This is a genomic window from Vibrio profundi, assembly GCF_005281835.1.
Lineage (GTDB): Bacteria > Pseudomonadota > Gammaproteobacteria > Enterobacterales > Vibrionaceae > Vibrio > Vibrio profundi.
On record NZ_RZIS01000009.1, the window covers coordinates 57,672 to 115,342 of the forward strand.

Annotated in this window: 38 protein-coding genes (1 of these 38 only partly in view); 17 read left to right on the forward strand and 21 right to left on the reverse strand. The window is 43.4% G+C overall.

Annotated elements, in window-relative coordinates:
* From ELZ11_RS18980 to ELZ11_RS18995, 4 genes are all read left to right on the forward strand, one after another.
* Positions 1-4,173: the 3' portion of an ATP-binding protein gene (locus ELZ11_RS18980; RefSeq protein ID WP_137358950.1), read on the forward strand. 768 nt of this gene lie to the left of the window's left edge; the window shows 4,173 of its 4,941 coding nt (coding positions 769-4,941); its start codon lies off the left edge, out of view; it ends in the stop codon at positions 4,171-4,173.
* 330 nt (positions 4,174-4,503) lie between these two features.
* The gene (locus ELZ11_RS18985; protein WP_137358951.1) at positions 4,504-4,935 is read left to right on the forward strand and encodes a hypothetical protein; all 432 of its coding nucleotides are present in this window, start codon (positions 4,504-4,506) and stop codon (positions 4,933-4,935) included.
* On the forward strand, positions 4,935-5,921 hold the full coding sequence (locus ELZ11_RS18990) for an efflux RND transporter periplasmic adaptor subunit (RefSeq protein ID WP_137358952.1): 987 nt from the start codon (positions 4,935-4,937) through the stop codon (positions 5,919-5,921). The genes ELZ11_RS18985 and ELZ11_RS18990 overlap by 1 nt, the downstream gene beginning before the upstream one ends.
* A gap of 134 nt (positions 5,922-6,055) precedes the next feature.
* Complete coding sequence (locus ELZ11_RS18995; protein WP_137358953.1) at positions 6,056-7,669, forward strand: mechanosensitive ion channel family protein; 1,614 nt, start codon at positions 6,056-6,058, stop codon at positions 7,667-7,669.
* A gap of 168 nt (positions 7,670-7,837) precedes the next feature.
* Here the strand turns inward: ELZ11_RS18995 and ELZ11_RS19000 are convergent, their stop codons facing one another.
* Positions 7,838-9,391, reverse strand: coding sequence for a methyl-accepting chemotaxis protein (locus tag ELZ11_RS19000; RefSeq protein ID WP_137358954.1), 1,554 nt, complete (start codon positions 9,389-9,391; stop codon positions 7,838-7,840).
* A gap of 339 nt (positions 9,392-9,730) precedes the next feature.
* Here ELZ11_RS19000 and ELZ11_RS19005 point away from each other — a divergent pair, with 339 nt between their 5' ends.
* Positions 9,731-10,246, forward strand: a complete 516-nt coding sequence (locus ELZ11_RS19005) for a TetR/AcrR family transcriptional regulator (protein ID WP_137358955.1) — start codon at positions 9,731-9,733, stop codon at positions 10,244-10,246.
* A gap of 3 nt (positions 10,247-10,249) precedes the next feature.
* The gene (locus ELZ11_RS19010; RefSeq protein WP_137358956.1) at positions 10,250-11,305 is read left to right on the forward strand and encodes an alcohol dehydrogenase family protein; all 1,056 of its coding nucleotides are present in this window, start codon (positions 10,250-10,252) and stop codon (positions 11,303-11,305) included.
* A 524-nt stretch (positions 11,306-11,829) separates the two neighbouring features.
* On the opposite strand, the gene ELZ11_RS19015 is transcribed toward ELZ11_RS19010, so the two are convergent.
* A complete protein-coding gene (locus tag ELZ11_RS19015; protein ID WP_137358957.1) occupies positions 11,830-12,294 on the reverse strand; it encodes an Lrp/AsnC family transcriptional regulator in 465 nt (154 codons plus the stop codon).
* A gap of 147 nt (positions 12,295-12,441) precedes the next feature.
* On the opposite strand from ELZ11_RS19015, the gene rhtB reads away from it, so the two are divergent.
* On the forward strand, positions 12,442-13,059 hold the full coding sequence (rhtB, locus tag ELZ11_RS19020; RefSeq protein ID WP_137358958.1) for a homoserine/homoserine lactone efflux protein: 618 nt from the start codon (positions 12,442-12,444) through the stop codon (positions 13,057-13,059).
* 61 nt (positions 13,060-13,120) lie between these two features.
* Here rhtB and ELZ11_RS19025 read toward each other — a convergent pair whose 3' ends face one another.
* A complete protein-coding gene (locus ELZ11_RS19025; RefSeq protein WP_137358959.1) occupies positions 13,121-14,044 on the reverse strand; it encodes a LysR family transcriptional regulator in 924 nt (307 codons plus the stop codon).
* A 161-nt stretch (positions 14,045-14,205) separates the two neighbouring features.
* On the opposite strand from ELZ11_RS19025, the gene ELZ11_RS19030 reads away from it, so the two are divergent.
* A complete protein-coding gene (locus ELZ11_RS19030) occupies positions 14,206-14,862 on the forward strand; it encodes an NAD(P)H-dependent oxidoreductase (protein ID WP_137358960.1) in 657 nt (218 codons plus the stop codon).
* 80 nt (positions 14,863-14,942) lie between these two features.
* On the opposite strand, the gene ELZ11_RS19035 is transcribed toward ELZ11_RS19030, so the two are convergent.
* The 4 genes from ELZ11_RS19035 to ELZ11_RS19050 form a co-directional block, all read right to left on the reverse strand.
* Positions 14,943-15,884: a DMT family transporter gene (locus ELZ11_RS19035; protein WP_137358961.1), complete on the reverse strand. Its 942-nt coding sequence runs from the start codon at positions 15,882-15,884 to the stop codon at positions 14,943-14,945.
* A gap of 99 nt (positions 15,885-15,983) precedes the next feature.
* Positions 15,984-16,691: a helix-turn-helix domain-containing protein gene (locus tag ELZ11_RS19040; RefSeq protein ID WP_137358962.1), complete on the reverse strand. Its 708-nt coding sequence runs from the start codon at positions 16,689-16,691 to the stop codon at positions 15,984-15,986.
* Positions 16,692-16,698: 7 nt separating this feature from the next.
* A complete protein-coding gene (locus ELZ11_RS19045) occupies positions 16,699-17,607 on the reverse strand; it encodes a homocysteine S-methyltransferase family protein (RefSeq protein WP_137358963.1) in 909 nt (302 codons plus the stop codon).
* A 91-nt stretch (positions 17,608-17,698) separates the two neighbouring features.
* Positions 17,699-18,580, reverse strand: a complete 882-nt coding sequence (locus ELZ11_RS19050; protein ID WP_137358964.1) for a LysR substrate-binding domain-containing protein — start codon at positions 18,578-18,580, stop codon at positions 17,699-17,701.
* A 114-nt stretch (positions 18,581-18,694) separates the two neighbouring features.
* Here ELZ11_RS19050 and ELZ11_RS19055 point away from each other — a divergent pair, with 114 nt between their 5' ends.
* Complete coding sequence (locus ELZ11_RS19055; protein WP_137358965.1) at positions 18,695-20,026, forward strand: 6-phospho-beta-glucosidase; 1,332 nt, start codon at positions 18,695-18,697, stop codon at positions 20,024-20,026.
* 47 nt (positions 20,027-20,073) lie between these two features.
* Positions 20,074-20,856, forward strand: coding sequence for a carbohydrate deacetylase (locus ELZ11_RS19060; RefSeq protein ID WP_137358966.1), 783 nt, complete (start codon positions 20,074-20,076; stop codon positions 20,854-20,856).
* A 41-nt stretch (positions 20,857-20,897) separates the two neighbouring features.
* Here the strand turns inward: ELZ11_RS19060 and ELZ11_RS19065 are convergent, their stop codons facing one another.
* Entirely contained in the window at positions 20,898-21,833 is a 936-nt protein-coding gene (locus ELZ11_RS19065; RefSeq protein ID WP_137358967.1) for a DUF3187 family protein, read from the reverse strand.
* 154 nt (positions 21,834-21,987) lie between these two features.
* The gene (locus ELZ11_RS19070) at positions 21,988-22,770 is read right to left on the reverse strand and encodes a response regulator transcription factor (protein ID WP_137358968.1); all 783 of its coding nucleotides are present in this window, start codon (positions 22,768-22,770) and stop codon (positions 21,988-21,990) included.
* A gap of 326 nt (positions 22,771-23,096) precedes the next feature.
* Between ELZ11_RS19070 and ELZ11_RS19075 the strand changes: the two genes are divergently transcribed.
* Positions 23,097-24,101, forward strand: coding sequence for a porin family protein (locus tag ELZ11_RS19075; protein WP_137358969.1), 1,005 nt, complete (start codon positions 23,097-23,099; stop codon positions 24,099-24,101).
* Between the two features lie 141 nt (positions 24,102-24,242).
* Positions 24,243-24,524 carry a hypothetical protein gene (locus tag ELZ11_RS19080; protein WP_137358970.1) on the forward strand — a complete coding sequence of 94 codons (282 nt, stop codon included), beginning with the start codon at positions 24,243-24,245 and terminating at the stop codon, positions 24,522-24,524.
* Positions 24,525-24,644: 120 nt separating this feature from the next.
* Here ELZ11_RS19080 and ELZ11_RS19085 read toward each other — a convergent pair whose 3' ends face one another.
* Positions 24,645-25,538, reverse strand: a complete 894-nt coding sequence (locus ELZ11_RS19085; RefSeq protein ID WP_137358971.1) for an MBL fold metallo-hydrolase — start codon at positions 25,536-25,538, stop codon at positions 24,645-24,647.
* A gap of 138 nt (positions 25,539-25,676) precedes the next feature.
* On the opposite strand from ELZ11_RS19085, the gene ELZ11_RS19090 reads away from it, so the two are divergent.
* From ELZ11_RS19090 to ELZ11_RS19110, 5 genes are all read left to right on the forward strand, one after another.
* Complete coding sequence (locus ELZ11_RS19090; protein ID WP_167494721.1) at positions 25,677-26,588, forward strand: LysR family transcriptional regulator; 912 nt, start codon at positions 25,677-25,679, stop codon at positions 26,586-26,588.
* Positions 26,589-26,896: 308 nt separating this feature from the next.
* Positions 26,897-40,522, forward strand: a complete 13,626-nt coding sequence (locus ELZ11_RS19095; protein WP_137358973.1) for a VCBS domain-containing protein — start codon at positions 26,897-26,899, stop codon at positions 40,520-40,522.
* 448 nt (positions 40,523-40,970) lie between these two features.
* A complete protein-coding gene (locus ELZ11_RS19100) occupies positions 40,971-41,960 on the forward strand; it encodes an ABC transporter substrate-binding protein (protein WP_137358974.1) in 990 nt (329 codons plus the stop codon).
* 117 nt (positions 41,961-42,077) lie between these two features.
* Positions 42,078-42,977, forward strand: a complete 900-nt coding sequence (locus ELZ11_RS19105; RefSeq protein WP_137358975.1) for an ABC transporter permease — start codon at positions 42,078-42,080, stop codon at positions 42,975-42,977.
* Positions 42,970-44,199 carry a quaternary amine ABC transporter ATP-binding protein gene (locus ELZ11_RS19110; protein ID WP_137358976.1) on the forward strand — a complete coding sequence of 410 codons (1,230 nt, stop codon included), beginning with the start codon at positions 42,970-42,972 and terminating at the stop codon, positions 44,197-44,199. Before ELZ11_RS19105 ends, ELZ11_RS19110 begins: the two co-directional genes overlap by 8 nt.
* A gap of 92 nt (positions 44,200-44,291) precedes the next feature.
* Here the strand turns inward: ELZ11_RS19110 and ELZ11_RS19115 are convergent, their stop codons facing one another.
* The 11 genes from ELZ11_RS19115 to ELZ11_RS19165 form a co-directional block, all read right to left on the reverse strand.
* Positions 44,292-45,317 carry a FecCD family ABC transporter permease gene (locus tag ELZ11_RS19115; RefSeq protein WP_137358977.1) on the reverse strand — a complete coding sequence of 342 codons (1,026 nt, stop codon included), beginning with the start codon at positions 45,315-45,317 and terminating at the stop codon, positions 44,292-44,294.
* Between the two features lie 429 nt (positions 45,318-45,746).
* Positions 45,747-46,388 (reverse strand): sugar transferase, encoded by a 642-nt coding sequence (locus ELZ11_RS19120; RefSeq protein ID WP_167494722.1) that lies wholly within the window; start codon positions 46,386-46,388, stop codon positions 45,747-45,749.
* A gap of 9 nt (positions 46,389-46,397) precedes the next feature.
* Positions 46,398-47,585, reverse strand: a complete 1,188-nt coding sequence (locus tag ELZ11_RS19125; protein WP_137358978.1) for a glycosyltransferase family 2 protein — start codon at positions 47,583-47,585, stop codon at positions 46,398-46,400.
* A complete protein-coding gene (locus ELZ11_RS19130; RefSeq protein WP_137358979.1) occupies positions 47,582-48,706 on the reverse strand; it encodes a glycosyltransferase in 1,125 nt (374 codons plus the stop codon). The genes ELZ11_RS19125 and ELZ11_RS19130 overlap by 4 nt, the downstream gene beginning before the upstream one ends.
* Positions 48,707-48,959: 253 nt before the next feature.
* On the reverse strand, positions 48,960-50,384 hold the full coding sequence (locus ELZ11_RS19135; protein WP_137358980.1) for a GumC family protein: 1,425 nt from the start codon (positions 50,382-50,384) through the stop codon (positions 48,960-48,962).
* Positions 50,381-51,499 carry a glycosyltransferase gene (locus ELZ11_RS19140; RefSeq protein ID WP_137358981.1) on the reverse strand — a complete coding sequence of 373 codons (1,119 nt, stop codon included), beginning with the start codon at positions 51,497-51,499 and terminating at the stop codon, positions 50,381-50,383. Before ELZ11_RS19140 ends, ELZ11_RS19135 begins: the two co-directional genes overlap by 4 nt.
* The gene (locus ELZ11_RS19145; RefSeq protein WP_137358982.1) at positions 51,492-52,244 is read right to left on the reverse strand and encodes an acyltransferase; all 753 of its coding nucleotides are present in this window, start codon (positions 52,242-52,244) and stop codon (positions 51,492-51,494) included. Before ELZ11_RS19145 ends, ELZ11_RS19140 begins: the two co-directional genes overlap by 8 nt.
* Before the next feature lie 79 nt (positions 52,245-52,323).
* Positions 52,324-53,712 carry an O-antigen ligase family protein gene (locus ELZ11_RS19150; protein ID WP_137358983.1) on the reverse strand — a complete coding sequence of 463 codons (1,389 nt, stop codon included), beginning with the start codon at positions 53,710-53,712 and terminating at the stop codon, positions 52,324-52,326.
* Complete coding sequence (locus ELZ11_RS19155; protein ID WP_167494723.1) at positions 53,709-55,148, reverse strand: lipopolysaccharide biosynthesis protein; 1,440 nt, start codon at positions 55,146-55,148, stop codon at positions 53,709-53,711. The genes ELZ11_RS19150 and ELZ11_RS19155 overlap by 4 nt, the downstream gene beginning before the upstream one ends.
* Positions 55,148-56,353 carry a glycosyltransferase gene (locus ELZ11_RS19160; protein ID WP_137358985.1) on the reverse strand — a complete coding sequence of 402 codons (1,206 nt, stop codon included), beginning with the start codon at positions 56,351-56,353 and terminating at the stop codon, positions 55,148-55,150. Before ELZ11_RS19160 ends, ELZ11_RS19155 begins: the two co-directional genes overlap by 1 nt.
* A 21-nt stretch (positions 56,354-56,374) precedes the next feature.
* Positions 56,375-57,553, reverse strand: coding sequence for a glycosyltransferase (locus ELZ11_RS19165; RefSeq protein WP_137358986.1), 1,179 nt, complete (start codon positions 57,551-57,553; stop codon positions 56,375-56,377).
* Positions 57,554-57,671 lie beyond the last annotated feature (118 nt).

The window sequence follows — 57,671 nt, forward strand, 5'->3', positions numbered from 1 at the left end:
ATCTTGAGCTTCTGGCTCAAAGACAACCCATATCGAATGAAAGTAGATGGTGCTTTCGATTATGGTAATCCACCTTACATGTATGCAGACTCTCCAACACTAGGCCTTGAATATTCATTTCTTCAGAAAGTGTTTAACAACATGGGCTATCAGCTTGGTGAGATAAAGCGAGCACCGATTTCGACTAGAGAAAGTATTTTTAACAGTGATTCTAGCTTGGAGTTTAATTCTGGACTCACCACCTTAGTTCAGGATGATGGCAGGCTATATTCCGATCCGATTTTGGAAATCGAATATGTCGCGATAACACTGCAAGCAAGAGAGATTGATTTGTCCGCTATGGGTATTCAAGGCGAGTTAGCGGTAGGTTCTATATTGCAAGATGGCGCGTCACCGAGTCGCAAGGCGTTTGAAGCGTTTAGCGAAATGGTGACACCAAAAGTCAGTATGGATTTCTCTTCATTAAAAGACAGCTTTGAAGCTCTAGTTAACAATGGTGTTGATGTCGTTGTTGTTGAAAAGCGCGTTTTGGAATGGTTTCTAGAACACGAAAGTTCATTAGATCGAAGTGCGATTCACATCCATAGAGAATTCAGTCAAATGTTTCCTATCTATATGGAATTTAGGGATGAGATCTTAAGAGACAAATTCAATGCTTCGATTAAAGACATCAACGCCAATGGACAGAAGCTTAGAAAGTTTTTCGATGAGCATATTGAGTCTGATTACCGACCGCAGCTCAGGCGCACCGACATCCTAGCTCAGTTGGTCGCCTATTACCTCTATTCAAACAATATTGATGGGTTGGATAATCTGTTTCAGATATTCGATTTGTCTCAGGATATTGCTGCAATTGAAATTTACGATGAGAAGCAAGAACGTAAGCTCTATAGCGTTCTTTCGACCTCTCAAGGATTCGTGTCGGATGCGTATTTCGATACGTCTCAGTTTGTGAGCGTATTGAAGGACAGTGTTTACCTGACTGAAAGTGGGCCTCTGACCGTCGGTAAGGTGAAATTCTATTTTGATTCACACACTACAGATAATGGATACGCTTACTTGCCTTCTTTAAGTTTGTTCAGTGCGCTGAGTGACAATGAACTGAGCTATGTGACCAAAATTTATCAGGCGAATGACTTAACTGGACAGATACTTAACCTTACCCCAAGTGAGATCGAGTGGATCAAAGCCAACCCGATTCAAAAAGTTGGGGTAGACCCAAAAGCGTTACCTTATGAAGCGTTTAATGACAGTGGGAAATATGTCGGCGTGCTGGCTGATTTTCTTAAGCTGATCGAATCTAAAACTGGTTTGAAATTTGAACCTCAGTTAGTGAGTAACTGGGATGAAACGGTGGAATTAGGTGCACAACGTGAGGTTTCTATGATCTCTGCAGCGCTAGAAAATCAATCGTTCCTAATTGATTACGAGCCTAGCGTAGGGTTGGTTTCGAATTCTTTGGCGATAGGTTCAAAATCAGACATTAGTGGTCTAGTGATTGCCGACTTAGTTGACTGGAAAGTTGGTATTTTAAAGGGAGCATCAAATACTGAAGCCATCATGACGAGCTACCCCCAAGTGGATTGGGTGCTAGTAGACAACACCATGCAAGGGCTTGATTTGGTCGAAAATAACGATCTCGATGCCATGCTGGATACGATCCATGTTCTTAATTATCTGATTAATGTGAACAACCTACGGACAATGCGAGTGGTGGGTCGCTCAGACTATAAAGTGACGCCAACTTTTCATGTATTACGTACCGAACCAATACTCCACAACATTCTTGATAAGGCAATCGAATCGATTCCTCAGCAAGATAAAAACGATATCGTTAAGAAATGGACTGCACCGAAATACATCGATAAAACCAACTATCAACTGATCTACACTGTGATTGGCTTTTCAGTGTTGTTTATTTTGATCAGTGCTGTTTGGAATCGTCGACTGAAAGCGCAAGTGGAGCACACTAAGAAAGCCCGTGCTGAGGCCGAGCACCTACAAGAGCAAATGTTTGGTGTGCTGAAAGCTTCACCTATCGCTGCTGCAATTATCCAAGATGAGCGGGTGATATACACCAATGAACGTGCGCTAGAACTGTTCAAGCTGGATAAAGAGTATGTCGAAGATCTCAACGTGGAATCGATTTACCCAGATCCTGCGGTTCGCGAAGAGATCTATCAGGAAATGATTTCCAATGAAAGGGTGGTGAACAAAGAGCTAGAATTGAGAAAGTCAGATGGCAAAATTTTTACGGCCCTGACCAGTTACTACCGTATTGAGCATCAAGATCACTTTGCTACGTTGTTTTGGGCTTATGATATTTCAGAGCAAAAAGCGCTGAATATTCAGTTAGAGCAAGCCATGCTAGACGCCGATTCGGCAAACCAAGCCAAATCAGATTTCCTCGCAAATATGAGCCATGAAATTCGCACGCCAATGAATGCGATACTTGGTATGTCGTACCTCGCAATGCAAGAGCAACAAAGTCGTGAAGCCGCAAACTACGTTAAAAAAGTGCATCGGTCCGCTGAATCGCTATTAAGCATTATCAACGATATTTTGGACTTTTCTAAAATCGAAGCGGGTAAGTTGAACATAGAACATGTGCCGTTTTTGCTGACTCATGTCATTGAGGAGTTACAAGATGTTGTGGCAATCAAAGCCAATGAAAAGTCATTGGATCTTTCTCTGACCACTTCCAATGACGTTCCGACAGCGATTGTTGGGGATTCGGTACGTCTGTTCCAAATTTTACTTAATTTGTTGGGGAACGCGGTTAAATTTACCCAGCAAGGTTCAGTCAGCCTGCACGTTTCAGTCGTTAGCTTAAGTGATCAGCAAGCGCGATTAAGTTTCAATGTGTGTGATACCGGCATAGGGATTAGCGAAGAGCAATTACATCATTTGTTTGAAGCATTTTCTCAAGCCGACGCTTCTACGACTCGCAAGTATGGGGGGACAGGATTAGGGCTTAACATTAGTCAAAAGCTGGTTCATGCGATGGGAGGTGTGATTACCGTAACGAGCGAACTTGGACAAGGCAGTTGTTTTAATGTGGAGTTAGACTTCCCATTAAGTGACGAGCAGTTAGACACTAATCACAGTGGACTGCACCGGACGTTAGATGTTGATTTCCAACAAGCTGATATTTTGCTGGTGGAAGATAACGTGACCAACCAAGAATTGGCGATGGCTTTCTTAGATAAGTTTAATACCAAGGTAGAGATTGCGAATAACGGGTTAGAGGCGTTAGAAAAAGCGAAAGACAAAGCCTACGATGTCATTTTAATGGACTTACAAATGCCAGTGATGGACGGTTTTGAAGCGTCGCAAAGGCTACGCGAGTCGGGTAATGGTACTCCGATTATTGCGATGTCTGCCAATGTACTCGGAGACGTAAAAGAACGCGCCAGTGAGAGAGGTGTAGACGATTTTGTAGAAAAACCTGTGATTATTGAGAAGCTAGCAGGTGTGCTGGATAAATGGATAGCACGAACGGATAAGGTGGTAGATTTGGGTTCATCACGAACTCATGTTGACAGAAAGCTTAAGTCGGCTGTACTCGATGTTCAACTTGGCCTCACTTACTGTAATCAAGATGAAGCGTTACTCGACAAGTTGATACATAGATTTGATAAGCAGATTGATACGATAGCAAACGAATATCGTCGGTTGCTTCAAGAAGGCGATGCTTCAGAGTTGGTACGTTACTCTCATACTTTAAAAAGCACTTCCGCTGCTATTGGTGCCAGTAAAGTCAGTGAAGCCTTTGGTGATCTAGAGAACTATTTTGAGCAGGTGGGGCAGCAGTCTGATGTCGAGCAGCGCCTAACGGAATTAAGCAAAGCGTTAGAATTACTGCATGCACAGATAGAGCGCTATCGTAGTGAACATAAATTGGTTAGCTCTACTCAAAAAGGAATAAAAGACAGCGATCCGATTGAAGATAATGCACTAGCCAGCGAACCAATAGAACGGAAACAAGTCGAGCATCTGATTACTCTGATAGAAAGCTATGATGTGGATGCAAGAGCAGAAGTGATGCGTCTGATGGAACTATTCCCTGACTCGCAACACTCGCTTGAAAGCGTTATGTCCCAGCTTGAAGAATACGAATTCGATGCGGCGTTAGAAGCGTTAAATTCATGGTTGGGCGCAAACGACAGCTAATCAACCGATACTTTTAAAAGGAATTTCTTAAGCCCGCATTCAGTGGGCTTTTTTGTTTTAGGCCGACAGCATTTGCGCACAGCTAATAACTAACACGACTAGCAGGGCGACCTGAACTGGAGAAGGGGATAAACCTTAAGACTTGTTAATTAGGTGAGGGACTGCATTCGTATTTGGTATTACAAAGCTGGAAACGGTGAATCGTTCGAGTGCTAGCTACTCTATTCGAAAGTCATTTTCTATCGTGTTGGCGCAAAATGGCAAGTTCCTGAACACCACAAATAATAACATCGTCTCAGTTACTTAACGCATTGAAGAGGTCAACTGAAGGTGGAAACTCAACCGATAGAAAGCGTATCTTTCTTCACCAAGCACAAAGTCAAATTCATAGTGTTGTTCACACTCCTATTATTGGTCGCGGGCTCGTTTGCACTAAGCTCGGCTTTTGTCGTTCATCATACCGAACTTCCAGATTCTTACTGGACAACGACATCGGTACTCAAACCGAAATTGTTGGATACGCCTGTGTTTATCGGTGCTCTCACCATGATGACCGTTATTTCAATAGCGTTATTGATATGGGGATATTGGGTGCTTCACTCTCTGCCGAAAAAGCACTCTGCTCATACGGGTCAGCCTAAATTGGTGTTCTGGCTATGTATGCTTGGGTTTATGTATAGCTGGCTATGGATTGCAGCAATCATCATTGTAGTCATTGACTGGGACAAATTGTCACAAGCCATCAAGAGGTTAACTCGCTAATGAAAGAACTACTGTATCCATACTTATTTATTTGCTGGTTATTGCTAAAAACGGGCATTGTAAAGAAAACCGCGACAAGCTTAACCACGATGGCAGTAATTGGCATTGTCATGAATGTTGCGGTGTTTTTTGGCCATCGATTCTACTCGCCTGTCGACCTAACTGACTCGTCAGTAGTAAGAGCGCAGTCTGCAATATTGAGCCCAGTCACTGAGTCGATTGATAAATATTATGTAAGCCATAATGAAAGAGTAAAAGAAGGTCAGCTGCTTTATACCTTAGTGAGCGAAGAGCAAGAAAATACCGTTGACCAGTTAGAAGCTGAAATCGGCAGTAAAAGTGCCCAGTTGGCGCAAAGTGAGTCTGATCTGCTTCGTCTACAGCAGTTAAAAAAGTCGGTGGCTCAACGTGATATCGACAAACTAGAGAGTGATATCGCTGGTTTGAACTTTGATATCGAGTCTTTGCAAGCACAACTAAAACAAGCGCAATACGAGTTAAGCCTGTTAGAAATTAGGGCCCCATTTGATGGTGCGATTACACGCTTAGACACTGCGGAAGGTTCTCGCGTTGGTAACCTACAAATTTGGAATACCGAAAACAAAATTCTGGAGATGCGTATTCCTGATCAATTATGGAATCGGATCAAACCAGGTCAGTTTGCAGAGTTTTATGTAGATGCTTACCCAGGCCATATTTTCAGAGGGCGAGTTCACTCAACGGCACTCGCGACAGGGGAAGCAAGAGGCAGCCATTTAAGCCAAGAACCAGGTGTTGCACAGCAGTTGATGACCAACTCAAAGAATATTGGTCGTACAGTATTGATCGAGTTTACTGACCCCGAAGGTATTGAAATTCCTATTGGTGCGCGCGGCTCAGCGTGGATAGCCACTGAAAAGCCATTCTCGCTATTAGGGCCTATCGATATGTTAGGTGCGGCAACCTTAAGATTAAAAGCAATGAAGAGCTTTTTGGGCGCATTCTAAATCTAAATTGAAAGTGCTTAGCAGAGAGTTTGCGAGTCAATAAGTGATCTTAATAGCACTTATTAAAAGCATAGCAATGACTTGCTTATTCTCTGCTACTTTTTACTTAAATACTAATCACTTATGGGTTAACTATGCATTCTAAACTTAAGCTTTTTTTGAGCAGTCTACTGTTACTGTGTATCTCACTTAGTGCTCATGCTGGCATTGATAAATTGGTGTCAAATCAAGAGCGCCTGACTGAAGAGTTTGTGCAACTGTCCGTTGCTCATGATAGCGAACGCTCTTTTTTAGAGGATGTGCTACGAAGAAAAAACGAAGCGTTGAGAGAGCAGTTACAACTAGAAATGGCGGCTGCACCTGACGATAAACGCATTCAAAAAGTCGTTATGGATCAACTGACCTTAGTCGACTCACTCATTGATTTAAGCAATAGCAATATTAATGATGCAGCCAAACAGGCGAGGGACGCTAAGGGTGAAGATAAGATTCAGTTTGAACTCGCGGTTCAAAAACGTATCGGTATCATGGACACCTATTATGAGCAGTTGGTTGATACTATTGCTCTTGCTAAGCAGTTAGGGCTCGATGTTGCGAAAGTTGAAGCAAAGTTAAAAGTGGCGTTGGTGAAGCGTGCTGAATTTCTTTCTAATGCGATCTTATACGTTGATTCACAGAAAAAAGATGTTGAGCGACGCTTGGCTTATGTAAGTGAAACAGAGAAAGCGACACTGACTAACGACATCATTCGCTTCACTGAACGCATTGCAATGACAGTAATTAGCTTGCAATCGTCGGTGAGTTTAATGGAGAGCCTTGGAGTTGATGGTACTGACTACAAACAACTCCTATTAGCAACGACAGGAGACATCAATACCGATGTACTCGATGTTGATGTAGCGCTTGGTTTATTCGAAGAATGGTTGATGTCATTTAAAGCGTGGGCATTTGAAAACACGCCTTCAATGTTCCTAAAGTTATGTTTGTTCCTTGCGATTTTGTACGCAACGAAAGCTTTTTCTAAAGTAGTCAGCAAAGGGGTGAAACGCAGCGTTAAACACTCGAAGATGGATTTTAGTGTACTGATGCAGGACTTCTTTGTGTCTGTCGCTTCGAAAGCGGTTATTTTCATTGGCTTGTTGGTGGCGTTATCTCAAATTGGTATCGAATTGGCACCGCTGCTAACGGGTTTCGGTGTTGCCGGTGTGATCATTGGTTTTGCTTTGCAAGATACGTTATCTAATTTTGCATCGGGTTTGATGATTCTTATCTACCGTCCTTATGATGTAGGAGACATGGTAAAAGTTGCCGGAATTCAAGGTACAGTTAAGAACATGAGTTTGGTTTCCACAACTGTACAAACGATTGATAACCAGAGACTAGTTATCCCAAATAACAAAATCTGGGGTGATGTCATCAACAACATTACTGCTGAGCGTATTCGACGCGTAGATATGGTGTTTGGCATCGGTTATGCCGATGATATCGACAAAGCAAAAGGCATTTTTAATGACATTCTATTAAGTGATGAGCGTGTTCTAAAAGAGCCTGAAGCAATGGTGCGCTTGCATACTCTTAATGAATCGTCGGTTGATTTCATTGTTCGCCCATGGGTGAAGACTGATGATTATTGGGATGTGTATTGGGATGTAACTGAAAAAGTGAAGAAGCGTTTGGACGAAGAGGGCGTTTCTATTCCGTTCCCACAACGCGATGTTCATTTATATACTCACCAAGTGAAGGAATAATTAGTCTTCACAAGAGTAAAAAGCAGTGTTTAGGTGTTTGCCTAACACTGCTTTTTTATTGTTAGCAACGCAATATAACTCCGTTCACCAAGCGCTCTCGTCGCTTTTCACCTTAACTGCTTAGCCTTTGATAACTACAGTAAGTCACAGTGTCACTAAATGTAATTTTTATACCTTCAGGTCTAATACAGCGTTTTTCAGTACTTCACTTTGATCAACTACCGAAGCCGCTGAGTTTGCATTCTTCGAAGCGCCATCAACATTAGTCAGGGTTAAGTGCTTAATGTCGTCGACATTATTGGCGATCTCAGAAGACACTGAGCTTTGTTCTTCCATCGATGCGGTGACCTCTATGCTATTGTTAAGAATGGTTTCCATATCTTGAATAACGGAAGTGATTCGCGAATGCGCTTGCTTGCACGACTCCACACTTTCATCGCCTTTCTCACAACATTTTTGCATCGTATCGACTACTGTCTGAGTCTGATTCTGAACGCCTTGAATGATGTTTGAAATTTCTTCCGTCGAGATTTGAGTTCGACCTGCGAGAGTACGAACTTCATCAGCAACCACGGCAAAGCCGCGACCTTGTTCTCCAGCACGCGCAGCTTCAATCGCAGCATTTAATGCTAGTAGGTTAGTTTGCTCGGCTATCTCTCTAATCACTTCAAGAACCGTGGTGATTTTTTCAGATAAAACGGAAAGGTGATTTACTTCTTCACTCGCATTAATCAGATCTTTCGACAGAGTGTTGATGGTGTCGCGCGTAAATTCGACATCACTAAGCCCTTCATTAGCAGTATCAAAACTGGTTTTTGCGTTAGAAGAAGCTTTCTCACTGTTTAGCGCCACATTATGAATGCTTTCCCCCATTTGGTTGATTGCTGCGGCAATACTTTCCGTTTGTTGCTGCTGCTTATGTAACGCACTTTCAACTTGAATACCATCTTGCTGCAATTGCCCAGAAATGTTTCCGAGTTCATGAGCCGTACCTTGAACCTGTCCTACAAGTTTTCGTATGTCGCCTAACACGACATTGAACGCTTGAGCGATGTCGGCTATTTCGTCTTTTCCACTGCCGTTCGCTTCGATTGTGAAGTCACGATTTTCGGATACAGACAGCATCGAGCGATTTAGGCAAGCAATCTTATTGGAAATTCGCGATGAAACCTTATAAGAGAAAGCGAGTAGCATTGCCGTTACTACTAATACGGAAGTTATTATGAAAACCGTAATATCACTTTGTATACCCTCAATCTCATTATCCAACTGATGTTCTACCGAAACGAAAATGGAAATGATGTCCTTGAACAAGGTTTCCATTTCTTTCTTTAACGCTAAAACATGTTTCGGGTTACTTTCTACTTCAGCCAGCATCAGCTTAAAGTCAGCATTATATTGCTCGACTTCATGCGCTAACTTATTGAGTTCTGGTACTACAATTTCGGACTCGATGAGCTGAACTTTGAACGTTTCCATTAACGATTGAAAGTGAGCGAACTCCTTTGAAAATGTGGTTTTTGAAGATTGGTCGTGGCTATGTAAAAACTCTAACTCAATACGGTTGAGATCTAACATGGAGACTTCAAGAGACTTAACCTGGATAAGTGTTTTTTCCAGTTTAATTAATCGAAGATTAACGATTTCAGTCAGAGAAACAACGACTAGCAGTGAGATGATAGACAAGCAAGCAAGACTAATTAGGGATGTTTTTATTTTCATTTATGTATTCCAAAACTAATTCAATAAATCAACAGCACAACGTAATTGGAATGGCGTTTCTCTTATATTGGGGGAGGGCTCTTAATGGCTTTACCCATGATGGAAACGTTTGCTTACACTATTTTATCGATTGAAGTTCAACAAGAGAAAACTTGATTAAAATCAATGAATTTTGAGCTTTGTATTACTTTTGAGAATGTTTATATGTGATTTGACTCGTATGGATTTACATTTGTGGTAGCAATTTCAGTGTTACTTGTGATGTCGATTTTTATTGACACATGTAGAGCGTTCATTCTACCTTGTAGGTAGAGTGAACGTTCTACTTATGGTTTGTATATGTTGAAAGATCAAATAGCACAAAGTTTAGAAGTGGCTTTTAGCCGCTATGGATTTGCCGAGCCAAGTGTCGCGAAGTTAAAAACGGAATGTAATGTGAGCTTGCGTACTTTATATAAACATTACCCGTCCAAAGAAGCGATGATTGTGGGGGCGTTAGAGTTTCGTCACAGAAGGTATTTGACCTTTTTGGAATGTGAATCAGAAATGGAGGGGCTGAATGCTGCTGTTCATATATTTGAACGTCTTGAAAAATGGATGAAAGAATTCGCTCCATTTGGTTGTATGTCAATGAATGCGATTGCCGCCTTTCCAGACAACCCCTTAATTAATCAAGCCGTTAAGTTACATAAGGAAGAAGTGCGAAATTTCCTCGGTCGAATGTCTGGTAGGGAAGATTTAGCCAATGAATTGTTTTTGTTACATGAAGGTGCGTCAAGCGCATGGCTAGTATTTGGGGAGCAGGCGATTCACTCAGCGACGAATGCATTAACCCATTTACTGAAAGGAGATTAATCGATGGTAACACCACTAAAGATGAAAGGCGTTCAACTAATTGGCCACGGTGGATATGAACAACAAGTGTATAGCGAAGAGCTGGAAGTACCGAGTCCAGCAGCCAATGAAGTTGTTATTCGTGTTCATGCTGCTGGTGTGAACAATACTGACATTAATACACGAATAGGTTGGTATTCAAAAAACGATGGCTCAAGTGATGATGCAAGTTGGTCAGGTAATGCGCTATCACTTCCCTTAGTACAAGGTGCGGATGTATGTGGGTCTATTGTCGCCGTGGGTGACGGGGTAGCTGAGAATAGAATTGGTGAACGAGTGCTCATCGAACCATGTTTACATGAGGCCGGGGGCAAAATGTTGTCGAAACCTTGGTATTTCGGATCTGAATGTAACGGCGGTTTTGCTGAATTTACGGTTGTAGCAGCACGACACGCTTATTCTATTTCGAGTGGTTTATCCGATGTCGAACTCGCATCGTTTCCATGTTCATATTCTACGGCTGAAAATATGCTGACTAGAGGACAGGTCTCAAATAAAGATCGTGTTTTAATTTCAGGAGCATCAGGAGGCGTAGGCTCAGCCGCGATTCAACTAGCGAAAGTAAGAGGCGCTAATGTCATTGCAATAACTAGCCCGAGCAAAGCCCAGCAATTATTGGAAATTGGTGCAGACAAGGTTGTTTTTCGGGGCGTTGATATCCTTCAAGAGCTTGGTGAAAGCAGCATAGATGTCGTAATCGACTTGGTAGCTGGCGAACAGTGGTCTAACTTTTTAACCTTGTTGAAGCCAAGGGGGCGCTATGCTGTATCGGGCGCTATTGGTGGTGCAATGGTCGAGCTTGATGTAAGAACTCTTTATTTGAAGGACTTAAGTTTCTTTGGCTGTACTGTAATAGAACCTCAAGTGTTTCAGAATTTAGTGTCATGTATAGAAACCGGCAGGATCAAACCCTTGGTGGCTAGAACATTTCCATTACAACAAATTGATCAAGCACAAGACTTCTTTCTTCAGAAGTCGCACGTTGGAAAAATAGTTCTAGAAGTATCGGCTAGTCATTAAAAATCATTTCTCCTCGCCGTAAATCAGTGGGCGTCTAACTGCAAATGCTCAAGAGAGCGGGAGGTTGACCAATAACCCTGAACAGCTAGGACAAGCGCTTCAACAGGCATGGTGTGTTTGTTATGTGGATATATGCGTAGATAGCAGTAATTATTGTCGAAATATAAAACTCGGGTAGGATCTGTGAGTTCGAGCCCTTTAAGCAATACGCTTAAGTTAGAAACATCGATTGCTGAGTATCCAATCCATCTCTAATCACGTTGATTTGTGTCCGAAGGTCGATCACCCGATACTGAGCTGTTATTTTTTAATTTTAGTTCGCTGTGTCGCTCAATCAATGCTTTGGAAGCGACCAAGGGGGAATGAGTATCGGTCGTCTTCTTTAAGAATAACCTAGGGTCATGCAGCTTACCTAAGCAGAAACTGACGCCTATCGGGTGATTAGTGTTGCTAAGGCGATTTGTTACGAAAGCTTCGCGCTAAAGCTTTCGTGAATCCTAGCATGCTGTGGGAGGCATTATTGATTAGGTAATGGGTAAGCGATTTGACGCTTTCATTTCCCTTAATGTGATGTTTGAACTAATGGCAGAGACTCCGGGCAATTTACGTAAAACTTTTTCAACAAAAGCGCTGTAGTCATCAAGGTCCTTGGCGACAACCTGAAGCATAAAGTCAGCATCTCCCGTAGTGTTGTAGCAAGACAGCACATTGTCGGAGGACAGCACAGTGTCTTCAAATCGTTTAGTGGTTTTCTCATCATGCTGCGTGCAAGTGAGATGAACAAAAGCCATAACGCCCAGCCCTAGCTTTTTCCTATTCAGATTGGCTTGGTAACTCTCTATATAACCTTCTTCTTCTAAACGTTTTAAGCGCCTCCAACAGGGCGTCTCACTCATCGACAATTCTGTCGCTAATTTCGCGTTCGTTAAACGTCCATCCTTTTGCAATTTTTCCATTATTGCAATATCAGTCTTATCTATGGCTTTCATTAGCAGCTTTCTTTCAGAAATTAAGGTTAAGAAGAAAGATTATTTTATAAATTGAGCTTTTTCAATGGTAAATGAAAAGGCAATTTCAGAGCTAATCAGTAACATAAATGGTCAAGAACAAGATGTAATGAGAGAGGAACACTTAATATGGATTTATACCTATGGCTAGGTTTCGCATCAGCTGCGCTATTGATTTCAATTTCGCCAGGTGCTGGCGCTGTGAATACTATGAGCAGTGGGGTACAAAATGGGGTGAAAGGTGCATTGCCTTCGATATTAGGCTTACAGTTAGGCTATGGGATCCAAATAGCGTTAGTGTGTATTGGCATCGATACTTTTTTGGCCAAGTCGAGCCTAGTGTTTGAAGTAGTGAAATGGCTCGGAGTGGCATATTTAGTGTGGTTAGGCTACCAAAAATGGTCGCAAGCCGTATTAGATATGGACGCGCCGCTTGCCTCGAATGAATCTGCTAACAAGAAGTTTTGGACAGCGGCACTAGTTAACTTAACGAACCCTAAGGCGACCGTATTTTTGTTGGCCCTTTTTCCTCAGTTCTTAAGTGCGGATGATCCAACCGGTTCTTTGCAGTACATAGTGATGGGGTGTACTTTGATTGTCGCTGACATCATTGTGATGCTAGGTTACGCCAGTTTAGCTGCTCAGCTGAAAAAACATATGCAAAACAGAAAGTCCCAAGTGATTCAGAACCGTGTATTTGGCGGTTTGTTCGTCGCAGCCGCAGCGGTTATGGCGAGCAAAAGTTAGAACTACAGTAACTTCGCAGTGGCGTTTTTTACCTGAACACACTGCGATTCTCTTAGTTGATTTACACGTGATTAAGCCATCGCGGAGGGTGACCAATATAATCTTGAACCGCTTGAATGAAAGCTTGAGCAAGCATGGTGTGTTTCTTATGTGGGTATATCGCGTAGATAGCGGTATCCATGGTTGAAATAGAAAGCTCGGGTAGAATTTGTGTCAGCTCGAGTTCTTCAAGTGATGCACTTAAGTTTGAAACATCAATCACTGAGTATCCTAATCCATCTCTAACCGCGTTAATCTGTGTCCGAACATCACTGACTCGATATTGTCCCTTTATTTTGTACGTATCAAACTCATTACCGCCGACGGTTCGGTTGATTGTGATTTGATCTAACGTGACATCTCCATTGCTGTATATCACCGCTGGTAATTCCAGAAGTTGACTGGGCGTCTTTAATTCACCGTGCAGTTCAATAAATGCTTTAGAAGCGATTAAGATGAAGTGTGTATCGGCAATCTTCTTTGCGAATAAGCTAGAGTCTTGCAGCTTGCCTAAGCGGAAGGCGAGGTCAAAATGATCTGAGATAATATCGGATTTCTTATCATCTAAAGCGTGAACAATTTGAACGTCTGGATAGGTTTTGATGAACTTTGAAATAACGGGTTGTAGGTGTTCTTGACCAAAATAAATAGGCGAAGTGATTCGTAAGATCCCTTTGGGTTGTTTTTGGTAAGAATCCGCCACTAATTGAATGTGGTTGAGTGTATCTCTAAGCGTGTGTGTTTGCTCGAGTATATCCTTACCAGCAGAAGTCAGTGAAAATGAGCGAGTTGAACGATTAAGTAACTGCACGCCTAACTCTGATTCTAATTTTTTGATTTGTTTAGATAAAGAGGAATTGTCCATATCATGCAGTGCAGCGGCTTTAGTAAATGATCCTTGTTGAACGACATCGAGGAATAGTAGCAATTGATTGGTCATAGACATGTGCTTGGATTTTTTACTGATTTTAGATGTTGTTGATATTAGTCTAGTGGTGAGGATTGTGGAAGTTTGAGACCATAATAATTGGATCCTTATGTCATGTTTCTCGGACTGTTTTACTTTTAATATCAGCCCATCGCTTTCGTTCACTGAGGAACATTTAAATGTCTCATCCAATTATTACAGACTTAAACACCCGCTATACTGCTAAAAAATATGACCAACAAAAACGCATATCTTCGGAAGATATGGCGGTGATTAAAGAGGCAATTCGTTTGTCTGCTTCTTCAATCAACTCCCAGCCTTGGAAGTTTATTGTGATAGAAAGCGATGAAGGTAAGCAACGCTTCCACGATACGTTTCAGAACATGCACCAATTTAATCAACCGCATGCTAAAACTGCATCTCACACAATTCTGTTAGCGTACGATCCTAAATTTACCAAAGAAAAATTTGCGAAACGCGTTGATGCGGAAGTGACGTCTGGGCACCTCCCTGCTGATCGTTATGAAATGTTTATGGGCGCTTATGCTTTTGCTGAAGCAAACACTGACGAGAAAGGCTTTAATGGCAACTGGACTAAGGCGCAGGTCTACATTGCGCTTGGCAATTTACTTCATACGTTGGCACGCCTTGGGATCGATTCGACGCCAATGGAAGGGGTAGATGCTGGCTTAATTGGTGAAATGTTCAAAGATGAGCTGGACGGCCATGTGTGTGAAGTGGCACTTGCGATCGGCTACCATCAAGATGGCGAAGACTACAACCATGGCTTACCCAAAGCACGCCTTGCAACTGACGATGTGATTACTGTTGTGTAGTCTTACTACTTCTTAGTGACGAGAAAAACGCTTAGCCATGCTGCTAAGCGTTTTTGTTTGTTTTATTCCTGTTAGGGGCGTTAACGCTCTAACATTGGCTTAAGAAGCTTAAGCCGAGCCGACAATTTTCTTGAATCCGCAGTTTGGATTAGCAGGCAAATACCAATAAAACCCATCCCCAACCAACCGATGGCGAGAAACCTTTCTCCAACAATGATTACGGCAAATAATGCAGCGATGGCTGGTTCAAGTAAGGTCAATAGCGTCGCCTCGCCAGCATCGATATACCTTAACCCATAACTGAAACACAAATAGCCAAAAAAAATCGGGATAGCAGCCATGTAAACGGCGACGAAGAAGTTGGTAGAAGTAGCAAATATTTGTTCACCAGTAATCAGTAGCGAAGGCAGCAGCAGAAGTGCGGCCAAGCCAAACATACTGGCCATGGATGATTTAGAGCTCACGCCTCGTTCGATCATCTGTCTGGCTGCCCACGCATAAGTCGCGTAGGTAAAGCCAGCGACCAATCCTAATAACAAACCGAGTGTTTCCGTGTGTGATTGGCCGGAGTGTGTACTCTCAGGTTGTTTTCCAACGATCAGTAAAACAATACCGATAACTCCAAATAAAAAGCTAACCATCCATTTCATGCTTATTGGCTTTTTATCGATAAGACGTTCTAAAACAATGGCGAAAAAAGGCGCACTGGCAATCGATACGACGGTACCAATTGCAACACCAGAAAGTTTCATTGATGTGTAGAACGCCAATGGATACACAGCGACCGATAAGCTACCCGTTATTAAGACTTTAGGAGATTTGAACAAAAGTAATTTGTCAGATTCCAAATCCTTCCATGAACTGACAACGAGCAGTAAACCACCGACACCCATTGAGAATGCACCGGTAGCGAGCGGACTAACATCGGGAGTGAAGCTTGCGGCAGTGCCGGTGGTTCCCCATAGTAAACTGGCGATGACGATCGCAAGTATCCCATTTAAGCGACTATTATTACTTAGCATCTTAGGCCCTGGTTTCAAAGTGAGTAAGGCTGATTCTAAAATGATAATTGAGTTTATATTTTGCCGTTCGGACGGTTTTTCATGCCCTAACGACGCAATTTAGTGTCTGATTTTTGAAGGGGATAAGCCAAAATACTTGGAAAATCGCCGGCTAAATGCAGTCAGATCTGTGTAACCGACAGACTCAGCCACAATTGAAAGTGGGTAGTCGGTATGAAGTAGTAACGCTTGCGCTTTTTCCATACGAAGTTTGGTGATGTATTGATTAACGGTATGTTCGGTTTGTTGTTTGAATACAGTTTTCAATTGGGTAGGGCTTAAGCATGCGACCGCTGATAACCTGGCTATAGACAGTTCTTGCGCTAGGTGAGCCTCAATATGTTCAATGACATTCCGCATTCGGGAATCGAGCGGTTTCAGTAACCGTTGTTCGAACAATAATTGATAAAACGTTTCGAACATCGTTCGCTCAATATCTGTATTGATTTGATGCTTGAGCTGAGCTTCAACAAATCCTAAGAAGTGTAATAAAGGCGGGCTGATAGTAAAGACTAAGGTACTCGATTGCTCTATGGCGGGTGGGAGGGTGTCGAGGTCAGCGACGATAAATTTGGCTTCAGTTTCTGCGTTGAAGTGGTGCATTTCACCCGACTTAACTATCACGCATTCGCCGGGTGTCACCTTACCTTTATACGATTCTACTTCAATATTGATCACGCCTCGAAGTGGAAGGACAATCTGATGAAATTCATGAGAATGTCCTTTCTTGTCGCGACTGTATGAACGAATCGATAAAAGGTTTGGCATTGAAGTCCTATTCCTCTGCCTTCCAATCAGAAAGTGCTTGAATGTGTTTTGGGCCAATACCACAGCATCCGCCAATAACGGTAGCGCCTAGGCTGTGCCAATGTTTCGCGTATTCCAAATATCCTAGGGGAGATAACTCTCTCATAGACTGCAGCATGTCGTTAGCTTCGTGCTCAGACTGTATAGGAGCAAAATTGTTGGCGTATACTCCAATCTCTATGTTCGCCCCGTATTCATCGATCACTTGTTTGGCATCTTTGACTGCCTGCTCCATGACTTCAGGAACCGAACAATTAAATAAAATGCCTGTTGCACCAACAAAACAGCATAGCGCTACGGCCATTTTGACTGATTGCCCCGATCTCAATGTCGATTGTTCTGAAGCTGTGTCTTCAAGACTAAAAGCGTAATAAACAGGCTTGGTGGTTTGCTTGAGTACTTGATGAATGGCTTCAAACTCTTGAATGCTTGAAATGGTTTCGGCTATCCAAATATCAACATGCTTTTCTTGGGCATGGTAGAGCGTCGAATTGATTGCAATAGCTTGATTTTTTTCAAATAAATCGGGGCGATAACTGCCTAATGCCGGTGGAATAACACCTGCGACAATAGCCGGTTTAGTGCCAGATGATTCCGCATACTCGTTTGTGCTATTGCGAGCAATGATCGCTGCTTGTTCAGCTAATTCAGCGCCTCGTTCTTGATATAGGCTTTCACCAAGATGAAAAGGGACACAGGCATAGCTATTAGCGGTAATAATTTCTGAGCCAGCACTGAGGAAATGCTGATGGGCGAGTCTTACATGCTCTGGTGATTCAATTAGAGCTTGAGCGCTCCAAAGTGGCTGAGAAAATGGCGCGCCAATCTCTTTAAGTTCACGGCCCATACCGCCGTCTAATATCGTTAGTTTTTTCATAGCGCTAAATACATCGATGATTCTAATTTAGGAAGAGTACCAAACCCAAGTGACGGTGAGAACACGGAATAACGAATGAATCGTGATCCCACTAATCTTCTAATTGTGAGCGAATCCATTTAGAAAAGGCTTGATACTTGACGCGTGATTGCATCCCTTGCGGGCAAACCATGTCGTAACCCTTGTGCGAGTCTATGATGGGGAACGGTGCAACCAACTCTCCAGATTCCAATAAATGGCGGTCGAACTCTAATCGGCCCAGCGATACTCCCATAGATTGAAGCGCGGCGGCACACGTATGTTCATGTGTGAAAAGGTCGTACTTTTGAGTGCAATCGATATCCAAACCAACTTGATCGAGCCAATATTTCCAAGCGCCATGCCCACCGCTATGAATAAAATTCACATCTTTTAAGTGATGAGGGTTTCCAAACAATTTGAACTGCTTTGCGTATTCAGGGGTGCACACTGGAACCCGTTTCCCAACGAAAAGGCGTTCACTGAAATGATCGGGGTAATGTCCTTCACCATAAAAGATACCTAAATCTATCGGGTCAAACTGAAAATCGACTTCATGTTGTTTGGTGAGGAGTTTGATACTTAAGTTTGGGTATAAATCTCGAAAGCTTTTTAACTTTGGAAGCAGCCAGGCAGACGCAAAATAGGGAGAGGTGCCAATATAAAGTTCGCCGCTGAGCTCGCCATTTTGAATGTCATTGAGCTCTGAAAATATTAGCTCAAAGGAGGTGTTGAGCATTGTTAAAACGCGTGTGCCTTCTGGAGTGAGCTCTAGCTTTCTTGTTTTCCGAATAAACAGCGTGAACTTGAGTTGATCTTCTAGTTTTCGGATTCGATGGCTGACCGCACTTTGCGTTAAACACAGCTCTTTGGCCGCCATCGTAAAACTCAAATACTTAGCCGCAACACTGAAGGTATGTAGGTGAGCGAGTAACTGCTGTTTATTATCGAACATAACACCATGCATGAATTTTAGTAATCTATGGGTGCAATATACTCGTTTGTCAGGGGAGGTTAAATCACTTTTAATGAACTCAGTTAATTCAATGCAAGTTTTAAGGTGAGCACTATGACAGTCGAAAAAGCACTAAAAGTCGCCGTTATTGGTGGTGGTTCTAGCTATACCCCTGAGTTGGTTGAAGGTCTGCTCGAACGACATCATGAACTTCCGATAAGTGAGTTGTGGTTAGTTGATATCGAGGAAGGTATGCACAAAACACAGATCATTGGTGATCTTGCGAGGCGAATGATCAAAAAAGCCGGATGCGACATCAATGTATATGTTACGACTCATCGTAAAGCGGCGTTACAAGGTGCTGACTTTGTTTGCTCTCAATTTAGAGCGGGTGGCATTAAAGCGCGACTAAGAGATGAACGTATTGCGATTAAATACGGGATGATAGGTCAAGAGACCAATGGGCTAGGTGGTTTTTCTAATGCGTGCCGGACAATTCCAATCGCGTTAGAGATCGCCAAAGAAATGGAAGAACTTTGCCCTAAAGCTTGGCTGCTTAACTTTACCAACCCATCGGGCATGGTGACTGAAGCGCTTCTAAAGTACTCGAAAATTCGTACGGTGGGCTTATGTAACATACCGGTCAATATGGAACGTGACATTGCGACCATGCTGAATGCCAAACAGGACGAAGTGACTCTACAAATTGCTGGCTTAAATCACATGGTATGGGCGCGTAAGGTCTTGCATAACGGTGAAGACAAACTCGAAGAGATCGTGCGCCAACTTAATAATGGCAGTATGGCAATGACACCGAAAAATATTAAGCCTTTTCAGTGGGATAAATCCTTATTAGAGAACATGGGGATGATCCCGTGCGCATACCTGCGTTATTACTACCAGTCGAAAGACATTATTGATGAAGAGCTAGAAGACGCAAAAGGTGATAACAACCGAGCAGCACAGGTTGCGAGAATCGAAGAAGAAGTACTTAAGATTTATAGCGATCCGAATTTGCAAACCAAGCCAAAAATCTTGGAACAGCGTGGTGGGGCGTATTACTCGGAAGCCGCATGTGAATTGATGAGTAGTATTCATAATAACAAACGAACGATTATGCATGTAAACACACGAAATAATGGTGCGATACAAGGTTTACCCGATGATTGTGCAGTCGAAGTTAGCTCAATGATCACCAGTAGTGAGATTTTGCCATTGAACGTGGCACCTTTTCCAATGGACACATTACGTTTGATTCAATTGATGAAGGAATTTGAAACGTTAACGGTTAAGGCGGCAGTTGAAGGTGACTTAAATGCAGTACACCGCGCGCTGATACTGAACCCTATTGTTGATAGTGGCACACACTTACATGATGCGCTTGAAGAAACCATCAGAGAAAACATCGAATTCATGCCTGCTTTTGCACACGCTATCAATCAGTAATTCTTGAACAAAAGGTGCAGTTATTGGCTGCACCTCTGGAGTTGAATATGAAATTGATCTTAAACGCTGATGACTTTGGTTTATCAGAGAGCGTCAATTTAGGGATCGTTGAGTGCTTCAAAGCGGGTGTCGTGAAGTCAACAACCGTGATGATGAACCAGCAAGGAACAAAGCACGCTACCAAGCTCTACCAGCAAGGCCTAATTCCGGAAGTTGGCTTGCACTTTACAGTGACGGCTGGAAAGCCACTCTCAGATCCGAAAGACGTACCAAGTTTGGTAGACGAGCACGGTAATTTCTTGGATAAATCGGTATTGATGGTTAAGCGTGATATCAATGAAGATGAGGTTTACCGTGAACTACAGGCACAGTATCAAGCGGCTAAAGAAGCCGGCTTTGATATCAACCACATCGATAGCCACCATTTTGCAGGTGTGTTTCTACCTTTAAAAAATGCATTTATTCGTTTTGCTAACGATGTTGGGCTGCCAGTTCGAAGAGTGGATAACATCGTTGAAGGTCAGAGTGCACTTAAGGTAGCAACACCAGATGCATTTGATGAACGATTTTTTGATCGAGGTGTGTCGTTAGACAACTTGAAACATCTACTGTCAGAGTACAAACGGTCAATGCCAAATGGTGTAGTAGAGCTTATGTGCCACCCTAGTGTTGATAACAACCAAGATCTAAATGAGGTTACTGGTTATGTCGCTATGCGAGCTATTGAAAAAGGCTTGCTCAGTTCCCCCGAGCTTATTGCTTGGCTGAAAGAACAAAATATTGAATGCGTAGGCTTTGATGTGTTTAGAGACAGACAACGTAACTGGTAATTTTGTTGTGTGTTGTTCGAACCATCTTATTAGTGGTTACGCTAGAGCAACGTCCTCAAAACGATAGTAAAAGCGATATCTGTGCTGTTATCCATGTTCCGAACATTCTCAGTCATGAAGGCTTCAATAGCGGTATTGAGGAATCGATAACGATAACCTAAAAGTAGTTCATTGGATGGCTCTGAAAAGTCTGGGTTAGTTGATGCCCAGCCTTTGTAGTTGTGCGATTCAACGAGGACGCTATGAGCAGAAAAGAACTGGTACTCGTAGCCCAGTGAAATGAATCCCGCAGAATCGACCATTTCAGTACCAAGGATATCGCCGTTCCGATGTACGCCACCGAATGAAGTGTAAACATGATGGCTATGTATGGAATAACTAGTATTGAGCTGTAGTCCTTGCTCGAAAGTCGTTCTTGCAAACGGGCCGCTATCTACATGGTTGTAATATAAAGTGAGCCCTGCAGATACTGCAAAAATTGGGTTCTGGTAAAGGCTCAATTCGTTATATGACTGAATCGCTCTGGTGAGTGTTTCACCTTCAAAATCTGAAATTTCCACTCCTTGGCCGGGAATACCGATGTAGAACTGATCTTGCGGCACTTCATCTCGACCATTTTGACCAATCCCAAACAAGTCATGGAAATTCATTGTTAGCTCGTCTAACCCGTTATCTCGCGCCTTTATACGTTTAAAAGCCAATTCTGATTTGATTAAATTCGTAACCTGATAAGAAAGGGCTAAGTCTAGATTGTTTTGGTAATAGTCGAGGAAGTATTCGTTTGTTTCTGCCCACACACTTGCTTGCGTGAATCCCGTTTTTACTTCTAGCGATCCGACAGGTTGAGGTTTGGCACCTCTAAGTTGAAGAGACAATATATTGGAATGTATCGGGGATTGTGCAGAAGAATAAAGAGGCTGACCAGCGAAGACGCTAGAAGATATAAAAATGAGTAACGCAATTAGGGTCTTATTCAAAATGGTCAAACGTTAAGAATGAAATGGGTCGACCATTTTCAATAACGGACCAGATAAATAAACAGTAAAATTACTGCATTTTATCTGGACGATAGATTTAGATGAGTAGGGGGTATTACGATTACGGCGTTGGCTTTATTAATGAGTTGTACGGTTAGGTCTCTATCCCTAAGCCATTTCTTAGTGCAAATTGTACTAACTCGGTGTGGTTGTCTAGGTCGAGTAAATCGAGCATACGATACTTGTGAGACTCTATGGTTCGTGGGCTGAGAAAGAGCTTCTCGGCACATTGTTTAGCCGTGTAACCTTGTGCCAACAGAGTCAGAACAGAACATTGCTTTTTTGAGAGCAATAAAAGCTTTTCTTCTTCATTAACGTTTTCGGTTTGGTCCTGTTTAAGATTACGAGTCATGGTCGAATGCTGCCAATAACATAGCCAAATATCGCAGAGCAATTTTAGCCTAGTCATATCTTCTTCTGATGGCGGCGTAACGTCTTGGTTAAACTGAGAGAAAGATAATGCGCCCCATGTTTGGCCAAACAACTCAAGCCGGATGATTCCATGCCAACAGGCGCCTTCTTCGCGCAAGGTCCTTAGCGTGTGGATCTTACTGTTCTCCATTTCTTCAGCCGTAAAGCTATACCAAGCTGTCTTAGAGCGTAAGAGCTTCATATAGTCTTGATAATTACCGGGTAGGAACAGTTGTTTATTTAAAAGAGGGATGCCATCGCGCGAAACAGAGACAGTCTTACCATCATTAAGCAAAATCATCGAATTAGGAAAAAGCGTTAGGCGGTCTAATTTAAACCAGTCGAGAGCCGATTTAGCAACTTGACGAAAGGTCTCGTCAAAGTGTTTGGGTTGGCAACTGATTAGAGTTGAGGACTGTTTAATAACCAGTTGTTCGAACGATATATTGATGTTGTCTTGTGTCATCAATTAGAAGGCCTATTTGCTGAAAAGTCACATTGTTAAGCTAGCGTTAATAAGCGAGATATGTCAATGAAATAGATAAAATACTGTGTTGTATCACTTTTATCTATGGACCCTAACAGTGATAACCATCAGGTTTATCAATTTCTGTTAAACGATACCTAGTAAGTATTATTTGTAGTGCCTCTTAGTTTTTTAATTATTAGTTTTGTAGATAAATGCAGTAATTTTGCGGTATTTACTGCAAATCAAACTCGTCAGAATGGCCCCACATTCGAAATCGCACAAGCGATGAAGTAAATACAACCCTATAGGAAGTAGTGGCCATTATGAAAAAAACACTTTTAGCAGCACTAATCGCATCAACTGCAACGTCAGCATTTGCGGTTCAAACCAGTTCTCAAAATAGTAAGCCTGCATTTGAGTTTGATCCAGTCCACAAAGACCAATTCTCAGTGTCAGGTTCATTTGGTGTTGGCGGTTACTACGATACTAAATCTAATGCGTTTTATGATGACTGGGCAACAGCCTTGACGGTTGCAGTGAGTTACCAAAACAACCGCGTATTAGGTTACTTTGAGACAGATCTTGAAGCTAACTGGACAACAGACGATAAGACTAACCCTTTTGATGTTGAAAGTGATTTTAATACTGATGTAGACAAAGCATGGCTTGGTTTTGATACGGGTTATGGTATCGCTTCTTATGGCTGGGAGAATGATACAGCTCTAGATAAAGTTGATGGTGCTGGTGATATGACGTACGAGTTTGGCGCTTCTGCTGGCGATGCATCTGATGCGTTTAACGTTGTCAAGTTTCAAGGTTCTACAGCGGGTGTAGCTTATGGGATCTCTTACTTTGAAACAGCAGATAAACACAGTGATGCTGATAAAGGTATTAACGGTTATTTAGGCTATGAGCATAAAGTATTCAATATCTATGCGGGTTATGAAGAACGTGATGAAGCTGACTTTAGTGTGATTTCGCTTTCTGGTAATGCAAACGTTGGCTCTATTACGTTAGGTTTTAACTCTTGGATCGATGAAGGGAAAAATGACGAAGAAGTAAATACAACAGATTACAAAAACTCTGGTTACTACTTGTCTTCGGCATACTCATTAAATGACCAATTAATACTTGCAGCCGGCTATGGTTCGAATACAACAGAAGAGAACAACAACGCCGACATAGATGTTAGCTATTACAATATTGCTGCGATGTATACGCTAAACGAGAGAGCTGATATGGGCATCGATATAAAACGTGATATCGATGTTGAATCTGGTAGTGATGAAGAAACCTACGTCTTTGCGTCTGCTTACTACTATTTCTAACACGTAACAAATAGCCAGCAGGTAATGCTTGCTGGCTCATTCTCCTTTTTCATGCTACCTAAGAATCGTCCACTGAATATTAGGTTTTGCCACACTTTTTAATCTCGAGTGTGGCTTTTTTCATTCTATTTCGGAGTTACCATGATTGTCGATATTATCGCCAAAGGAAGTATCTATGGAAACGAAGTAACTTTCCGTTGCGAGCCAAACCGAGAGGGGTTATATGAGCTTGCGAGAATTACGGGAAGGAAAGCGGGAAGTAGGCCACAACATCAATGCAATAAAGTATTTGTTGAAACCAAAGAGCAAGCACTAGAAATGTTAAAAACTAACGATTATTACATTGCGCTTACTGCTCGTTATTCAGGAATCCACCGTAAGTCTTTACGACCTTTGAATTCTTGTTCTGTGCTTAAGCGTTGATCTCTTCAAGGCGTGAATCAAATATATAAAAAAGTGGCGATTTAGCATTCAAACAACAAAGAGAATTAACGAAGGCTAACGTTAATTCTCTTTTCTCTATCTAGCATTAGTTTGTTTTAATTACTGTGGTTCAGGTCTCCATGGGTATGGACCCATCCACATATCCAACATTACTCTAAGTGCGTTCATGGTTAGCCAGTCGTCATAACCAGCCCAATCTTGGTACTTCTCTAATTTAATGTTTCCAGGAATATCTTCAAATGCGGTGCCTTTGTTGAACTCTGCGATTACTGCTACTTGTAAATCTTCAATATATTCGCGAGTTAACGTCACATCTTTCATGCTTCCAAACGTAGTTTCGGCATGTGAGTGAGAGAAAATAGCGGTTTCGAATGACATAGTTTCGACTTGGCTTAATACCTTTTTCCATTCACCGATATTGAAATCTGGAACAATAGTAAACATCACTCTATTTGGTGTCACGATGTCTGCTATGTAGGTTACTTTTTCTTTTGGCAGGATAGATATTGTCATCCCCAAACCATGACTCATACCTACATAGTGAAGTTCGATGGTCGTATCACCTACGATTAGATCTTTGCGCTTACCCGTCCATACTTCATCTGGCAAAGCTAGATCTGGATGCGGGTTGGCTTTCATCCAGTCGTATGCTTCTTTGTGCGCGATAATTGTTGCGCCTTGGTCACGAAATACTTGTCCGCCACCCGCATGATCCCAGTGGTTATGGCTTTGAACGACATAGCGAACAGGTTGGTCAGTCACATTCTTAATCGCCTGTAACATGCCTTTGGAGTGCGTCGAATTTGCAGAGTCAAATACCACAACACCTTGATTTGTTACGACGAACATAGAGTTAAATCCATGTCCTGGTCCGTATTTGTACACGCCTTCGGCGGCTTTCCAAACGGACTCTTGAGCAGAAGCATTCTTGGTTATCATTAAAGCGGCAAGTACGATGCCAGCCATCATGGTTATAGACTTTCGAATAGACATAAATAATCCTCATTCCTTGGTTAAATCGAGACTCATTTGTTGGTTGAGTGCGGTTAGGAATAAGTTTGACAGTTCTGATTACATTTACTAGATGGGTAAATGGAACTACACTGTTCTCAAAAAGTGAACGGTGACAGTATGGATGAATTAAAGCGAGTTGGTGTGTTTACTAAAGTCGTTCAAGCTCAAAGTTTTTCTGAAGCTGCAAGGCGATTGGGCGTAGCTAAATCTGCCGTCAGCAAACAAATAAGTTTACTTGAAGAAGAAGTCGGCGTTCGATTATTGAATCGCTCGACAAGAAAGTTAAGTCTTACTGAGGCAGGCGAAATTTACTATCGACATTGCGAGCAGATCGTCAATCGAGCTGATATTGCACTCAATGAACTTAGACAATACCAAAATCAGCCCACGGGCACGATAAGAGTATCAAGTCCTATTCCTTTTGGCCGAGCGCTTTTGATCCCGGTTATTAAAGAGCTACGCGAGCTATACCCTCTGTTGAAGGTGGAGCTTGTGCTGAGCGATAAAGTCGTGAACTTAGTTGAAGAAGGGATCGATTTGGTGGTGAGAGTCGGAAAACTGCAAGATTCGACGCTCATTGCGAAAAAACTCTGTGATACACCAACAGTAGTATTCGCTTCACCTGAATACATTGCTCGAAATGGCACGCCTAGCACCCCACAACAACTTGCTGATCATCAGTGGATCACTTTGTCTATTTTGTCTGCACCGATCGTTGGGCCGTTTAGGCATAAGACTTCACAAGAAGAAGCAACCCATACAGTAAATAGCCACTTAAAGATCAATTCTGTGGATGCTGTAATCGATGCTGCTGTACAAGGGCTGGGCATTACGGCCATGGTTAAAACAACGGTTCATGAGCATTTGCAAGCTGGACGCCTGGTTCCTGTGTTAGAGGGTTATCAGCTTGAACCGCGGGGTGTGTATGCCTTGTATCCTCATCGCGAATTTCTTCCGCCAAAAGTAAGAATATTCATGAGCTTTCTCGAAAAGCATTGTGCAAATGCCAGTTGGAGTTTGCCTCGATAGTGTCACCTTTATTCCTGTCGTTCTAGTATCACAGTCGATAGTTTTTCGCGCTATCGGCTCGCCTAACATTGTACTCATACATACTTTAACTGTGAGTATTCGACTCTTTTCCTTGTCCCGCCTCTTATTGATTCTCAAAATGAAAAACTTCTTTCTAACGTTAACGGTTTTGTAGAAATAAGTTTCAAGTTAATGAATTTACTAACTATTTTTAGGGGTATGTTTTTTGCTTCGTTCCAACTTCCTAGCCTTGTTTCAAAATAGATTCGAGTTGAGGCCAATACGTCCCAGCTAAAAAGGAAGTCACTATGAATACGCCGATTCAGTTGCCAGCAGGATTACAGATAGCAATTACTCCAACAGGAGAGGTTAAGTTTTTAAGGGAGGGAGAATATCCTGAGGCTGGTGATATCGTCATAGCAAGTGATGATTATGATGTATTGGAAAAGATTGGAATTGTAATAGAGCCATCTAGTGAGCAATCTTCCCCCCTTGAAGATTTAGATGGTCTATTGGCCCTTTTGGAACAAGGCTTGGATCCCACTGCTCTAGAGGAGCTAGCACCAGCAGCGAACACCGTCAGTGGCAGCGGTTTGACTAGTATCGAGACCATTGAACGTGATGCGAAAGAAACACTCGCAAACACCTTATTTGAAACGAATGGAAACTCACAGGCATTTGAAAGTGAAGATCTGTCTTTATTTGATGATCTTATCTATCAAAATACCAATGCTTCGCCAATTGTATTCGATGAAACCAGAACGTTTACTGAAGAATCGGGTGCAAGTTTACTATCCGTTACTCCACCATTTGATTCAGATGATGCTTCGTTAATCATCACAATCACAGAACTCCCATCTTTAGGGCTGATTAGTCATTTAGACGGTACGCCGATAGAAGTAGGCGATAGGTTGACATTAACTCAATTGAACGAGCTATGTTTCCACGCACCAGAGGATTGTGAAGACGGGGAAATCGCAGGTGTACTAAGTTACAACGTTGATGATGGCTCTGGCGCAAGTAATAGTGTGCAGCAAGCTAGCGTACAAATCCTATTAGAGTCGGTAAACGATGCCCCTATAGCGTTTAATGATGAAGGAACGCTTCAAGAAAACCAAGTACTAATCTCAACATTGCCTGCCTCAACGGATGTGGATGGCACCATCGCAAGTTATCAATTGGCTCAAGCTCCGGAAAGCGGAACGGTAGTGGTTGCTAATGATGGTTCATACAGTTTTGATGCAACAAGTGACTTCGACTATCTAGCCGAGGGGGAGCAAACACAAGTTACCTTTACTTATTTAACGGTCGATAACGAAGGGCTAGAGAGTGAAGAGCAAACAGTGACAATCACTGTCTTAGGCACTAACGACGCCGCAATTATCGCTGGGACAGATACAGGTGACGTAACAGAAGATACCGATGACCCTCAAATAAGTACTACGGGTCAATTAACGGTTTTTGACGTTGATGGTGAATCAGAGCAGATTATCGATAGTGACAATGTCACAACGTCTTTAGACAATTTAGGTAGCTTAGTGATTGGGGCGAATGGTGCCTGGGAATACACCGTTCAAGATTCATTGATCCAATACTTAGGTGAAGGGGAGACTAAACAAGAAGAGTTCACGGTTTACTCTATTGATGGAACAGAACATGTGATTCTTGTAACGATCACCGGGGTTAATGATAGCGCTGAAATATCGGGTGATGTGATAGATCAAGTCATCGAAGACGATGATAGCCCAACTCTTGTCACCAATGGTCAGCTGGTGGTTCAAGACATAGATGGTCATGATGAAGAGGCTTTTATACCAAGTACTTTGAGCGCTCCTGAAGGCGCAATTGGGCAAATGACTATCGACGATAATGGGGAGTGGGAATTTGCACTCGACAATGACTTGATTCAGTACCTTAAAGACGGTGAAACCATCACTCAAGTTTACAGCGTGGAAAGTAACGATGGTACAGAGCAGTCAATCTCGATACAAATTATCGGTACAAACGATAGTGCAATCATAACTGGCGATGCCAATGGGGAAGTTGTCGAAGATGAATCCATTATTCTCACAGACACGGGATCATTGAGGCTGTCAGATATTGACGGTGAAGAAGAGGAAGCCTTCGACCCAGGTTCAGTTACCCCTAGCGTTGGTGCGCTTGGCTCACTTACTATTGATGAAGATGGCGATTGGGTTTATCAAGTCGAAAACAGTGATGTGCAGTATCTCGGTGAGGGCGACACTAAAGTCGAAACTTTTACCGTCGAATCACTTGATGGCACTGAACATGTCATCACGATAACGTTGACTGGTGTCAACGATAGTGCGGTGATCACGGGCCAAGCAACTGGCGCAGTGACCGAAGATGACGCAGTTACCACGCTTACGGATTCAGGTGTGCTCAATGTCAGTGATGATGATCAAAACCAAGCCGAGTTTGATATCGATAGTGTGGTGGCATCAGCGGACACGTTAGGAGCTTTAACCATTGATGAGAATGGTAACTGGCAATACTCAGTTGCTAACACTTCGGTTCAATATCTTGGAGAAAACGAAACCAAGCTAGAAACCTTTACCGTTGAGACACAGGATGGTACTCAGCACACCATCGAAGTAACCATTTCGGGTATCAACGATAGCGCGGTAATTACCGGAGAAGCGGTTGGTGCAGTTACAGAGTCTGCAAGCGAAACTACATTAACTGACAGTGGCACACTGACCGCGAGCGATGCCGATCAAAACCAATCTCAGTTTGATACCAGCAGTGTCACGCCATCTGCTGGTGCGCTAGGTGTGTTGAGCATCAATGAAGCGGGCGAGTGGCAGTACAGTATTGACAATGACTTGGTGCAGTATTTAGGCGACGGTGATACCAAAGTTGAGTCGTTTACCGTTTCTAGCCTTGATGGCACCGAGCACACCATTGAAGTCACCATCACCGGAATTAATAACTCAGCAACCATTAGTGGCGAAGCAACAGGCGGAGTCGTTGAAGGCAGTGGCGGGGTAACTTTAACCGAGATTGGCACTCTGAGCGTGACCGATGTTGACCAAGCTGAATCTAAGTTTGATGTTAATAGTGTAGTGACCCCTGTCGGGGCTTTGGGCTCTCTGACTATCGATGAAAATGGCAATTGGCAATATGATGTTCTCGATTCAGCCGTTCAGTATTTGGGGGAAGATGAGACTAAAACAGAAGCATTTACCATCGCGAGTGTGGATGGAACTGAACATACAGTCATCATTACAATTACGGGCGTTAATGGTTCAGCTGTCATATCAGGTGATGCACAAGGCGCGGTACTCGAAGATAGTCACTCCACCACATTAACAGACTCTGGCAGCCTATTGATTGACGATGAAGACCAAGGTGAATCCAAGTTTGACAGCAATAGCGTTGTCGCTGAAGCCGGTGTGTTGGGTAATTTAATTATTGATGAAGGCGGCAATTGGGATTACCAAGTCGATAATTCAGAGGTGCAATACCTAGGTGAAAACGAGACGAAACTGGAAAGCTTCACCGTTTCAAGTTTAGACGGCACCACCCACACTATCGAAGTAACGATAACAGGCATCAACGACCAAGCCGCCATTACTGGTGATGATGTAGGCTCACTGATTGAAGATGAATCATTGGTGACACTGGAAGAAAAAGGTTCACTACGAGTCTTAGATACCGACCAAAACCAATCCGAATTTAACACTGATCCAAATTCAATTGTTGCCAGTGTTGATGCGCTTGGCTCACTTACTATTGATGAAGATGGCGATTGGGTTTACCAAGTCGATAACAATGATGTGCAGTATCTCGGTGAGGGCGACACTAAAGTCGAAACTTTTACTGTCGAATCGCTTGATGGTACTGAGCATGTCATCACGATCACATTGACTGGCGTGAACGATAGTGCGGTGATCACGGGCGAAGCAACTGGTGCTGTGATAGAAGATGACGCAGTCACCACGCTTACGGATTCAGGTGTGCTTAATGTCAGCGATAACGATCAAAACCAAGCCGAGTTTGATATCGATAGTGTGGTGGCATCGGCGGACGCGTTAGGCACTCTAACCATTGATGAGAATGGTAACTGGCAATACTTTGTGGTTAACGCTGCGGTTCAATACCTTGGAGAAAACGAAACCAAGCTAGAAACCTTTACCGTTGAGACACAGGATGGTACTCAGCACACCACCGAAGTAACCATTTCGGGTATCAACGATAGCGCGGTAATTACCGGAGAAGCGGTTGGTGCAGTTACAGAGTCTGCAAGCGAAACTACATTAACTGACAGTGGCACACTGACCGCGAGCGATGCCGATCAAAACCAATCTCAGTTTGATACCAGCAGTGTCACGCCATCTGCTGGTGCGCTAGGCGTTTTGAGCATCAATGAAGCGGGCGAGTGGCAGTACAGTGTTGAGAATGATTTGGTGCAGTATTTAGGCGACGGTGATACCAAAGTTGAATCGTTTATCGTTGCAAGTCTTGACGGCACCGAGCACACCATTGAAGTCACCATCACCGGAATTAATAATTCGGCAACCATTAGCGGCGAAGTAACAGGCGGAGTCGTTGAAGGCAGTGGCGGGGTAACTTTAAGTGAGACTGGTACACTGAGCGTGACCGATGTCGACCAAGCTGAATCTAGGTTTGATGTTAATAGTGTAGTCGCGCCGCTTGGAGCACTGGGAATTCTGACCATCGATGAAAATGGCAACTGGCAATATGACGTTCTCGATTCAGTCGTTCAGTATTTGGGGGAAGATGAAACTAAAATAGAAGCATTTACCATCGCGAGTCTGGATGGAACAAAACATACAGTTATCATTACCATTACAGGCGTTAATGGCTCAGCTGTTATATCAGGTGATGCACTAGGCGCGGTACTCGAAGACAGTCACGCCACTATATTGACAGACTCTGGCAGCCTATCGATTGACGATGAAGACCAAGGTGAATCCAAGTTCGACACCGATAGCGTAGTGGCTGCGCCTGATGTGTTGGGCAGTTTAACTATTGATGAAGACGGCAATTGGGATTACCAAGTCGACAATTCAGAGGTGCAATACCTAGGTGAAAACGAGACGAAACTGGAAGGCTTCACCGTTTCAAGTTTAGACGGCACCACCCATTCTATTGAAGTGACGATAACAGGCATCAACGACAAAGCGGTCATTACTGGTGATGGTGTAGGCTCGCTGATTGAAGATGAATTATTGGTGACACTGGAAGAAACAGGTTCATTACGAGTCTTAGATACCGACCAAAATCAATCCGAATTTAACATAGACCCAAATTCAATTGTTGCCAGTGTTGATGCGCTTGGCTCACTCACTATTGATGAAGATGGCGATTGGGTTTACCAAGTCGATAACAATGATGTGCAGTATCTCGGTGAGGGCGAAACTAAAGTCGAAACTTTTACCGTCGAATCACTTGATGGCACTGAACATACAGTCACGATCACGTTGACTGGCGTGAACGATAGTGCGGTGATCACGGGTAAAGCAACTGGTGCTGTGGTAGAAGATGACGCAGTTACCACGCTTACGGATTCAGGTGTGCTCAATGTCAGCGATGACGATCAAAACCAAGCCGAGTTTGATATCGATAGTGTGGTGGCATCAGCGGACACGTTAGGTGCTTTAACCATTGATGAGAATGGTAACTGGCAATACTCAGTTGCTAACACTTCGGTTCAATATCTTGGAGAAAACGAAACCAAGCTAGAAACCTTTACCGTTGAGACACTGGATGGTACTCAGCAAACCATCGAAGTGACCATTTCGGGTATCAACGATAACGCGGTAATTACCGGAGATGTGGTTGGTGCAGTTACCGAGTCTGCAAGCGAAACAACATTAACTGATAATGGCACGCTAACCGCGAGCGATGCCGATCAAAATCAATCTCAGTTTGATACTAACAGTGTCACGCCATCTGCTGGTGCGTTAGGTGTGTTGAGCATCAATGAAGCGGGCGAGTGGCAGTACAGTGTTGAGAATGGCTTGGTGCAGTATTTAGGCGACGGTGAGACCAAAGTTGAGTCGTTTACCGTTGCAAGCCTTGATGGCACAGAGCACACCATTGAAGTCACCATCACCGGAATTAATAATTCGGCAACCATTAGCGGCGAAGTAACAGGCGGAGTCGTTGAAGGCAGTGGCGGGGTAACTTTAAGTGAGACTGGCACACTGAGCGTGACCGATGTCGACCAAGATGAATCTAGGTTTGATGTTAATAGTGTAGTCGCGCCGTTTGGAGCGCTGGGGACTCTGACCATAGATGAAAATGGCAATTGGCAATATGACGTTCTCGATTCAGCCGTTCAGTATTTGGGGGAAGGTGAGACTAAAACAGAAGCATTTACCATCGCGAGTCTGGATGGAACAGAACATACAGTCATCATTACCATTACAGGCGTTAATGGCTCAGCTGTCATATCAGGCGATGCACAAGGCGCGGTACTTGAAGACAGTCATGCCACCACATTGACAGACTCTGGCAGCCTATCGATTAGCGATGAAGACCAAGGTGAATCCAAATTCGATACCGATAGCGTAGTTGCAGCGGCCGGTGTGTTGGGCAGTTTAACTATTGATGAAGACGGTAATTGGGATTACCAAGTCGATAATTCAGAGGTGCAATACCTAGGTGAAAGCGAAACCAAACTGGAAAGCTTCACCGTTTCAAGTTTAGACGGTACCACTCACACTATCGAAGTAACGATAACGGGTATCAACGACGAAGCAGTCATTACCGGTGATGATTCTGGTTCTCTAGTAGAGGACGAAGATACGCCAAATTTAACGGAGTCAGGCCAACTCAATATTGTAGATGCTGATCAAAACCAAGCAAGATTCAACGTTTCTTCTATTGTGTCTTCGGTAGGAGCTGTTGGCGAACTGACGATCACTGAGTCAGGATGGTGGGAATATACGGTCGCTAATAGCAACGTCCAGTATTTAGCAGTCAATCAGGTGCTATCGGAAACGTTCACTGTACAAAGTATTGATGGCACCGAACATACGATAGAAATCATTGTTACTGGGACGAATGATATCCCAAGTATTTCGGGGGATATTACTGACTCTGTAAAAGAAGAAGTAACGTTACAAACGAGTGGAAGTTTAACGGTGTCGGATGTTGATGATAGTGCCAGCCACACGTGGCGACTACTTGGAGAAAGCGACTCAACCTATGGTGAACTGACGATCGACCAATCGGGCGATTGGACATATGTATTGGACAATGTGGCAGCACAAGGTCTAGCTGATGGAGAAACCGTTGATGAGATATTTACAGTCGAAGTCGATGATGGGTTAGGAGGAAAGTCGCAGCAAGAACTTGTAATCGAAATTCAAGGTACAAACGATGATCCGATTATATCTGGAGATAATGACGGCTTAATTGTAGAAGACTTAGTGCTGACAACTAACGGCGTGCTGAGTGTCGAAGATATCGATTTGTCAGACCAACATACTTGGTCGATTCAAGGTAACGGCGATGGGAACTACGGTTCCATTGTTATTAATCAAAGTGGCGAATGGGAGTACACCGTTGATGATTCAGCAGTACAATTCTTTGAACAAGGTGAGTTTTATTATGAGCAGACCTTTACCGCAGTCGTCGACGATGGAAACGGTGGCACACACACATTTGCTATTGATATCGATCTTTTAGGACAGAATGACTCACCAGACATTTCAGGCACCGCAAGTCGCACAATTCGTGAAGACTCGGGAAATAAATCGCGTAGCGGTACCTTAGTATCTGGCGACCCGGATGAGAATGAATCTCACACTTGGGAAATACTTGGTGATTCAGTAGGCGTTTACGGTTCGCTTTCACTAAGCAGCAATGGAGTGTGGACGTACACTCTAGATACCACCAGCGAACAAGCAGAGAATACTCAGTCACTATCGTTAGGACAAACGGTTAGTGATACCGAGGTATTTTGGGTGCAAGTTACTGATAAACATAACCAAGTAGACACACAGCAGATAGTTGTAACGGTAAAAGGCCGAAATGATGCACCAGAGATAGACGGCGTAATTACGGGTAGTGTAACGGAAGACAGCGGTGCCGTTATTACCGCTAACGGCCAGCTTAATCATAATGACGTCGATAGTTTGGACTCCCATACTTGGTCATTACAAACCAATCAAGGTCAGTATGGCAGTATACAAATAGACTCGAACGGCGAATGGACCTACACCTTATCCAACGAGCACTCCTCAGTTCAAGCGCTACTTCCGAATGAAACGTTAACGGAAACTTTCATAGTTAAAGTAACGGACGACACTAACGACTCCAATGATTCGAATAACCAGTCCGATACGGAAACTATCACCATTACTATTTATGGTGAAAACGATGCGCCAACGATTACGGGGGCGACAACAGGCAGTGTGATTGAAGCGACTCCGGAAAAAAGCAGTGTAGACGGAACACTTATGGCGATTGATACCGATACTAACGATTCTCATGTTTGGGAGGTCGTAGGTGAAGATGTCACTGGTGAAAGCAATGGCTTGTACGGAACGTTGAGCGTAGATGATTCTGGGCTATGGACTTACGAACTCGACAGCACGCGTTTGAGTACCTTATCAATTCCACCAGGCACTACAGAAGTAGACTCCTTTGAAGTAAAAGTGACCGACGCCAACGGGGCAGAAGAGCTAATAACCGTGAATATTTCAGTTGCTGGCGTGAATACCGATCCTGATATCGTGTTAGGTGACACGCCGACGATCGTCGAAGATGACGTTCCGAATCAAATTTCGGGAACATTCGATTCGGGTGATCCTGATTTGGGAGACTCTACAGTTTGGTCGGTCGTTACACAGGCAACTTACGGTATATTTGCAGTTGATAACAATGGTGATTGGACTTACACACTAGATAACAATAACACTGAGGTTGACGGGTTAGATGAGGGGGATAGCCTTTCAGATACCGTACAAGTGAAAGTAGTTGATTCGTTTGGGAAAGTATCGATCAAAGATTTTGAAATTGCGATTGAAGGTAACAACGATACGCCCAATATTAGCGGTGATGTAGCGAAAACGATTGTTGAAGACACCAGCAGCTTTTCAGGACAACTAGATAGCGGCGACCCCGACAATGATGACAATCATAATTGGACGCCAAGCAGTTTAGTGGGTGACTACGGAAGCTTTGTGATGACGTCTTCAGGTGCGTGGGTATATCACTTAAATAATGAACTGGCCGAGATTCAACAGCTTAATCCAAATCAAACCCTTACAGAAATCTTCAATGTTCAAGTCGAAGATAGCTTAGGTGAAATAGATAGTCACGATGTGATCATTACCATTAAAGGCTCAAATGATCTTCCGACGGTAACCGGTGATATCACAGGCACATTCATTGAAAATCAAGTAAGTTCAACGCTTAACGGCAGTATTAGCTTATCTGATATTGATGATACCGATACACCAAGTTTTGTTGCGGGGAACTACGCTGGGAACTTTGGTCAGTTTGAGATTGATGAAGACGGTGATTGGGTCTTTACTGCCAACACTGAGCTGTTGGAATCAATGAAGCGTGAAGAAATTCGCTCGGAAATTTTCACTGTAGTTGCGGTTGATGATTTTTATGGGGTTATCACTCAACAAATAACCATCAATGTAGCGGGCATCAATGATAGCCCTATGGTACGGGGCGAAGATTACGGCATCGTCATAGAAGATGGCCATAACTTTGGGAGCGTTAATCACAGCCGAACGGATGGGCAGTTAAGTGTCACCGACATAGATAAAGATAGCTCTGTAGTGAGTTGGGCAATCGAAGATGGATCTGGGTTCGGAGGAGCAAATTATGGGCAAGGTACCTACGGAACGTTAACCCTGAGCAACAATGGCCAATGGATCTATGTGCTCGATGCCAGTGACCAAGACACGCAAGATCTGGCATTCGGACAAGTTGGAGAGGAAACGTTTTATGTGTCTGCGACAGACAATGATGGTGGAACGTCAACTTGGCATGAAATCAATATTGATGTAGTAGGCCAAGATGAAAACGCGGGCTTTGGCGGCGGAGGAGCTCCACTTGATACGTTAACGGCGGCGTTAGTCGAAGACACCACAACGCTAGTCGACTCAGATGTACCAGAGTTACTTCCCACAAACAATATTACAGGTGTGACACCGATATCTGGAGGAGTATTCGGTACTTTACTGGATGATTCAACGCAAACGGGTGTGCCTAGCAGAGGCTGGGAATATGTACTCGACAACACCTCAGACTTGGTTCAAAACTTAGCAGAAGGCGAAGCAGTAACCGAAACGTGGCAAATAGAAACAGACCAAGGCTATTACGATCTGGAAGTGACGATAACTGGTACCAATGATGAGCCCGTCATTACTTTTAGCGATGACCCACTTACTGAGCCTGCTGCTGGAATTACGGTTCAAGTCGGTGAAACTACCGACGATGTTTCACCTCAAGCATCTGGTGTGATTGGAGTTGAAGACCCAGACCGAAGCGATAGTCATACCTGGAGCATTAATACGCCGGGATCGCTCGATCCGTTCGGAACGTCGAAACAGGGGACATATGGTCAAATCTCGATAGATGCTGATACCGGAGAGTGGGTCTATACGTTATCAGATAACGTTGCGGTGAATGATTTATCCCAAGGTGAAACTGCCACCGAAATGTTTGAAGTGGAAGTCTCAGATGGGCTTTCAACAGATACGAGAACTATTGAAATTCTAGTAAAAGGTGCGGCAGAAGAAGTACAGCTTGCAGACCCAGTTATTGAAATACTTGCTGTCCAAGAAGATGTCGATGATCAAGATGGTACTGATGATGGGGATATAACTGTAAGCGGAACCCTAAGTGTCCCAGCTGGTCTAGGTGCAACGGCGACTTGGACATTAGTAGACGGTTTTGGTGCCTATGGTGACATTAGCGTGGCAGCAGATGGTAGTTGGGTCTACACATTAGACAATGAAAGTAACGCGGTTCAATCGCTCCAAAAAAATGAGCAAGTACAAGATGTATTTACGTTGTATGTGGTCGACGAAAACGGAAAAACAGTTGTAGATACTGATGGTGCGCCGCAACTCTTGGAAATAGAAGTAGGCGTAACTGGTACTGAAGATGCACCAAATATCACTGGTGTGCTCTCTGCAAGCACAGATGCTAACAATACATCAACGATCAGTGGTGATTTAGCTCCAGGTGATATTGATACCAATGACAGTCATACGTGGATCGCCGGAGCACAATCCGGAAATTACGGTACATTCAGTCTCGATAGCAATGGAACTTGGACGTACGACTTAAATGAAAGCTTACCCACCTTAATTGAACTGAACGGAAGAGATTCTTCACCTTTACAAGAAACCTTTACGGTCAAAGTGAAAGATATTCACGATCTTGAATCAGAAAAAGAGGTGGTAGTCACCATCAACGGAGTTAATGAATCTCCAACGATTTCCGGTGATGTATCCGCTAGTTTTAGCGAAGACGGCCAAATTACTCAAACGTTACAGCTTAGCGGAGATGATATTGATGCTGGAGATACCGTAACTTTTGCTGCCAAAAGTTTAAACGGTACCTACGGGCTGTTTATCATAGATGCTGCCGGAGAGTGGAGCTATACCATTTATAACGATGAGCCTCATCTCCAAGCAATGGCTGAAGGCGAAGTCGTAACAGAAAGCTTTGTTGTTTTTGCTGCCGATGACTTAGGGGCCGAGGTAAGCCAAGTCGTGACGGTTACCGTAACAGGCTCAAATGATAATCCAGTTCTATCCGGAGATGCATCTGGCGTGGTTGATGAAGCCAATGGCAGTAGCGCAAGCGGCCAACTGGTTACCTCAGACACTGATCTAGGTGACAATGTCACCTATGATACGGTCGACCATAACGGTTTGTATGGTGACCTTGCGATCAGCTTAGATGGTGAGTGGACATACGTCGTCGATGATACTGCGAGTGCGGTAAATGCATTGGCAGTGGGAGAAACATTGATCGATACCATCCAAGTTCAAGCGGAAGACAGTGAAGGCGACATTTCAAATATCATGTCAATAAGTATCACCATTAACGGAACTAATGATGCTCCAGAAATTGCAGCGGTAGCAACGCAATCCATATTGGAAGGCGAGTTGAATCCGCTGACGGGTACGTTTGATAGCGGAGACCCAGATACCAGTGACGAACATAATTGGGCGGTCATTGTCACAGATGATAGAGGAGAACTGTCCGTTGATAGCGCAACAGGAGAGTGGACATTTGAGCTTGATAGTAGCCATGCAGATATCGAAGCATTGGCTGTTGGGGAAACACTGTTACTGAGTTACACCGTGGAAGTGGCTGATGAACTCGAAGAGTCGGATTCAACTGTCATTCAATTTGAAGTGACAGGAACCAACGACATGCCGAATGTTGTTTTGGGCAACAGTGTGATTTCTGGTGACATTGACGCTGATAGTGCAGAAACATCGGCGTCAGGGACGGTAGAAATCAGTGACCTAGATGCGTCAGATAGCCACGTGTTCACTTTAACGGGCGGAGTACAAACATTAGCGGGCAATTTTGGACAAATAACCGTTGATCCAACGAATGGTGATTGGACCTATCAACTCAACGTAGCATCAGGGTTATTACTCAAAAATGAATTGGTGAATGACACCTTTACGATGCTCATTGATGATCAAAATGGTGGGGTAGTCAGCCAAATAGTCACACTCAATATACAAGGGACAGACGATTCCCCAGTGATTAGCGGTACAAGCATTGGACAAGTTAAGGAAGATTACATCAATGATGTATCGGGTTCGCTGAGTGCGACGGATACAGAAACAAACAGTGGAAGCCTAACTTGGCAGTTAATAAGTAGCTCATCGGGGCAATACGGAAACCTCAGCTTTAACGCCGCTACTGGGGCGTGGATATACAGCTTGACCGCGGGCTCGACCAATGCGATGCCAGCAAACACAACAGATATGGATGAATTCATCATCGAAGTTTCCGATGGTGTGAATACGACACAGGAAACCATCAGTATTTCGGTGGTCGCCAATCACGTTCAGCAGGGGGCGGTTGGCTATGATTTACTCGCAGCGACGAGCGAAGATGAATGGTTATGGGGTGGGCCAACCAATCTATCTGATACGGGCCAAAAGGATACTTTTGTATGGACGGATACCACAGTTGGCACAGCACTTGTATCAGGTTTGGACTATATAAAAGATTTTGACGCAACAGAGGACGCCATTGATTTGCAATCGTTCTTCAATGTTGTTGATGTTTGGGATTCATCTGACGTTTCACAGCAAATTACGCTAAACGAAGTCGGCGGTGAAACCCACATCGAACTATATGATGCGAACAGTAATCTGGTTCAAACCATTATTTTACAGGGCGTTTCGTTAGATGAGTTCGCCGAAACGACCACGAATGGTATGACTAACGATGAACTAGTAAGTTATCTGGTTAGTGAGCAGAAAGTTGTAATTTCGGACACTATGGGGCACGAAGGAAGCGATATTCTTTCAGGTACTCTAAATGATGAGATATTGAAAGGGGGCGACGGTGAAGACATATTCTATATGCTGGAAGAGCGTGCTGGCACGCCAATTGACCCGGTCACAAAAACTATTGCCGACTTTGATTTGGCAAATGATGTTGTTGATATTAGTGAGCTACTTCCTGATTTTCCTGATATGCAAGATTTGTTGGCGCACATTGATGTCGAAGTAACCGACGACGCCAATGATCCACTTGATAGTACAAATACGCAATTGTCGATTACTGATGAAAATGGCGGTGTAACCGAGGTCAATATTAGCAATATGGGCTGGACGGAACTTGGTATTGCCGACGTCGCAAATGCGACCGATGAAACTGTGATAACCGCCTTAGTCGATCAATTGAAAGTTGTACAAATCAGCGAATAATACCTTTTAGAAATACGTGAATTAGGCCCACTACAGGATAGCTTGTAGTGGGTTTCTTACTATAGTCAGCCCAAAAAGTGTTCAAATTAACTAGAAAAGTGAAAATCTTTATTCGACAGAATGCATTTTTTTACCGTGCCTAATTCACAGTTTACTTTATCGACCATGATCCGGTACGCACTAATAGGGCTAAAAAAGGTCAATAAGTGGATTTTGCTTGATTATTCCCTAAACTTATATCAAGCAGTGATTTTGTGCATATTTGTAATTAATAACCATAATATTCGAGCGGTTAGATGCACCAGAAGAATAATTTCGGGAATTAGTTATCAATATTTCAGTGAATACAAGGTATTCAAATGCAAGGAAAATGAGTCACTCATAATAATTTAGAAACCAAGTGTTTTTGGTTTTCTAAATGGATTAATAAAGAGAAAGGAAACTCAATATGAAATACAAGTTAAGCGCCATGTTTATGTTAGCTGCAACAGCAACTAACGCAAATGCCGGAGAATGTGGCAGCGTAACAATTGCGGACATGAACTGGAACTCAGCAACGCTGATTGCCAATATCGACCAATTTATCTTGGAACACGGCTACGATTGTGATGCGGAGCTTATCCCTGGTGATACGATGCCAACAGGCACATCGATGATCGAAAAAGGTCAGCCAGATGTAGCTCCGGAACTTTGGAGTAACGCTCTAAAAGACGCATTAGATAAAGGTGTCGAAGAGAAGCGTTTACGCTATGCAGGTAAGTCACTTGTGAATGGCGGTGAAGAAGGCTTTTGGATCCCAGCTTATCTCGTTGAACAATATCCAGAGATGGCAACCATCGATGGTATTCGTAAAAATGCCAAGCTGTTCAAACACCCAGAAGATCCTGATACCTCTGCATTTTACAGCTGCCCGGCTGGTTGGAACTGCCAAATCAGCGCAGGTAACCTATATCGAGCGCTAAATCTTGAAGAAAGCGGCTTTAGCATTGTTGACCCAGGCTCAAGTGCTGGTCTTTCAGGTTCCATTGCAAAAGCTTATGAACGTGAAGAAGCGTGGTTCGGTTATTACTGGGCACCAACTGCGGTACTTGGTAAGTACGAAATGGTCAAAGTAGATTTTGGTAGCGGTATTGATGAAAACGAATTTCTGAACTGTACTACTCAAGAAGGCTGTGAATCGCCGAAAGCAACAATGTACCCGCCATCACCAGTTCACACAATCACGACAGAAAGCTTTGCTTCTCGTGTTCCAGAAGCATACGACTACTTTACCAAACGTGGTTTTACCAATGAAAAAATGAACCAACTGCTTGCCTGGATGGAAGATAATCAAGCTGATGGTGAAGAAGCAATGATCCACTTTTTAAGTGAGTACCCAGAAATTTGGCACCCTTGGGTTTCTCAAGAAGTTGCTAAGAAAGTTGAAGCGGAACTTTAAGCTACTCCCGTAGATACTGACATGGAAATAACGTCGCTATACTTGATGTTATTCATTATTCGAAGCCCTTAGCTTGCTAATAAAGAGTTAAGTGGCTTCGAACTATAAGGATATAAAATGGCTGACAGCAACTGGTTTTCTAGTTTCCCAGAGATGGAACGCTCGGACTTACGAGCGATCAAAAAAACTTTAGATGGCGCGTATCGCGATTTCTCTCGTGAATACGGCGAACTCATAGAATCTTTCTTTGACCCTTTACTTTCCTTCCTCGTTTGGTTTGAAAAACTCCTGATTTCTACACCTTGGTTTATCGTTTTAGCGGTATGTACCGGTTTAGTTTATGCCGCAAGTCGTTCTTGGAAATTGGCGTTAGGCTGTGTAGTGTCTTTGCTTCTCATTGGATACTTCGGAATGTGGGAAGACACCATGAGAACGCTAAGTATCATTACTGTGTGTACTATGGTTTCAATCATGCTAGGGATTCCGATTGGTATCGCGATGGCACGTTCAAATAAGGTGCAATCGGTAGTGACTCCCTTATTGGATATCATGCAAACTATGCCTGCATTTGTTTACTTGATTCCCGTCGTGATGTTACTTGGCATTGGTAAGATTCCAGGTTTGATCGCAGTGGTTATCTATGCGATTCCTCCGGTTATTCGCCTTACCAATTTGGGTATCCGACTGGTTGATAAAGAAGTGCTAGAAGCGGCTACCGCCTTTGGTGCGAATAAGAAGCAACGTCTATGGGGTGTTCAACTACCGCTAGCGATGCCAACGATTATGGCCGGGATTAACCAAACAATCATGATGGCGTTATCGATGGTGGTAATCGCATCTATGATTGGGGTGAAAGGTCTAGGTCAACCGGTACTTAAATCCATTACTAACCAATATTTCACGTTAGGCTTACTTAATGGTTTTGCCATTGTAGCGCTAGCGATTTTGTTTGATCGAGCTTCACAAGCGTATGCACGCCGTACCAATGCGCATTTAGGAGGGTTCAAACATGACTAAACCATTGATAGAAATTAGTGGCTTATACAAAGTATTTGGCCCGAAGCCAATGTCCGTGATGAGCCGTGTTGAACAGGGTGAACACAAAGACGCTATTTTGGCCGATACTGGTCACACGGTTGGTCTAAAAGAGATCAATCTTAAGATCAATCGAGGTGAAATCTTTGTAATCATGGGCTTATCGGGCTCCGGCAAATCAACTTTGATTCGTCACTTCAACCGCTTAATTGATCCAACCAAAGGCAAAATCACGGTGGAAGGCATTGATGTTATGAGCCTAAATACCAAAGAGCTAGAAGAGTTCCGTCGTCATAAAATGTCGATGGTCTTTCAGCGATTTGGATTAATGCCACACAGAACTGTCGTTGAAAATGTAGCTTACGGGCTAGAAGTACAAGGCATTAAAAAAGACCAACGTTTAGCGAAAGCAAAAGAGTGGTTAGAAACGGTGGGGCTTAAAGGGTACGAAGACCAATACCCAGGCCAATTGTCTGGTGGACAACAGCAGCGTGTAGGCTTGTCTCGTGCATTATGTACCGATGCGGAAATCCTATTAATGGATGAAGCATTCTCTGCATTAGATCCTCTAATTCGTAGCGAGATGCAGGACCAGCTTATCGAGCTTCAAGAAAAGCTTCATAAGACGATTGTGTTCATCACTCACGATTTAGATGAAGCGCTGCGACTTGGTGACCGAATTGCTATTTTAAAAGATGGTGAATTGGTTCAACAGGGAACGCCACATGAGATTCTGCTGCATCCAGCGGATGATTACGTGGAAGCCTTTGTTAAAGATGTGAATCGAGCGCGAGCTCTAACCGTAGAGACAGTCATGCAGCCTCCGCTGTATAGAATTACCTCTGAGACCATTGAAGGCGCACTGGCACAGATGAAGACTCTGAAACATGACTACGCTTACCATGTAACGGATGAAGGCTATCAAGGGTTAGTGACCAAAGAAAGCTTGCAAGATGCGGTTGAAGATTCGAGCGTGCATGACTTTAGTGATGAGATTTACGAAGAAGTGCCTGCCGTCTTGCCTGACGCGGTTATCGAAGAAGTTCTCCCTGACACTATGTCCTGCGATTATTCACTCCCTGTTGTGGATGAAGAAGGCAACCTTAAAGGTGAACTTGAACGTAGTGCCGTTGCAGATATCTTCGCTGAACAAAGCGAGGCAGAAGAACCCGACCCAAAGTTACAGATCGATAAAGCGTCCTAGGCAATATCGTTTCGTTGAGTCATAAAAAGAAAGCCACCTTTGACATTGTCCAAGGTGGCTTTTTAAATTCCAGCAGACAGAAGATGAACTTATTAATTGGCTTTGCGTCGGATGCTCATGGTTCTCAAAATGAGAATTAGTGCAATCGGAAAACCAATTACGGCAGTAATGACACCGATTGGTAAAGGATTGTCTGAATTTAAGACACGTGAAAGAGTATCAAGCAAGAGCAGTAGGGTGGCTCCTAGCAAGGCACTAATCGGCAAGACCCACCTGAAATCTTTGCCGGCAAACTTATGACTAATATAGGGAATCACTAGTCCAACAAAGCCGATAAGCCCTGCCAGTATTACCGAAATTGACGCAAAAATAGCGACACAAACGGCGATGAGGAACTTAATTATGGCGGTGTACAATTCGAGTTTATTTTCCATAGGGTCGGTGTCCATAATTCGATTGATATAGGGGATCAAAAGAATGGTTACTCCTAAAGCAAATACGAGAAGTGGAAGTAGCGGTAATACATAGTCGAATGAATAGTTGGAAATCGAACCCGCTAACCAGAACATCGCGCTTTCCAAATTTCCATTTGTGGTAAGTAAGATCAGGCTAGTAATGGCAATGGTAAGTACAGTAATAATCAGCCCTGAGAGCATGATTTTGAGTGGGGCATTGAGCGTTTTAGACTTAGCGTCTAAGAAGTATATCAAACAGATTGAAAGCACAGCGCCAATTGCCGCTATTTGCACAAGGTGCTCAGGCAAAGTGATCGTAAACAAACTAACAGCAGCAACACTGAAAAGAACGGTGCTGGTGTTCACACTGATTAAATTTGGCGAAGCGAAAGGCGTTCGCACCAGTGCTTGCAATAATGTTCCTGAAACCGCGAGCGAAGCTCCAACAACAAGCGCAAGGATGGCTCTTGGGAGACGTTCTTCTACGATAAGGCTGTGTTCCCAATTACTGGATTGATATTGAAGTATCGATTCGAATAGAGCTGAAATAGAAAGAGTCGTTTGACCTAGTAGCAGGCTTGCAAGAAAGCTAAACAACGTGATGAATACACAAAATACGACGCCACTAATGATGGCCAATTTTCGTTGAGTCAATGAGGTCATGATTTCAATCTGAAATGATAGCTAAAGCTTAATGATAATCAATATCATTAAATTCTCAAGCCGAAATGGGTTTAATTTTTTTATGCTGAGCTTTTGTCGCAGTTATTTGTTATGTAATAAGGTTTTGTTGTGCATCTCGAGAGCCAAGCAATACCTACTTGGTTGGGTTATTAATTCGTCTAAGTAAGGATTTATTGTGCGGATAATCACACTAAACAACAAATACTGTTGTTACAGTTTGTTGTTCTGTATATTTTGAGGTTGTTCCCATGACTGGATAAATTACTGTCTTGTTTAAGAACCTTAAACTCCTTCTGTGTTAGCCGCCTTAGTCAGGCGGCTTTTTTTGTTCTCAATCTCATAGGGGCGAGGCAATATTGGTATTGGCTTTCTACAACTGACGAAATCATATTAAAGCCAACTCCATTTTTATCGACCACGCCCATCGACCATCACTACAATTGTCTTAGTGATGATTCCGAGATCTGTTGCAATCCAAGACTTCATGGAACACAAGCTTAGCGCGTAGCTGTGGTCGAATCCGACTTTGCGTCTCACATCCTCAATACACGTATCGTAACCTTGATTCACTTGAGCAAGCCCCGTAATTCCTGGTAACACACCGTAAGTGCGGTCGGCAAAATAGGGGATTTCTGTTTCTAGCTTGTTATAGAAAGTTGGTCGCTCTGGACGAGGCCCAATCAGTGACATCTCGCCCTTGAGTACGTTGAACAACTGAGGGAGTTCATCTAAACGAGTTTTTCGTAGAAACTTACCAACGGGAGTGATGCGGGGGTCGTCTTCTGTTGCCCATACCGCGCCAGATCGTGCTTCCGCATCTTGATACATGCTACGGAATTTCATTATCTCAAACAGCTCCATTTTCTCTGGTGTTGATTTCCCCACGCGTAGTTGGCGATAAAAAACTGGACCTCTAGAAGAGGCTACGATAGCCAACGCGATCAATGGAAACAATGGTGAGAACACAACAAGAATGATCAACGCACCAACAAAGTCGAATGTTCGTTTTGCGCGTGAGATATTGTATTGGTATAAGTTAGTATTCATCATGGTCAGTCCTTAACGATTAACTCGTGTCCAGTGTGAGTTTTCAAATCCAAGTAAGTAACGAAGCCCACCAACAAAGTTGGCGTAATGCCCAACGACTAAGTACGAAACTAAAGTGATCGGTTTGAGAGATAATTTTTTGGGTAATAAATAACCCACGACACCCGTGATGTACACGCTGATTTGTAACCAGAATAGAAGTTCAAAAACAACGTGGTGGCGAAGCAATAGCGATGTCAGTAAACATGTCAGCATTAGATAAGGGGTTAGCAGTCTTAACCCTTTTCCTGAGAAAAATGCAAATGCGACGCCTTTAAATCTTGGGTTGAATAAGCCAAATAATTCAATGGCTTGTTGCATATTCCCTGCGGAAATTCTCAAGCGGCGGCGAAAGTCGTTTTGCTCGTTAGTTTGCTCCATTTCTAACGCCACCATGTTTGAATCATAATCTGCGTGATAACCCTTCTTAACGATTTGCATAGGAAGTATGAAATCATCATTAATGGTGTTCGATGGAAGTGTTTCGAATAGGTGAGTGCGGAACAAATAGAACGCGCCATGTGCGCCTAGGCTTGAACCAAAAGAGGCTTCTTGTTGTTTCAATACCGTTTGATAGGCCCAATAGCTTTTCTCACCTTGGTTTTCTGAAGGACATAAACAGTAAGTAGCGTTGACTACACCAACCGTTTTGTCGGAAAAGTGCTCACTTGCAATGAGCAAAGCATCGAGAGAAATAAGAGCAGAAACATCACTTAAAGCGGTAATATCACTGTCGATGCCTTGTAGCTCTTCATTGACGATCGCTACCTTACCGCGATTTTGTTGGTGGTCGTGAATTTCGATATGAATATCGGAGCAAATCGCTTCTTGGATCGTCATTTGCGCAATGTTCACTGTATGGTCGCTACAACCGTCACACGCGATGATGACTTTAAGCTTGTTACGTGGGTAATCGAGCGCGGCCAAATTTCGAATTTTATCAGCGATCCACTGTTCTTCGTTGAATGCTGGCACCAAAATAGTCACGCTTGGTAAGTCCAGGTCTGCCTCTGCTACTTTGTAGCCTCTCCATACCTCTTTAATTTTCATTGAAGGATGGATGCGCGAATACCAACGTAAAATTAGTGGATAACCTACGTGATGGTAAACAATTAGCGCACCGCTCATGAAACAGATCGCCATTAGAATTAGGTCAATCATGCATATGCTCCTTTAGCCAGTTCGTTGTAGGATTGGACCATGTTTTTGATGTTGAAGTTGGTCAGTATGAAATCGCGTGGACAAGCCGAAACAGAAACTTTCCGCTCATTTTCAGTTCTGATAGTGGCAGAGAGTAAGGCGTGAGCTAGGTGAATGATATTGTGGTTCTTTACTAAAATACCGGTGTTGGGGCACAGGGTCTCATTGACGGCGCCCACATTCATCGCGACGGTTGGCACATTACAAGCCTGAGCCTCTAGAGGTGAGAGTGGTAACCCTTCATGGCGAGAAGGTAAGCAAAACAGGTCGAGTGACTGGTAGAACGCCGTCATGTCATCGACCAAGCCAAGAAAGAATACGCGTTCTTTTAAGCCGAGTTTTAATACTAGCGCTTCAAGATTGGCACGTTCACTGCCATCACCTGCTAACACCAAATTCACATGTTGTGGTAAGAAGGCCATCGCTTTAATGAGTTGGTCTTGTCCCTTAACGGATTCCAATCGGCCTGCACAACCTATAATTATTCTGTCTTTCGGTAGATTAAACAGAGAGCGAGTAAGTTGCTTTGGAAGTGGGTGGAACTTGTCGCAGTCGATTCCGTTTTTAATAGTAATCAGCTTGTCATACGCAAACATCGATTTGAGTTGATTGTAAACTCGAGTCGCATCAGCGACGAGCATTGGTTGAGCTGCTTTTAATGCCACGCTTTGTAGTCGGCGGCGCTTAGTATTACGTAGATGCCAAGCATCATGTTCAGTATGGATGCGAGTGGGTACACCAGAAACGCGAGCGGCGAACCCAGCATAGATAAGTGGGCCAATATGATGTGTGTGAACAACATCAGGCTTAATGCCAGTGAAAGCTTTAATCAGAGTAGAGACAACTTTAAATTGCACGCCGGGCTCTTTCTGTAGGAACACTAACTGTTCAGCATGCGCTTCAAGCTTAGGCCAGTGGTGAATTGCTTCTTCTCGGGTACCTTCAAGGCTAATAATCATGACTACATCTTGAGGCTTAGCTAACCGAAGTAAATCTAAGGTCAACGTTTCTAAGCCACCAGGTGCTAAATGCTGAACGACGTGAATGATTTTTTTGCCACGTTTTTTATCGTCTGTGTCCATTTTTAGATTCCTTTTTTGTGGCTATGAAATTGATTCTGCAAACGGAAATTGTGATTAACTACGCTTGCTTATTTATGAATTAGCATATCTTGTGCCAGAAAAGTTATTCTTATATATCAGTATTTTATGGTTATTTTGGTGTGTTTTCTTGTTTTGGTATTAAATTGGGAATCAAAAAGGAATGGATTCGTTTCAAATAGAAAGCGCCGACATGATTGGCAGCGCTTTGTGCGATTTGATGGGGATTAAATAACTAGCTGAGTTTCGGGATAACGGTAATCACAGGTGTTTCCAATATGGCTTCAATTTCGTCTTGGCGTTTTACTGAAGAGTCAAAAAGCTCGATCACGACCGCAAGACCGCTGCCTAATGCAATGCCTCCTATAAATCCGGCTAAGATGAAAATGATACTGGGTAAGTTGGAAGGGCCACTTGGGTTAAAAGGTAAATCAATAATTTTGACGCGTTTGTTTTGTTCGAAGATCCCTAGAGAGCCAGTTAGCTGAGCCATTTCAAAACGCTCCATCAATTCATCGTAAAGCTGACGTTTGATTTGAACATCGCGTTGTAGTCGATACATGATTTTTGCATTTTCACCAAAATGGTTCGCTTTGTTTTCAAGTTCGAATACCATTTTCTTCAAGCTCTTTGTTTCCTCACTTAATGACTCGTAGCGCGAGCGCACCAATTGCAAGCTATGAAGCTGTGTAACTAATAAAGGCTGCACATCAGACAATTTAGTTAACGTATTACTACTGGCAATATCCCATAACTGGTCACTGTTGAGGCTAGGCTGTTTCATTTTCAACAGTGTCGTGCGTTCGTTTTCCAGTCTCTCAAGCTCTCTTACTTTGGCTTGCACGGCGCTGTGTTGGTCTGTGTACTTGGCTTTGAGTAATGTTAAGTCACTACGGATTTCGATGATTTGGTCTTCTAGCTTACCGATAACCGGGTTGGTTTTAGACAGTTGCTGATCAATAGAACCTAAGCTTTTCTCAACACCTGCTAGTTCCGCTTGTTTCTCGGCCAAATTTTGTTTGAGGGCTGCAAGCCTATTTAAGCTTTGGCTTTGTATTTCTGGTGTTGATTGCGCATTCTCGTTCTTATAAATCGCCAGTGCTTCCTCGGCTACATCGAGCTCTTTTCGACGCTTTTCAATATGAATAGCGAGGAAGTCACTTGAGTCTTGAATCGAAGAACGCTCCGGTGCCAGCAATTGTTCAATGAAATGATCGCTAACGGAACGGAGCAGCTCTTTCATTCCGTCTGGCTTGTTGGCTGTCAGGTTGATTTGTAGAAACTCTTTGCCTAACTGAGTGATGGTTAATCGGTTTGATATATCTGCAATGACCTTGTCTCTTTCGATATCGCTCATCTCGTCTGTGATTAGCTCAAGCTCTTCGGCAACCGAATAAAGAACGTGACGGCTTTTCAGTAAGGTTCTTAACGCGTTGATCCTGTCTTTAAGCATTGTGGAGACCGCAATGTCTTCAAGGAAAGGGTTCATTTTAGCGGTTTCTTGAATCAGCATACTGGTGTGGGCTTCGTATTTGAGTGGCGTTAGTTTACTCACGCCGAAGCCGACGAATGGGAGAATCAAGATCGGTACAACAATCACATAGCGCTGTCGCCACATGCCACCGAGAATGATGAGTAATCTAATCTTTAATTGATTCATAAAAGCTCCAGCATTAAACCTACGAATTGGCTGCGTTTTTTCCAACTCTCATTTTCGACAATATTTCTGGGCACAGCTTTTGTGTTTCGGTGTTTCTTCAGAGCCTTAATCATTTCTTCCGCATTTCCAACCGTAGTGACGTATTGACAGTACGGTTCTAGAGCAGGAAAGGGCGTAGAAACAATTGATGATCCGGCTGCAAGGTATTCCAGCAGTTTGAGAGGGCTGCATGCTCTAATTTGTTCGTTGTCGATAAACGGCAGAATACTGACATCCCAATGTTGGGAATAGCGTGGCAGTTCAGAATGGCTTTTGGGACCTAAGTAATGAACATTCTTGCGTTTTGGTAGTTGCAAGGTGTTGAGCTCGTTGGGGCCAATAAAGACAAAGTCCCATTCAGGTAATTGGTTAGCGACTTTATCTAACATCGAGTAATCCAGCCATTTAGAAAGGCTACCGTAAAAACCAGCGATTGGTCGGTGTGAGCTAGGCAGATCTTCAGCCCGAGGTGCGGCTGTCGAAAATAATTCCACGTCAACGCCATGTGGGAGATATTGGGTTTTGCTAGAAGGGAATTTTCTCATTAGGTTATCGCTGACTGCGAAAATGAGGTCGGCGTTTTCGACCAACTTTGCTTCGTGCTTAGCAACCGTTTCATGGTCTACGCCCGCAAGCGCTTCAAAATCATCTCCGCAATAGTAAACCACCGCGGATTCACCAAGTTGACCACATAGGTCCGCTGAGGTTGGTAATGACGTCCATAATATTGGATCTTTAAGCTGAAGCTTTTTAATCAAGGGTAGAAGCTGAGCAAGCATCATTTTCTTAGCAACATGACGACTCAATGTTGAACGCGGTGCGGGAATGGTTCGCAGATTAGCGACCGTAATATTCTGCTCACGCGATGGTTTCATCATGTTCTGCGCTTGGGTGTTGCTCTGGCCGATAAGCTTATTGAGAGCGCGGCTTACATCTTTAGCGCAAAGTTTAGGTTGTCTTAGGCCTATAGAGTTGACCCACAACACTTTATGATTCAGAGATAAGTGGCGGATTAAATGTTGTGTCGACGAAGGAAGACCGCCAAAGTCTTCACCGAAAACAATAAGATCACGCATCTGAACCTCCTATTGACTCATAAGTCGAATCAGCTTGAGGGATCTGGCCAACCACTTTGGCAGGGTTACCCGCAACGATAGAAAATGGAGGAATTGACTTGGTGACCACGCTACCAGCCGCAATAACAGAGGCTTCGCCAATTGTAACACCGCCTTTCACTGTTACATTGGTCCCTAACCAGACATCACGTTCCAATACTATTTCGCCAATCTGACACGGATCATCACCTTCACCTTGTGCTCTACGTTTTGCATCCAGTGGATGGCCTGAGTAACCAAATAAAAAACCTCCACCTGCGATACGAACGTTGTCTTCAATCACCACCTTAGTCCCGACCGCAATCGTAGTCTGCCAGCCTATATCGACATTGCTGCCGACAATGAGACTCGGATTAGGAATCATCGAGCAACCAGAGAAGGTAGTTTGGCCCGATACTCGACAATCATCGCCTAGGTTTATGGTGACAGGGCCGCTGACGAAAGGAATTCCACCATACAGATAAAGTCGTTTACCGCAATTTGCTAACCGACCCTTGAAAGCAGGTGTGAAATAAAGGATTCGTGTTAAAGACGAGATGACTCCCGTTACAAAGTTATGAATGAAATAAAGGCATTTATTGTAGAGAATGGGGGTTCGTAGCTCGGCACAACGAATCTTTTTCAAAATAAAAAAGACATTTCTAATTTGAGAATTAGGGTGGCTCTTTAACCAGAACTTAAAATTATGAATCGACATTGTGTTCATTTTGAATACTCCTAGCCATGGGTATATAGGAGTACTTACACAGAGTGTGCCATAAATAAAGTTACTAAATTACAATGGGTTATGTATTTCTCTCGGGAGGGTTCTCAATTTGACAGGCTTTTTGAGATATGTGAGCGACGCAAACAATCAATGCCGCCAAGATATAAATAGGCCAGTTGAAGCCTTGAGTTAAGAACGTACCGGATACTATGGTACCAAGCAGGCCTGCGTAAACAGCATTGGCAGACGATACTAAATTAGGATCGAGCGGTACTCGGCTTTTTTCGATTAACGCCAAAGTTCCTCGGGCGGTTCGAATAAGAGTCACAATCAAACCAATGAATATGATGAGCCCGAGGAATCCGGTTTCGGCTAATACTCCAAACCAAGTACTGTGCACTGCGTGATTAAGCCCATCCCAATGTGGGCTGTAGTAGTAATAGTTTGAGTAAAAATTATTAAGCCCGACACCGGTAAGGGGATTCACTGTGGCCATTTTAAATGCGGCCTCCCAAGCATATAAACGCCCCATTGCGGAGGCATCAATCCCAGCCTCTGCTGCGCCGCCTGATGCTCGCCCTGATATGCCTGCCATTAAGTAAAGCCCCATTGCCGCCACGCCACTTACGCTAATCAGTAGCACTTTCGAACGAATGACTTTAATCGCGAAGATCCCGAATACGGTTAATGAGCCTAATAGGCCGCCACGGCTTTGAGTAGCGATGACTGCCATTAGCAATAAGATACAGATAATGGCGCTTAAAACTCGCAACAGCAGAGATAGGCGAGGTGTGATGGTATTACTGACCGCAAACGCGAGTGGAAACATTAACGCTAACGCAAGATCATTAGGATCCCCAAGCATCGAACCGATATCACGTCCAACCGTGACACGAGTGCCTTCAACCATGCCAATACCGTTTGCAGAGTTATAAAGCGCGATGGAGCCAATCAATAAACCGGATAAGATGATCACCAATGATGTATGTCCGAGGTTTTTGGCGCTTGTTACAAGCCAAACAATGGCTAACGTCATCACAATGATTTTCCAGTAAATACCTTTAAACTCTTTAATCGCCTCTGGTCGGTTAGACGCGAAAATGATTCCGACAAAAACCAGCACCCAAAAGATAGAAAGCCAAGTGAGGCTTGGGTGCCAATACATTTTTAGCTCTTTACTTACGAATGCATGCCACAGCAGCGCAGATAACGCCCCAAGTGATAACAGCAATGGAATCTTTAAAGGGTAGAGTTGTGGTACGGCTTCGTGGATTCGAAAGAATGAAAAAGCCACAAACAAGATCACGAGCCAAAAGGTTTTGTTCAGAACAAACAGTGCGCCAAGAGGAATCATGGCAAGCACCAAAACAACAAGTGGGTTTGGCACGAAATACCAAATAACGGTGATCAGCAAACAAACCACAGTGGCGGACAAGATGGCTGGTAATCTGCTTTGGTTTGCTTTCATATGCGGCCCAACCCTAAACGAACACGGTGAGATAGGCCTTTGAAGTTTTTAATAAATAGCGGAGAAAATTCACGACTTAAGGCCACAGGTAACAATGCAATAAGGGGAACTAAACAAGCAAATGCAATACACAACCAAGGGTTAGAAGTGTAGTAAGAGAGATATAAGCTGCACATCAGTACGATGAAGTTAGAAAGCAGTAATAGATATTGATAAGGCAATAAGACTAAGGTTTGGCTAACGACAAAAGTGATAATAGCCTTGATCATTTGAGCAATACCTAGAGCAATGATGATTCCCCAAATCCCGTGACTTTGAAGTTGCCACATGAGAACTAGCCCTACGATTGTTGCGGCTAGGCAGATTTGAAGTTGGCCTTTGGTTCTCTTTTTATACAAAATTCCGATATTAAGTAATTCTGAGATTTCTTTGAACCAAGCGACAAGCAAAGTTCCGACCAAGAGCTGTGTAGAAATAAGATATTCAGAAGGCAAGGTAAGGGTAATAAACGCTTTAGCAGCAAACGCAACTGCGATTGTCAGCATGGTCAAATAGACAATGCCAAGCTGAGTGACTTGCGCGCATTTACGAACCCCTTGTTGTTCTAGGGCTTGGAAACGCTTTGGCATCCACCACATTCCGAAAGGCTGCATCAAAATACACATTGCTAGAGAAAACTTAGCGGCGACCGAATACCAACCTAGTGTGGCGAAATCGGAAGAATAAGCTAAAAACAAACGTTCAGAACCATTTAAACCGAAGCTAACCAACGCAGCTAACATCAATGGCGCGCTGTAGTACAAATAAGGTTTTACGTCGGTTTTGCTTGGTAAGCGCCATTTGAATCGATTGATAAGGTGCAAGGCAACAAACTGCAAGAGATAAGTCACGGCACCACAAGCAAGGATGGCTTTCACTGATGGTGCATTGATTAATACGACAACAATTAAACCTACCTGTATGGCGGTTGAACAGACACTGACTGCAAGGAAAGTCTTAGCTCTGTCTTTTAACCTCAACCAAGCATTGGATATTCCCAAAACACCTTCTAAAGAAGCACAGAGTAACAACAAATTAAGTTCGGTCTTAGATACGGGGCTTGTAGCGGGGATTTCCACAAGATTAATCATGAAAAACAACGTTGCAGCGAACGCTAAAGAGATACAACTGGTGGTTGTGTAAATTTCACTAGCGCACTTGAATTGTTGTTTGTCGTCGGTTTTTACACTCGCAAAGCGGTAGATGACTTCATGCATAGCCAGAGCGAGTACGATTCCGGTGACAGCACCAATCGTCGCTAATAGATCTAGCTTACCGATCTGTTCTGGCATCAAGTAACTCGCCATTAATGGCAGCATCAATAAAGAAAGCCCTTTATTAAGTACCAGTCCTACTCCATAGGTGGCGATGCTGGCTAAAGGCCCTGAAGTTTTCATCAGTGAACTCCTAGGGTATTTTGCATATGTGATAATTCGGTGCGGCCCGTTAACAGACATTTTGTAATATGAGCGTAGCAACGTTCAGCGCGGTAGCACTCGGCGATACGCTTTCCTTCAATTGAAAGCGATGCGCGTAATTCAGTCGAGCGTTGTAATAACTCTAACGTAGTGCGTAGCGACAGTTCATCTCTTGGATTGTATTTAAGGCAGTTAACACCGTGAGTGAGTTTTTTATCCCAATAAGCACCATCTTCAGGAATGACGACAGACAAGCCCGCAGCTAACGACTCCAATATTGATAGCCCGAAGGGTTCGTTGTCACTGGTTGAAACGAAGACCCCACATTGCGATCGAATCTGGTCTAAATTCGATGGCGACTCGTAAAGGGAGACGTTGCTCCAGTTCTTTGGAAGTTCACTTACACCTAACTGGGTAGAGGTAGGGCGGATGTAGCAAATGTCTGCGACCAAATGGGAATGCGTAAATTTAGGGTCAATGGCCGAAAGAAGAATATCTAACCCTTTCCACTCTAATAAAGATGCTGCCCAAAAAATTCGTTTTGATTGATAGCACGCCGATACAGGCCATTGGCTTTGACTAATGCCATTGGTGAACACTTGCAATTGACTATCGTCGATGGACAGCTTCGCCATTGCGCAATTCTGGCCGGGGTCGGTCGTCAGCGAAAAGTACGCATATAGTGCGTTTACGATAGATTGATAGGTCGATTCTAAATAGAACACCTTTTTAGCCTGGCTCAGGCAGTATCCGATAGCTCTAGATGGTGCGACTGGCCCATGGATAAGTTGAATGATAGGGAAATGCAGCATTAGACGGCAAATGTATAGCGCCATATCGATACCAGGGCCGGAAGCCCCTACAGCGTAATCAATTCGCTTAATGCGTAGCAGCGTGAAAAATATCATTGACGCAAAGTACAGCTGAGCAAACCAGTAGCGGATGCCGTTGGCTTGGCTTAGAAAACTCCAATTCGCGAGTGAAATAATGGAAGTATCCGGGTTCGATTTTTTAATGTGACTCCAACTTGAAGGCGTTGAAGTTAAAATGGTAAAGCGGACATTTTTATCGCCGCATACCGTTAGCATTTCTGCTGTTGCGACTTTTGAGCCACCTGCGAATGCAATCGGGTCATATACAAAACCATGAACTCGATTATCCTGTTGAGTGTTATGCATAGTCATAGTGCAGCCCTCAATTTGAAGTTATCTGAATGTCCAACGCAGTAAGGGCTTAAATCCATTACTGACGGGCACGCGATGATTGGATGGTTCACAACACATATCTTCATAGATAGCTTGAATAGCATTGGTATTCGCGCTAACAGTTAGCTTGTTCGAAGCATGCTGATAAAGGTTTTCTGCTAACGTGATCTGCAATGTTTTGCTAGAAGCGAGCTTGCGCATGTTTTCTGCGATATCGAGAATCGCGTTGCTATGAGAAAAGAGCAAACCGCTATGGTAGTGTTCAATAAACTCGGGGATTCCACCCACTCTAGGGGCAATAACGGGTAACTTGGCCAACCCGGCTTCTGCAATGGCCAAACCAAACGCTTCGTCTCTTGCTCCACTTATAAATGCGTTTACTCCACTGTGGAGCCAGTCAGAGACATTGTGTTGCTCACCAACAAAATGTACTCGGTTGGTTAGGTTTAATTTTGAAACTAAAGCTTTCAGATTGCTTCTTTCTTCACCTTCACCAATGATGACTAAATGGCAATCTATCGTTCCTGACAAGTGGTGGAGAGCTTGGATAATTAGGTCATAACCTTTTCTAACGATAAGCGAACCAACACTAATAAAAACAAAACGATTTAGAGGGATATTCAAACGATCTCGAATATTTATAGGAGTAGAAAACTCTTCGGCTACGCCGTTATGAATCACCGATAGTTTGGATTTTGGATAGCCGTCTCCCAGCAAACCGTGACTGATTGCCTCGCTTACACAAATCGTGTGTGGTGAAAGGTGTAACCCTAAGGTAAATCTGTCTCTGAGCTGATAATCGCTATGAAGTTGAGTAACCAGCGGCACACCGCACAGACGAGCTGCTAGGCACATCCATTGGCAGGGCGCTCCACTGTTCACATGCACTAAGTCGATGTTATGTACACGAATAAACTTGATGGCTTGCCTCACTAGCTTGAGCCAACCAAAACAATCGAATTTTGGGTAATCCCAGCCACCTAACAAGGTAAATTCAGAATATAGAGTCTCGATCTTTTTGTTTTGATAGATACGCGCTAGAGGAATGCAATTGGTCCAAAGGAATGGCGTAAAGCGATTCCTGTCTAGGCTATCTATTAAATGCATAAGACACATTTCGCTGCCACGAATCCAGTTATCGCTATAGTGAACGTAGAGAACATTCTTGCGAACAGTCATAGTTACCCCTTGCCAATGATGTTATCGATTTATTTGTATACATGGATATAGCAAAGCGAATGCCAACGATAGAGGTGTTCTAATTGGTTGTTTTTACGAGAAAAATAAAAGTTAGCGA

What these genes read in the sequence shown, in the direction of transcription:
- ELZ11_RS18990 (WP_137358952.1), top strand. Translation starts at nt 4,935, where the DNA reads ATGAAAGAACTACTGTATCCATACTTATTTATTTGCTGGTTATTGCTA.
- ELZ11_RS18995 (WP_137358953.1), top strand. Translation starts at nt 6,056, where the DNA reads ATGCATTCTAAACTTAAGCTTTTTTTGAGCAGTCTACTGTTACTGTGT.
- ELZ11_RS19000 (WP_137358954.1), bottom strand. Translation starts at nt 9,391, where the DNA reads ATGAAAATAAAAACATCCCTAATTAGTCTTGCTTGCTTGTCTATCATC.
- ELZ11_RS19005 (WP_137358955.1), top strand. Translation starts at nt 9,731, where the DNA reads ATGTTGAAAGATCAAATAGCACAAAGTTTAGAAGTGGCTTTTAGCCGC.
- ELZ11_RS19010 (WP_137358956.1), top strand. Translation starts at nt 10,250, where the DNA reads ATGGTAACACCACTAAAGATGAAAGGCGTTCAACTAATTGGCCACGGT.
- ELZ11_RS19015 (WP_137358957.1), bottom strand. Translation starts at nt 12,294, where the DNA reads ATGAAAGCCATAGATAAGACTGATATTGCAATAATGGAAAAATTGCAA.
- rhtB (WP_137358958.1), top strand. Translation starts at nt 12,442, where the DNA reads ATGGATTTATACCTATGGCTAGGTTTCGCATCAGCTGCGCTATTGATT.
- ELZ11_RS19025 (WP_137358959.1), bottom strand. Translation starts at nt 14,044, where the DNA reads ATGTCTATGACCAATCAATTGCTACTATTCCTCGATGTCGTTCAACAA.
- ELZ11_RS19030 (WP_137358960.1), top strand. Translation starts at nt 14,206, where the DNA reads ATGTCTCATCCAATTATTACAGACTTAAACACCCGCTATACTGCTAAA.
- ELZ11_RS19035 (WP_137358961.1), bottom strand. Translation starts at nt 15,884, where the DNA reads ATGCTAAGTAATAATAGTCGCTTAAATGGGATACTTGCGATCGTCATC.
- ELZ11_RS19040 (WP_137358962.1), bottom strand. Translation starts at nt 16,691, where the DNA reads ATGCCAAACCTTTTATCGATTCGTTCATACAGTCGCGACAAGAAAGGA.
- ELZ11_RS19045 (WP_137358963.1), bottom strand. Translation starts at nt 17,607, where the DNA reads ATGAAAAAACTAACGATATTAGACGGCGGTATGGGCCGTGAACTTAAA.
- ELZ11_RS19050 (WP_137358964.1), bottom strand. Translation starts at nt 18,580, where the DNA reads ATGTTCGATAATAAACAGCAGTTACTCGCTCACCTACATACCTTCAGT.
- ELZ11_RS19055 (WP_137358965.1), top strand. Translation starts at nt 18,695, where the DNA reads ATGACAGTCGAAAAAGCACTAAAAGTCGCCGTTATTGGTGGTGGTTCT.
- ELZ11_RS19060 (WP_137358966.1), top strand. Translation starts at nt 20,074, where the DNA reads ATGAAATTGATCTTAAACGCTGATGACTTTGGTTTATCAGAGAGCGTC.
- ELZ11_RS19070 (WP_137358968.1), bottom strand. Translation starts at nt 22,770, where the DNA reads ATGACACAAGACAACATCAATATATCGTTCGAACAACTGGTTATTAAA.
- ELZ11_RS19075 (WP_137358969.1), top strand. Translation starts at nt 23,097, where the DNA reads ATGAAAAAAACACTTTTAGCAGCACTAATCGCATCAACTGCAACGTCA.
- ELZ11_RS19080 (WP_137358970.1), top strand. Translation starts at nt 24,243, where the DNA reads ATGATTGTCGATATTATCGCCAAAGGAAGTATCTATGGAAACGAAGTA.
- ELZ11_RS19085 (WP_137358971.1), bottom strand. Translation starts at nt 25,538, where the DNA reads ATGTCTATTCGAAAGTCTATAACCATGATGGCTGGCATCGTACTTGCC.
- ELZ11_RS19090 (WP_167494721.1), top strand. Translation starts at nt 25,677, where the DNA reads ATGGATGAATTAAAGCGAGTTGGTGTGTTTACTAAAGTCGTTCAAGCT.
- ELZ11_RS19095 (WP_137358973.1), top strand. Translation starts at nt 26,897, where the DNA reads ATGAATACGCCGATTCAGTTGCCAGCAGGATTACAGATAGCAATTACT.
- ELZ11_RS19100 (WP_137358974.1), top strand. Translation starts at nt 40,971, where the DNA reads ATGAAATACAAGTTAAGCGCCATGTTTATGTTAGCTGCAACAGCAACT.
- ELZ11_RS19105 (WP_137358975.1), top strand. Translation starts at nt 42,078, where the DNA reads ATGGCTGACAGCAACTGGTTTTCTAGTTTCCCAGAGATGGAACGCTCG.
- ELZ11_RS19110 (WP_137358976.1), top strand. Translation starts at nt 42,970, where the DNA reads ATGACTAAACCATTGATAGAAATTAGTGGCTTATACAAAGTATTTGGC.
- ELZ11_RS19115 (WP_137358977.1), bottom strand. Translation starts at nt 45,317, where the DNA reads ATGACCTCATTGACTCAACGAAAATTGGCCATCATTAGTGGCGTCGTA.
- ELZ11_RS19120 (WP_167494722.1), bottom strand. Translation starts at nt 46,388, where the DNA reads ATGATGAATACTAACTTATACCAATACAATATCTCACGCGCAAAACGA.
- ELZ11_RS19125 (WP_137358978.1), bottom strand. Translation starts at nt 47,585, where the DNA reads ATGATTGACCTAATTCTAATGGCGATCTGTTTCATGAGCGGTGCGCTA.
- ELZ11_RS19130 (WP_137358979.1), bottom strand. Translation starts at nt 48,706, where the DNA reads ATGGACACAGACGATAAAAAACGTGGCAAAAAAATCATTCACGTCGTT.
- ELZ11_RS19135 (WP_137358980.1), bottom strand. Translation starts at nt 50,384, where the DNA reads ATGAATCAATTAAAGATTAGATTACTCATCATTCTCGGTGGCATGTGG.
- ELZ11_RS19140 (WP_137358981.1), bottom strand. Translation starts at nt 51,499, where the DNA reads ATGCGTGATCTTATTGTTTTCGGTGAAGACTTTGGCGGTCTTCCTTCG.
- ELZ11_RS19145 (WP_137358982.1), bottom strand. Translation starts at nt 52,244, where the DNA reads ATGAACACAATGTCGATTCATAATTTTAAGTTCTGGTTAAAGAGCCAC.
- ELZ11_RS19150 (WP_137358983.1), bottom strand. Translation starts at nt 53,712, where the DNA reads ATGAAAGCAAACCAAAGCAGATTACCAGCCATCTTGTCCGCCACTGTG.
- ELZ11_RS19155 (WP_167494723.1), bottom strand. Translation starts at nt 55,148, where the DNA reads ATGAAAACTTCAGGGCCTTTAGCCAGCATCGCCACCTATGGAGTAGGA.
- ELZ11_RS19160 (WP_137358985.1), bottom strand. Translation starts at nt 56,353, where the DNA reads ATGACTATGCATAACACTCAACAGGATAATCGAGTTCATGGTTTTGTA.
- ELZ11_RS19165 (WP_137358986.1), bottom strand. Translation starts at nt 57,553, where the DNA reads ATGACTGTTCGCAAGAATGTTCTCTACGTTCACTATAGCGATAACTGG.